This window comes from Roseateles depolymerans, assembly GCF_003387155.1.
In the GTDB taxonomy this organism is placed as follows: Bacteria; Pseudomonadota; Gammaproteobacteria; order Burkholderiales; family Burkholderiaceae_C; genus Roseateles; species Roseateles depolymerans.
On sequence record NZ_QUMT01000005.1, the window covers coordinates 115344 to 173014 of the forward strand.

At 66.2% G+C, this 57671-nt stretch carries 38 protein-coding genes and 1 tRNA gene (2 of these 39 cut by a window edge); 18 read left to right on the plus strand and 21 right to left on the minus strand.

Features of this window, described 5'->3' with window-relative positions; translation table 11 throughout:
- Window positions 1–1080: the 3' portion of a M3 family metallopeptidase gene (locus DES44_RS21145; protein ID WP_232309950.1), read on the plus strand. The gene continues 987 nt to the left of window position 1, outside the view; the window shows 1080 of its 2067 coding nt (coding positions 988–2067); its start codon lies beyond the left edge, outside the window; the stop codon is at window positions 1078–1080.
- 430 nt (window positions 1081–1510) lie between these two features.
- Here DES44_RS21145 and DES44_RS21150 read toward each other — a convergent pair whose 3' ends face one another.
- Window positions 1511–4345, minus strand: coding sequence for a M16 family metallopeptidase (locus DES44_RS21150; protein WP_170156719.1), 2835 nt, complete (start codon window positions 4343–4345; stop codon window positions 1511–1513).
- Window positions 4346–4717: 372 nt separating this feature from the next.
- Between DES44_RS21150 and DES44_RS21155 the strand changes: the two genes are divergently transcribed.
- Window positions 4718–5230 carry a hypothetical protein gene (locus tag DES44_RS21155; protein ID WP_058934211.1) on the plus strand — a complete coding sequence of 171 codons (513 nt, stop codon included), beginning with the start codon at window positions 4718–4720 and terminating at the stop codon, window positions 5228–5230.
- A gap of 31 nt (window positions 5231–5261) precedes the next feature.
- Here the strand turns inward: DES44_RS21155 and DES44_RS21160 are convergent, their stop codons facing one another.
- The gene (locus DES44_RS21160) at window positions 5262–5702 is read right to left on the minus strand and encodes an HIT family protein (protein WP_058934210.1); all 441 of its coding nucleotides are present in this window, start codon (window positions 5700–5702) and stop codon (window positions 5262–5264) included.
- Window positions 5703–5772: 70 nt separating this feature from the next.
- Here DES44_RS21160 and DES44_RS21165 point away from each other — a divergent pair, with 70 nt between their 5' ends.
- Together DES44_RS21165 and DES44_RS21170 are read left to right on the plus strand one after the other, a co-directional pair.
- Window positions 5773–6768, plus strand: a complete 996-nt coding sequence (locus DES44_RS21165; protein WP_058934209.1) for a Bug family tripartite tricarboxylate transporter substrate binding protein — start codon at window positions 5773–5775, stop codon at window positions 6766–6768.
- Between the two features lie 289 nt (window positions 6769–7057).
- A complete protein-coding gene (locus tag DES44_RS21170) occupies window positions 7058–8989 on the plus strand; it encodes a methyl-accepting chemotaxis protein (RefSeq protein WP_058934208.1) in 1932 nt (643 codons plus the stop codon).
- Window positions 8990–9110: 121 nt separating this feature from the next.
- Here DES44_RS21170 and DES44_RS21175 read toward each other — a convergent pair whose 3' ends face one another.
- From DES44_RS21175 to uraH, 3 genes are all read right to left on the minus strand, one after another.
- Window positions 9111–10427, minus strand: coding sequence for a urate hydroxylase PuuD (locus DES44_RS21175; RefSeq protein WP_058934207.1), 1317 nt, complete (start codon window positions 10425–10427; stop codon window positions 9111–9113).
- A gap of 107 nt (window positions 10428–10534) precedes the next feature.
- A complete protein-coding gene (xdhC, locus tag DES44_RS21180) occupies window positions 10535–11344 on the minus strand; it encodes a xanthine dehydrogenase accessory protein XdhC (RefSeq protein ID WP_058934206.1) in 810 nt (269 codons plus the stop codon).
- A gap of 1 nt (window position 11345) precedes the next feature.
- On the minus strand, window positions 11346–11702 hold the full coding sequence (gene uraH / locus DES44_RS21185) for a hydroxyisourate hydrolase (protein ID WP_058934205.1): 357 nt from the start codon (window positions 11700–11702) through the stop codon (window positions 11346–11348).
- A gap of 64 nt (window positions 11703–11766) precedes the next feature.
- Here uraH and DES44_RS21190 point away from each other — a divergent pair, with 64 nt between their 5' ends.
- The 8 genes from DES44_RS21190 to DES44_RS21225 all read left to right on the plus strand — a co-directional run bounded on the left by DES44_RS21190 (window position 11767) and on the right by DES44_RS21225 (window position 29421).
- The gene (locus DES44_RS21190) at window positions 11767–12483 is read left to right on the plus strand and encodes a GntR family transcriptional regulator (protein ID WP_058934204.1); all 717 of its coding nucleotides are present in this window, start codon (window positions 11767–11769) and stop codon (window positions 12481–12483) included.
- Window positions 12484–12509: 26 nt separating this feature from the next.
- Window positions 12510–13493: an allantoinase PuuE gene (gene puuE, locus DES44_RS21195; RefSeq protein ID WP_170156720.1), complete on the plus strand. Its 984-nt coding sequence runs from the start codon at window positions 12510–12512 to the stop codon at window positions 13491–13493.
- A 15-nt stretch (window positions 13494–13508) separates the two neighbouring features.
- On the plus strand, window positions 13509–15341 hold the full coding sequence (gene uraD / locus DES44_RS21200; RefSeq protein WP_083525398.1) for a 2-oxo-4-hydroxy-4-carboxy-5-ureidoimidazoline decarboxylase: 1833 nt from the start codon (window positions 13509–13511) through the stop codon (window positions 15339–15341).
- A 49-nt stretch (window positions 15342–15390) separates the two neighbouring features.
- On the plus strand, window positions 15391–16623 hold the full coding sequence (locus DES44_RS21205) for a M20 family metallopeptidase (RefSeq protein ID WP_058937248.1): 1233 nt from the start codon (window positions 15391–15393) through the stop codon (window positions 16621–16623).
- Between the two features lie 167 nt (window positions 16624–16790).
- Window positions 16791–19031 (plus strand): prolyl oligopeptidase family serine peptidase, encoded by a 2241-nt coding sequence (locus DES44_RS21210; RefSeq protein WP_083525397.1) that lies wholly within the window; start codon window positions 16791–16793, stop codon window positions 19029–19031.
- 478 nt (window positions 19032–19509) lie between these two features.
- Entirely contained in the window at window positions 19510–22800 is a 3291-nt protein-coding gene (locus tag DES44_RS21215) for a hypothetical protein (protein WP_058934203.1), read from the plus strand.
- A 12-nt stretch (window positions 22801–22812) separates the two neighbouring features.
- A complete protein-coding gene (locus tag DES44_RS21220) occupies window positions 22813–26037 on the plus strand; it encodes a hypothetical protein (RefSeq protein WP_058934202.1) in 3225 nt (1074 codons plus the stop codon).
- 12 nt (window positions 26038–26049) lie between these two features.
- On the plus strand, window positions 26050–29421 hold the full coding sequence (locus DES44_RS21225) for a hypothetical protein (protein ID WP_058934201.1): 3372 nt from the start codon (window positions 26050–26052) through the stop codon (window positions 29419–29421).
- Between the two features lie 37 nt (window positions 29422–29458).
- Here DES44_RS21225 and DES44_RS21230 read toward each other — a convergent pair whose 3' ends face one another.
- Window positions 29459–31999 (minus strand): membrane-bound PQQ-dependent dehydrogenase, glucose/quinate/shikimate family, encoded by a 2541-nt coding sequence (locus DES44_RS21230; protein ID WP_058934200.1) that lies wholly within the window; start codon window positions 31997–31999, stop codon window positions 29459–29461.
- 531 nt (window positions 32000–32530) lie between these two features.
- On the opposite strand from DES44_RS21230, the gene DES44_RS21235 reads away from it, so the two are divergent.
- Complete coding sequence (locus tag DES44_RS21235) at window positions 32531–35404, plus strand: hypothetical protein (protein ID WP_058934199.1); 2874 nt, start codon at window positions 32531–32533, stop codon at window positions 35402–35404.
- Window positions 35405–35449: 45 nt separating this feature from the next.
- A complete protein-coding gene (locus tag DES44_RS21240; RefSeq protein WP_058934198.1) occupies window positions 35450–38779 on the plus strand; it encodes a hypothetical protein in 3330 nt (1109 codons plus the stop codon).
- A 144-nt stretch (window positions 38780–38923) separates the two neighbouring features.
- Here the strand turns inward: DES44_RS21240 and DES44_RS21245 are convergent, their stop codons facing one another.
- Window positions 38924–40183 carry a class I SAM-dependent methyltransferase gene (locus DES44_RS21245; protein ID WP_058934197.1) on the minus strand — a complete coding sequence of 420 codons (1260 nt, stop codon included), beginning with the start codon at window positions 40181–40183 and terminating at the stop codon, window positions 38924–38926.
- Window positions 40184–40293: 110 nt separating this feature from the next.
- On the minus strand, window positions 40294–41256 hold the full coding sequence (locus tag DES44_RS21250) for a response regulator (RefSeq protein ID WP_058934196.1): 963 nt from the start codon (window positions 41254–41256) through the stop codon (window positions 40294–40296).
- 165 nt (window positions 41257–41421) lie between these two features.
- On the opposite strand from DES44_RS21250, the gene DES44_RS21255 reads away from it, so the two are divergent.
- Window positions 41422–43077, plus strand: coding sequence for a hypothetical protein (locus DES44_RS21255; RefSeq protein ID WP_147307164.1), 1656 nt, complete (start codon window positions 41422–41424; stop codon window positions 43075–43077).
- A 51-nt stretch (window positions 43078–43128) separates the two neighbouring features.
- Here DES44_RS21255 and argJ read toward each other — a convergent pair whose 3' ends face one another.
- The 4 genes from argJ to secA form a co-directional block, all read right to left on the minus strand.
- Window positions 43129–44358, minus strand: coding sequence for a bifunctional glutamate N-acetyltransferase/amino-acid acetyltransferase ArgJ (gene argJ, locus DES44_RS21260; protein WP_058934194.1), 1230 nt, complete (start codon window positions 44356–44358; stop codon window positions 43129–43131).
- A gap of 216 nt (window positions 44359–44574) precedes the next feature.
- Window positions 44575–45129: an FxDxF family PEP-CTERM protein gene (locus DES44_RS21265; protein WP_058934193.1), complete on the minus strand. Its 555-nt coding sequence runs from the start codon at window positions 45127–45129 to the stop codon at window positions 44575–44577.
- Between the two features lie 62 nt (window positions 45130–45191).
- Complete coding sequence (locus tag DES44_RS21270) at window positions 45192–45740, minus strand: FxDxF family PEP-CTERM protein (RefSeq protein WP_170156721.1); 549 nt, start codon at window positions 45738–45740, stop codon at window positions 45192–45194.
- 266 nt (window positions 45741–46006) lie between these two features.
- The gene (secA, locus tag DES44_RS21275) at window positions 46007–48760 is read right to left on the minus strand and encodes a preprotein translocase subunit SecA (RefSeq protein ID WP_058934191.1); all 2754 of its coding nucleotides are present in this window, start codon (window positions 48758–48760) and stop codon (window positions 46007–46009) included.
- Between the two features lie 290 nt (window positions 48761–49050).
- On the opposite strand from secA, the gene DES44_RS21280 reads away from it, so the two are divergent.
- Entirely contained in the window at window positions 49051–49386 is a 336-nt protein-coding gene (locus tag DES44_RS21280) for a DciA family protein (protein WP_116001840.1), read from the plus strand.
- 232 nt (window positions 49387–49618) lie between these two features.
- On the opposite strand, the gene trhA is transcribed toward DES44_RS21280, so the two are convergent.
- On the minus strand, window positions 49619–50293 hold the full coding sequence (gene trhA / locus DES44_RS21285) for a PAQR family membrane homeostasis protein TrhA (RefSeq protein ID WP_058934189.1): 675 nt from the start codon (window positions 50291–50293) through the stop codon (window positions 49619–49621).
- A gap of 276 nt (window positions 50294–50569) precedes the next feature.
- Between trhA and DES44_RS21290 the strand changes: the two genes are divergently transcribed.
- Window positions 50570–51568 (plus strand): Bug family tripartite tricarboxylate transporter substrate binding protein, encoded by a 999-nt coding sequence (locus tag DES44_RS21290; protein ID WP_058937246.1) that lies wholly within the window; start codon window positions 50570–50572, stop codon window positions 51566–51568.
- Between the two features lie 95 nt (window positions 51569–51663).
- Here the strand turns inward: DES44_RS21290 and DES44_RS21295 are convergent, their stop codons facing one another.
- The 8 genes from DES44_RS21295 to petA form a co-directional block, all read right to left on the minus strand.
- The gene (locus tag DES44_RS21295; RefSeq protein WP_058934188.1) at window positions 51664–52272 is read right to left on the minus strand and encodes a hypothetical protein; all 609 of its coding nucleotides are present in this window, start codon (window positions 52270–52272) and stop codon (window positions 51664–51666) included.
- Window positions 52269–52685: a hypothetical protein gene (locus tag DES44_RS21300; RefSeq protein ID WP_058934187.1), complete on the minus strand. Its 417-nt coding sequence runs from the start codon at window positions 52683–52685 to the stop codon at window positions 52269–52271. The genes DES44_RS21295 and DES44_RS21300 overlap by 4 nt, the downstream gene beginning before the upstream one ends.
- Before the next feature lie 31 nt (window positions 52686–52716).
- Window positions 52717–52792 (minus strand) — tRNA-Thr (locus DES44_RS21305).
- Window positions 52793–52887: 95 nt separating this feature from the next.
- On the minus strand, window positions 52888–53460 hold the full coding sequence (locus tag DES44_RS21310; RefSeq protein ID WP_058934186.1) for a ClpXP protease specificity-enhancing factor: 573 nt from the start codon (window positions 53458–53460) through the stop codon (window positions 52888–52890).
- Window positions 53461–53473: 13 nt separating this feature from the next.
- On the minus strand, window positions 53474–54091 hold the full coding sequence (locus tag DES44_RS21315) for a glutathione S-transferase N-terminal domain-containing protein (protein ID WP_058934185.1): 618 nt from the start codon (window positions 54089–54091) through the stop codon (window positions 53474–53476).
- Window positions 54092–54214: 123 nt separating this feature from the next.
- Window positions 54215–54997 (minus strand): cytochrome c1, encoded by a 783-nt coding sequence (locus tag DES44_RS21320; RefSeq protein WP_058934184.1) that lies wholly within the window; start codon window positions 54995–54997, stop codon window positions 54215–54217.
- Between the two features lie 20 nt (window positions 54998–55017).
- Complete coding sequence (locus tag DES44_RS21325; protein WP_058934183.1) at window positions 55018–56418, minus strand: cytochrome b; 1401 nt, start codon at window positions 56416–56418, stop codon at window positions 55018–55020.
- A gap of 21 nt (window positions 56419–56439) precedes the next feature.
- The gene (petA, locus tag DES44_RS21330) at window positions 56440–57036 is read right to left on the minus strand and encodes a ubiquinol-cytochrome c reductase iron-sulfur subunit (RefSeq protein WP_058934182.1); all 597 of its coding nucleotides are present in this window, start codon (window positions 57034–57036) and stop codon (window positions 56440–56442) included.
- 192 nt (window positions 57037–57228) lie between these two features.
- Here petA and mscL point away from each other — a divergent pair, with 192 nt between their 5' ends.
- A protein-coding gene (gene mscL / locus DES44_RS21335) for a large conductance mechanosensitive channel protein MscL (protein ID WP_058934181.1) crosses the window boundary here: on the plus strand, window positions 57229–57671 show its 5' portion. 7 nt of this gene lie beyond the right edge of the window; only the first 443 of its 450 coding nucleotides appear in the window; its start codon is at window positions 57229–57231; its stop codon lies off the right edge, out of view.

Sequence of the window (57671 nt, forward strand, 5' to 3'; positions counted from 1 at the left end):
AAGGCGGCGCTGCAGATGCCAACGCTGCAGGCGTGGGACCTGGCGTATGTGTCGGAGAAACTGAAGGAAGCGCGGTATGCGTTTTCGGATCAGGAGGTGCGGCAGTACCTGACGCTGCCGCGGGTGCTGGAAGGTCTGTTCCGGATTTTGGACCGGCTGTTTGGGGTGCAATTGGTGCCGGCCAAGGCGTCTGTGTGGCATGAGAGTGTGCAGTTCTGCGAGCTGCGTCGAGACGGGCAACTGATCGGGCAGGTTTATCTCGATCTGTTCGCGCGCAATGGCAAGCGGCCCGGCGCCTGGATGGACGAGGTCCGCAGTCGCTGGAACCGGCCGGATCTGCAAAGCGCCGGCGCGGAGCAGATCCCTGTGGCCCACTTGGTCTGCAATTTCCCGCAAGGCGCGGATGGCAAACCGGCTTTGCTGACGCACGACGATGTGATCACGCTGTTCCATGAATGCGGCCATGGGTTGCACCATCTGCTGACGCAGGTGAAAGAACTGGGCGTGTCCGGCATCTCGGGCGTGGAATGGGACGCCGTGGAGCTGCCCAGTCAGTTCATGGAAAACTTCTGCTGGGAATGGGAAGTGGTCCAGCAACTGTCCGGGCATGTGGACACCGGCGCATCATTGCCGCGTGAGCTGTTCGACAAGATGCTGGCGGCCAAGAATTTCCAGGCGGGGTTGCAGACGCTGCGGCAGATCGAGTTTGCACTCTTCGACATGCGGCTTCACGCGGAGCCAGGGTCGGAAAACCGCATCCAGTCGCTGCTGGAAGAGGTCCGGGCCGAGGTGTCGGTGAACCCGCCCCCTGAATTCAATCGGTTCCAGCACAGCTTCTCCCACATCTTCGCGGGGGGCTACGCCGCGGGGTATTACAGCTACAAGTGGGCGGAAGTGCTCTCCGCCGATTGCTGGAGCGCCTTCGAGGAAGAAGGCGTGTTCAATCCGGAAACCGGGCGGCGGTATCTCGACGAAATCCTCTCCATGGGGTCGGTGCGGGATGCCATGGATAACTTCAAGGCGTTTCGCGGGCGGGAGCCCAAGATCGATGCGCTGTTGAGGCATCAAGGGATGGCCTAAGCTGGGGTCGGGGTCGGGGTCGGGCTGCGGCGTGGACGTGAGGTCGGAGCGGCCGTGAGCTTGGCGCGGGGCTGTGGGTGGGGTGAGTCCGGAGGTCTTGAGGGCTCAGCCCTCAAGACTCCCCTGCGGTGCTCGGAAGTCGGGGCGGGCCCAACTCGCTTCGCTCACCTTCGGCTCGCTACGCTCAAACAGCCGGTCCCTCTAGCTAGTCATTGACGCGCGCTTCGCGCGCCCCCGACTTCCTCCGCTCCTCGGCTCCTCCCACACCCCACCCACAGCCCCGCGCCAACCTCACTCCCATCACCACCCAGCACTTCGCGAGAACTCACGAGCGCGTGCCGGTACAGGTCGGCTATCCCAGCATCGCTGGGTGGGGCGCGGATGGCGCACGGCGCATGGCGCATCGCGCGTGGCGCCTCGCTCGAGACCGTCAGTCCTTCTTCGTTGCGGGTGGCGTCTTCGCTTCTTCTTTAAAGTCACCCGCGGTCGAGACCACGAATCCATCGGTTGCAATGCGCTTGCGCCACGCCGCGTTGACTTGCTCCACGGTCACGGCCTGCAGCGCCGCATCGCGCTCCGCCACCGTCTTCCAGGTGTCGCCACGCTCCGCCATGCCCAGCATGGCAGCCGCCAGGTTGCCGTCGTCGGCACGGCCCTGGCGCAGGCTCGCCAGAATGTCGGACTTGGCACGCGCCAGTTCCGCCTCCGTGATGCCGTCCCGGCCCATGCGGACCAGTTCTTCCTTCACCAGAGCCAGCACCTGGTCTCGGTTCTGCGGCGCGAAAGTGCCGCCAATGACCAGTTCGGCATCGTCCCCAAAATGCGGCGCGGAGAGGGACGCCCCAACGCCGTAGCTGAGGCCCGCCTTCTGGCGGATGCTGACCGACAGTCGGTTCTCCAGCGAGCCACCGCCCAGGATATGGGTGGCCATCATCAGCGGCAGGTAGTCAGGGTCCCGGTCGTTGAGCGCAAAGTCCAGCCGCCAGCGCATGGCCGCATTGGCCTTGTCCTTGGCCATCGCATCAAAGCGCGCCGGCGGAATGTGGTCGGCCTTGGCCTCGTAACGGACATACGCCGGCGCCTGCGGCTTCTTCCAGGCCCCAAAGAGCTGGTCCACCGCCTTGTCCAGGCCCTCCGGCACCGCGCCCACCACCGCCACACGCGCATCGTTAGCCGACCAGTACTGCGCATGGAAAGCCTTGACGTCCTCCAGCGTGGTGGCCTTGAGCTGCGCCAGTTGCTCGTCAATGCTCATCAGGTAGTCCGGGTCGCCCAGCTTGACGCCGCGCGCGCGGTTGTAATGCTCCCGCACCGCCGCCTGGCGCAAGGTCTCCAGGTCCTGCCGCTGCCCTTCCAGCCCAGCCAGCGAAGCCTTCTGGTCACGGTCGAAGGCATCCTGCGGCAGCAGCGGGTGCTGCATCAGGTCCGCCGCCATGCGCAGCACTTCCAGCAAAGTGTCCCTCTCGGCGGAGATGCGCAGGGTGGCGCCCTGGTCTTCGCTGCTGATGCTCAGGTTGGCCCGCAGTTGGACCAGGCGGTCCTGCAAGGCCTGCTTGGACAGCGTCGGCGTGCCTTCATCCATCAGCCGCGCCACCAGGTCCGTGCCGCGGTGGCGGAAGGTCTCGTTGCGCTCGCCCCAGCGCAGCTGCATCTCCAGCTGCACGGTGTTGGCACGGGTGCGCTTGTTCAGCGCCATGAATTCAATGCCCGAAGGCAGGCGGCGCATCACCGTGCGCTCGCCCAGGTGCGCCGGAGTGGGATCAAACCGTTCGCCCTCGTCCACCTTGGGCGGCCCCTGCAGGCCGGCCAGGCGTGCGTCCAGGGGCGGCGCCGCCGGAATCTCGACACGCTCGGCCTGCTCCGCCGGCAGGTAGCGGCCCAAGGTGCGGTTGGCCGGCCGCAGGTAAGCCTTGCGCACGCGCTCGACGTCCGCCAGCGTGACCTTGGGGATGTCTTCCATCAGCTGGAACAGCAGGCGCCAGTCGGTCGCGCCCAGGCTGGAGATCTGCTGGATGAGCGCCTCCGGATTCTTCATCTGCTCCCGGTAGGACATGAGCGCCAGGTCCCGCACCCGCACCAGCTCCGATTCCTCGAAAGGCTTGCCGCTGCGTCCCTCCACGATGTCCAGCAGACGCTGCTCGACCGCAGCCTTGTCTGCATCCGGCGGCAGCACCGCATAGGCCCGTATGCCGCCAGGGTCGGCACCGCCCAGGCCGGTCAGGCCCGCCGCCAGGGCCAGCTTGGGCTCGACCAGGTCCTTGTAGAGCTGACCGCTGGGCTGCAGGGACAGCATCAGGCCCAGCACCAGCAGCGGCGCACTGTCCGGATGCGCCATCGCCGGCACGTGGTAGTAGCTCAGCAGAATCGGCTGCCCCCCAATACGCCGGACCACCACGGTGCGTTCGCCGTCCTGCGGCGGCTCGACGGTGTAGGGCTGCGGCACCGGAGTCGCCGGGTTGCGTAGGCCGCCAAAGAGCTGGCTGATGCGCGTGAGCGTGCGGGCCGCGTCAAAGCGGCCCGCTACCATCAGCGTCGCGTTGTCAGGCCGGTAGAAGCGCTTGTAGAAGGCCTGCAGCTTTTCAATGGGCACATTCTCGATGTCGCTCTTGGGCCCGATGGTGTCGTGACCATAGTTGTGCCAGTCATAGGCCGCGCCAAGCACCCGTTTGTTCAGCACCTGGAAAGGCTCGTTCTCGCCGCGCTCGTATTCATTGCGCACCACCGTCATTTCCTTGTCCAGGTCGGACTTGGCAATGAAGCTGTTGAGCATGCGGTCGGCTTCCAGCGTCAAGGCGAAGTCCAGCGTCGCCGGGTCGGCATTGAAGTTGGAAAAGTAGTTGGTGCGGTCGCTGGTGGTCGTGCCGTTGAAACGCATGCCGCGCTTGGCAAAAACTTCCGCCAGGTCCCGGTGGCGGGGCGTGCCCTTGAACATCAGGTGTTCCAGCAAGTGCGCCATGCCGTATTCACCCGGCGATTCATGACGGCTGCCGACACGGTAGGTGATGTTCACCGTGGTGGTGCTCTGCGCATCATCCGGAAACAGCAGCACCTGCAAGCCGTTGGGCAGTCGGTATTCGGAGATACCCCCCAGCTCCCGCACGAACTGCGCCTGTCCGGCGCGCGCGGGCAATGCCTTGGCTGCGGACACCGGAGCGGACTGCGGCGCCGCCGGGCCTGCCCGCTGCGCCCATGTCGGGGCGGATGTACAGGCCAGCAATGCGGCCAGGGCCAAGGTGTGAGGCAGTTTCAAAGGCACAGCAGACATCCGCAAGAACTCCTTCATGACATCAGGAACTGAACGCCAGAGACCACCACGCGTCAGAGGGCGGCCCCAAGGCTTGCAGCGATTCTCTGCGCGATTTGATGCTGCACGGTGAAGAGGCCCGCTCTGCCGGCGGCGCAACGCCATGACTTCCGACCCATGTCAGTGGACATGGGCAGCGCATTGAGCCGAACAGCGGCTCGTCCGGCCTTCCTGCAGTTCGTCGCGTCACAGATGCAGTGCAGCCCCGCCCCGTGACGGTTGGTCGCTTCCCGTTTGGTCCCGCGGGCGCCCTTGCCTAACCTGAAGTGCGTCTTCATCGACTGCGCCGCGTGTCGCGTCACCGCAGTCCCTTGCCCATCAGGAGCTGTCACCATGCATTCATCCACCGTTCATTCCGCCTCCCGCCGCATCGCAGCGCTGCTGGGGCTTTGCGTCGCCGCGGCCTTCAGCGTCGCCCATGCGGCGCCCGCCGACGCCAGCCGCGCACCGGGTGCGCAAGCCGGCACCCCGGGCCTCGATACCCAGGTCAAGGCCGTCTGCCCTCAGATTGAAGCGCAGTTGGCGGAAACACTCGGCAAGTCCCAAGCGCGCTATCGCGACGTCGGCACCGCCGTCGTGAGCTTCCGCCTCAACGGCACGGTGATCGAGGACGTCCGCCAGTACGGCGGGCCGGTGGTCTACCGCAGCGACCTGCGTCGCGCCGTCCGCCACCTGAGCTGCGACAACGGCAGCAACAGCAAGACCTATGTGATGAAGGTGGCCTTCACCGACGGGTCGGCCAGTGCCAGCACCCTGGCGCAATCCGATGAGACCGCGACCGATCGCTTGAAGCTCAGCGAAGTGGCCGCGGCCATCGCCGAGCGCCGCGTCGGCCCGAACGATTGATCCAGCGGATTCACCGGACGCTGCCGCTGATTCACGCCAGGGCGCGGACCGCCTCACGCACGAGCGCATCGAGCTCGGGGAGCGGTACGGCCAGACGCGCCTCGGCCGTTTCAGTGCCAGTCAAAGTCCGGCGACGTTCGCCCCACACCGGATTGGGAAAGTGGCTGTCCCAATCAAAGCGGGCAATGACATGCCAGTGCAGATGCGGCACCACATTGCCAAGCGTCGCCAGGTTGATCTTGGTCGGCGACAGGGCCCGTCGCAGCGTCTGTTCCACCGCCACGACCACCGCCATGATCGCGTCCCGATCCGCAGGCGGCAGGTCACTGAATTCCGCCACGTGATCGGTCCAGATGACGCGGTAGAACGCCGGGAAATCCGGCTCGACTGCGCGGATGACACGCCAGCGCTCAGCGCTGGCCACGGACAGTCCGCCAATGTCGCGGCACAAGGGGCAATCAGGGTGTTCCATGGGCAAAGGCGGACCGGGCCGCTGGCTAAGATCGGCTCGACTCTAGCCGAGCCCAGCCCCAGGAGACTTCATGGCCCTTCGCCCGACCTCTGTCCGCCGCCGCACCCTGCTGCTCGGCAGCGCCGCCACCACGCTGCTGGCCGCCACCCCCACCCAGGTTCGCGCGGACACCTGGCCGGCCAAGCCGATCCGATGGGTGGTGGCCTATCCGGCCGGCGGCGGCTCGGACTTTCTGGCCCGGCAGCTCGCGCCGGTGCTGGGGCGCCAACTCGGCCAGACCCTGGTCATCGACAACCGGCCCGGCGCCGCCGGCGTGATCGGCACCGACAACGCCGCCAAGTCACCCCCCGACGGCTACACACTGCTGACGGGTGACAACGGCGCCATGGTCTTCAACGGCGCGCTCTACAAGAAGCTGCCGTATGCACCGTCGGACTTCACGCCCGTGGCCTTCATGGCCCGCTTCCCGCTGCTGCTGGTGGTGAATCCGCAAGCCGGCTTCAGCTCGGTGCAGGACTGGTTGAAGAAGATGCAGGCCAAGCCGGGTCAGTACAGCTACGCCTCACCGGGAGTGGGCAGTCCGCACCACCTGGCCATGGAACTGCTCAAGGACCGGACCCACAGCTACATCGTGCATGTGCCCTACCGGGGCACCGCCTTCTCCACGCAGGACATCATCGGCGGCGTGGTGCCCATGGGCATCCTGGACACCGCCGCTGCCCTGCCCCATCTGCGCAGCGGACGGCTGAAGGCCCTGGCGGTGCTGTCCGGCAAACGCGTCGCCGCGCTGCCGGAGGTGCCGACCTTCGAGGAGACCGGCGTGAAAGGCGTGGACGTGAGCGCCTGGCAGGGCCTCTTCGTGCCCAAGGGCACGCCGGAGCCCATCGTCCAGCGACTGGCCACCGAAACGCTCAAGGCCCTCGCGCAGCCTGACGTCAAGACCAAACTGGAAGAGTTCGGGCTGGAAGTCGTCCCCACCGACGGACCGACGCTGGCCCGCTTCATCCAGCAGGAAACCACGCAGTGGCATGGCTTGATTCGCAGCCGCGGCATCTCCGCCGAGTAGCCTGACCGAATCGTGACGAGTCGCACGGAGCCCTGCATTTGTCCGCAATGCGGACCAACGAGTCCGGTACCAGTGCTACCGGACAGTGTCACAAAGGCGTCAAAGCGCCGCGCATTACTTCACGTGGAAGCCCAATAGCATTAGGTTATTCCCGCGATAGTCGTCTGTGAGGCGCGCTAATCGCCTTACGGCAGCTTACAGTTTGATTTAAACCAAAAAATCAATCCGAAGGCACCGCCTCTTTTGCCGGTGCTTCTCGCCACCTTTTCTGTTGGTGTAGGCCTGCGCTATGAACCCACAATCGTCTGTCCGGACGACGGTCGCCCGTCGTGTGTCCCTGCTTGCCAGCCTGGGCATCGCCGCCCTGCTGGTGGTGATCTGCGGCGCCCTGTCCTGGGTGCTGACCGAGCAGGCCCGCAAACGCACCGACGATTACATGGCCAGCGAAGCCGCTTCGGTGGCCCGCGTGGCCGACGCCCTGGACCGCACCGCCCGCGACTCCGCCAACCGTCTGTATGACGTGCTGGCCTCGGACCTGCCCGACGGCAAGTTCACCCTGGACGCCGATGGCGAGCTGTCGCACGACGGCCGCAAGATCAACGGCAACCTGGACCTGCCGGACAGCTTCACGCGCCGCACCGGCGGTGTCGCCACCATCTTCGCCAAGAAGGGCACCGACTTCATCCGCATCACCACCTCGCTGAAGAAGCAGGACGGCAGCCGCGCCATGGGCACCCTGCTGGACACCGCCGGCACCGCCTATGCCAAGGCCAGCGCCGGCGAGACCTATGTCGGCCCGGCCACGCTGTTCGGCGTCCCCTACATGACCCGCTACACCCCGGTGAAGGACGCTGGCGGCAAGATCGTGGGCATTCTGTTCATCGGCTTTGACATGCGCGGCCTGCAGGAAGAACTCGTGCAACTGGCCGGCGCGGTGAAGCTGTTCGACACCGGCGGCCTGTATCTGCTGGACCCGGGCAAGACGCCCGCCGATGCCATGCTCAAGGGCCACCCGACCGCCAAGGGCAAGAAGCTCGCGGACGTGCTCAAGCCCGACGCGGCAGAAGCCCTGGTCAAGCGCCTGGCCGAAGACAAGGACGGCGTGCTGGAAGAGCTGCCCGGCGTCTTCAGCACCGACCACAAGGACGCCTTCGCCGTGGCGCAGCGCTCCAAGGCCACCGGCTGGTATGTGGTGGCCGAAGCCTCCCGTTCCACCGCCCTGGCGTCCCACTACCGCACGCTGTGGGCCCTGTGGGGCCTGATGGCACTGGCCGTGGTGCTGCTGGGCCTGGGCGTGACCTGGCTGCTGGGCCGCTGGGTCGGCCAGCCGATGGCACAGCTGAACCGGGCCGTGGCCGCAGTGGCCGGTGGCGACCTGACCCACCCGGTGCGGGTGAACCAGCAGGACGACATGGGCGCCCTGGCCGCCAGCGTGGAGCAGATGCGCCAGCAACTGGCCAGCACCATCACGGAAGTGCGCCACGCCAGCGACAGTATCGGCACCGCCAGTGCCGAAGTGGCCGCCGGCAGCCGCGACCTGTCTTCGCGTACCGAGCAGTCCGCCAGCCACCTGCAGGAGACTGCTTCGGCCCTGGAAGAGCTGGCCGGCTCGATGAGCCAGACCGCCGCATCGGCCCAGCAGGCGCATCAGCTGGTGGGTGAGTCGGACCAGGCCGCCCAGCGCGGTGGCGCCGTGGTGCAGCAGGTCGTGACCACGATGGACGAGATCAGCAGCGCCAGCCGCCAGATCAGCGACATCATCGGCACCATCGACTCGATCGCCTTCCAGACCAACATCCTGGCGCTCAATGCCGCCGTGGAAGCCGCCCGTGCCGGCGAACAGGGCCGCGGCTTTGCCGTGGTGGCCTCGGAAGTGCGGCAACTGGCGCAGCGCAGCGCCGAGGCGGCCAAGCAGATCAAGAGCCTGATCACCACCAGCGGCGAACGGGTGGAATCCGGCGCGCGACTGGTGAGTGACACCGGCGCCGCCATGCAGGCCATCGTCACCAGCGTGCGCCGCGTGACCGACATCATTGGCGAGATCTCCACCGCCGCTCATGAGCAGGCACAGGGCGTCTCCCGCATCAATGGCGCCGTGGCGCAGCTGGACCAGGGCACGCAGCAGAACGCCGCGCTGGTCGAGGAAAGCACCGCCGCTGCGGAAAGCCTGCGCGAGCAGGCCCACCGTTTGGTGGAACAGGTCGGCCGCTTCCGCGTCTGACGCAGCGCCGTCGGGCGGGAGCCCGGCCTAGACGCAACATGGGACCGCCGAGGCGGTCCCATTTGTTTTGGTGCAGGGTTCGGCGCATCGGCCCACACAGCGTCACAGCGTCACAGCGTGCTCAGCGAGATTTGAACCAGCGCCCCAGCACCGCCCGCTCTTCTTCGGTGATGCCCGTTGCGTTGTTCAGCGGCATGGCCTTTTGCACCACAGCTTGCTGGTAGATGTCCTGCGCATGCTGCTCGATCAGCTCCGGCGTGTGCAGCTGGATGCGCTTGGGCGCCAGCGCGGCGTTGTGGCAGGACTGACAGCGGTTGTGGATGATGGACTGCACCTGCTCAAAGCTGGGTGGCCCGTCGGGCGCCGCAGTGCCAGCGCTTGCCACAGCGCTTGCCCCAGCACTTGGGCCCGCACTTGAGCCAATGCTCGACCCTGCGCTTGAGCCAGTGTTGGCGCCCAAGGCCGACGCTGACGCTGACGCTGACGTCGATGACGATGCCGACACCGGCAAGGACGACGGCGCCAGCCCAACGATCAACCCCATCAGCAGCACCCCCACCCCCACCAGCAGCGGCCACGCATTCACCCCCTTGTGGCGCTTCACGAACCAGGTGCGCACCAGCGCCCCCACCAGCATCAGTGCGATCAGCACCAGCCAGTTCCACGCATGGCTGTAGAGCATGCCGTAGTGGTTGGACAGCATCGCGATCAGCACCGGCAGCGTGAAGTAGGTGTTGTGCACGCTGCGTTGCTTGCCACGCTGACCGAAGATCGGGTCCACCGGCCGTCCGGCACGCATGTCCTCGATGACCTGTTTCTGGCCGGGAATGATCCAGAAGAAGACGTTGGCCGTCATCATCGTGGCCATCATCGCGCCGACGATCAGGAAGGCCGCACGCCCCGCAAACAGCTGGCAGGCCCCCCACGCGGCCACCGCGATCACCACCGCCACCAGGCCCAGCACCCGCCCGTCGTGGCCGATGCTGCCATCGGCCTGGCGGCCAAAGCGCCGGCAGATCTGGTCGTACAGCAGCCAGCCTCCCGCCAGAAAGCACAAAGCGCCGGTCACCGCGGCCGGGGCGCTCCAGTCATGCACCCGTTTGTCGATCAGGTAGGTGTCGGCATTCAAGAGGTAGAGCAGCGCAAACAGCGCAAAGCCGCTCATCCAGGTCCAGTAGCTTTCCCAATAGAACCAGTGCAGGTGCTTGGGCAGGTGGGCCGGCGCCACCAGGTATTTCTGCGGGTTGTAGAAGCCCCCGCCGTGCACCGCCCATAGTTCACCACCCACGCCCCGGGCGCGCAGGTCGTCGCTGGTGGGCGGCACCAGATGGTTGTCCAGCCAGACGAAATAGAACGAGGCGCCAATCCAGGCAATGGCCACCACCACATGCAGCCAGCGCAGCAGCAGGTTGGCCCAGTCGAGCAGATAACTGTCCATCAGAGACATTCTTCAGACACCGGATCACCACAGCGGGCGCTGTGATCCGGCCGAGCGTCGCGCTTGTGTGTCCTGGGCGCCGCGGCGACGGGGTGAAAGTGTATACGTCAGTCCTGCATCAGTTGCGCCACCGCGGCCAGCGCCACCACCTCCGGCTGCTTGCCGTGGATGCCCGGAATGCCGATCGGGCTGACGACACGGGCCAGTTCCGCTTCGGTGAAGCCTCGCGCCTCCAGCCGGTGGCGGAAGGCCGCCCATTTGCTCTTGCTGCCGATGAGGCCGATGGAATGCAGGTCTGCCTGCTCACGCTGCCGCTTCAAACAGGCCGCGAGGATGTCCAGGTCTTCCGCATGGCTGAAGCTCATGATCAGCACCCGCGACCCGGGCTCGATCGACGGCACCGCCGCCTGCACCGGCTCGGACTGCTCCGCCCGCACGTTGTCCGGCAGCGGGTCCAGGAAGACGCCTTCCCGGCTGTCCAGCCATTGCACCCGTGCTGGCAGGCGGGAGAGCAGCGTCACGATCGCCCGCCCCACATGCCCGCCCCCGAACAGCGCCACCGGCCGCCAGCCCTGCTGGCTGCCCAGACGTTCGTCCAGACCGGCGATGGCCGCGCCATCGAGCCATTCAAAATCCAGCCACACCACGCCGCCGCAGCACTGCCCCAGATTCACGCCCAGCGCAAACCGCTGGCGGGGCTCCAGCACACGCCCCGCCGCCAACGCCGCACGGGCGCGGGCAATGGCCTCGAACTCCAGTTGGCCGCCGCCGATGGTGCTGATCACTTCGGATGGCGTCACCGCCATCCAGGCACCGACCTCCCGCGGCCCGCTGCCATCCACCCGGCCCACCCGCACCAGCACCGCCGGCGCATGGGCCAGCCGCAGGGCCAGGGTCTGCCAGGGGCGAAGCGCCATGTCAGCTGCCCCGGTAGGTGGAATAGGACCAGGGGCTGGCCAGCAGCGGCACGTGATAGTGGGCCGATGCGTCCGCAATGCCGAAGTCCAGCGGCACTTCATCCAGGAAGGGCGGCTGCGGCAGCGACACGCCACGCCCGCTGAAATACCCCGCCACCGCAAAGACGAGCCGGTAACGGCCGGTGCGCAGCGCCTCGCCTTCCAGCAACGGCGCGTCGGCGCGGCCATCCGCATTCAGATGCAGCGACTTGAGCAACTGCGGCTCGCCCGCCCCCTCCAGACGGAACAGGCGGACCGACATGCCCGCCGCAGGGGCGCCATGCATCGTGTCCAGGACGTGGGTGGTGAGCTTGCCCATCGAGCGTCGGCGCTCAGCGCCGCAAGGTTGTGAATGAGCCAAAGTGTATACACTCCGGAACACAATGAGCGTGTCGCCCCTGTCTTCTTCTGCCTCCGCTGGCCTGCCCGCAGGCGGCTCGGTCACCGAGCGGATCACCGCCGCCGTCACCCAGGCCATCGTCGAGCGGCGCCTGATGCCCGGCACCAAGCTGGTGGAACAGCAGTTGGCCGACATCTTCCAGTGCTCCCGCACCCTTGTACGCCAGGCCCTGAACCAGCTCAGCCGGGACCGTCTTGTCAAGCTGGAGCCGGCCCGCGGGGCCTTCGTGGCCGAACCCGGTGTGGAGGAAGCGCGCCAGGTCTTCGAGGTGCGCAAGATGCTGGAGTCCGCCATGCTGGCCGACCTCTGCGAGCGCATCACGCCGGCCCAACTGCGTCAGTTGCGCAGCCATCTCAAGCAGGAGCGGGAGGCCGTCCGCCGCACGGATGTCCCCGGCCGCACCCGGCTGCTGGCCGACTTCCATGTGGTGCTGGCCCGCATGCAGGGCAATGCCGTGCTGGCGCAGATCCTGGCCGACCTGCTCTCCCGCAGTTCCCTCATCGCCTTGATGTACCAGAGCTCCCATTCCGCCGCCGAATCCCAGGCCGAGCACGAAGCCATCGTGGACGCGCTGGAGGCCCGTGACCAGGCGGCCGTACTGCGCCTGCTGGACAGCCATCTGGGCAATGTCGAGGCCAACCTGCGGCTGCATCCCCGGGTGCAGGACCTCAAGGCGGTGCTTGCACCCAACCGCCCCTGACCGCGACGATTCCCGGAGACCCCCTCATGCCCATGGCCCCCGCACCGTCCCCCGCCTCCCTGCAGCGATCGCCCGGCTATCCGCGGGACCTGATCGGCTACGGAGAGCATCCCCCGCAGGCCCAGTGGCCCGGTCAGGCCCGCATCGCCGTGCAATTCGTCTTGAACTATGAGGAAGGCGGCGAGAACTCCGTGCTGCACGGTGATGCCGGCAGCGAGCAGTTCCTCTCCGAGATGTTCAATCCGGCCGCCTACCCCGCCCGCCACCTGAGCATGGAGGGCATCTACGAATACGGCTCCCGCGTGGGGGTGTGGCGGCTGCTGCGTGAATTCGAGAAACGCGCCCTGCCGTTGACGGTGTTCGGCGTGTCGATGGCGCTGGAGCGGCATCCGGAGCTGACGCAGGCGCTGGTGCAGCTGCATCACGAGATCGCCTGCCACGGCTGGCGCTGGATCCACTACCAGGGCATGGACGAAGCCACCGAGCGCCAGCACATGGAAACCGGCATGGACATCCTGCAGCGCCTGACCGGCGAGCGGCCGGCCGGCTGGTACACCGGCCGCGACAGTCCCAACACCCGTCGCCTGGTGGCGGACTTCGGCGGCTTTGAATACGACAGCGACTACTACGGGGACGACCTGCCCTTCTGGCTGCAGGTGCGCAAGACCGATGGCTCGCTGGCGCCGCATCTGGTGGTGCCCTACACCCTGGACTGCAACGACATGCGCTTTGCCCTGCCGCAAGGCTTCAGCCACGGCGATGAATTCTTCGAGTACCTGCGCGACAGCTTCGACGTGCTCTATGCCGAAGGTGCGGAGCATCCGAAGATGATGAGCATCGGCATGCACTGCCGCCTGCTGGGCCGGCCCGGCCGCATGCGGGCGCTGCAGCGCTTCCTGGACCACATCGAGAAACATGACCGGGTCTGGATCACCCGCCGCGTGGACATCGCCCGCCACTGGCGCCAGACCCATCCCTTCGATCCCGCCACCGCCTTTGTCTGGGGCTGAGCCCCGAGCCCTACGATGAGCAGCATTCCCGCAAGCGCCTCCGGCGCCCCAAGCCCCACCCCTGCGTCCGCCTCGCCGCTGACCCTGGCCCAGCTGGCCACGGCCGACGAAGCCGGCTTCGTGGCCGCCCTGGACGGCATCTACGAGCACTCGCCCTGGATCGCCCAGCGCGCCCATGCCCGTCAGCCCGCCGGCGGATTCACCAGCCTGGCGGGCCTCAAGCAAGCACTGGCCGAAGTGGTGCGCACCGCCACCACGGACGAGCAACTCGGCCTGATCCGCGCCCATCCGGAACTGGCCGGCAAGGCGATGGTGGACAACAGCCTGACCGCCGAATCCAGCCAGGAGCAGAGCAAGGCCGGCCTGACCCACTGCACGCCGGAAGAATTCAAGCAGCTCCAGCAGCTCAATGCCGATTACAACGCGCGCTTCGGCTGGCCCTTCATCCTGGCGGTGCGAGGGCCGCGAGGCCTGGGGCTGAGTCGGCAGCAGATCATCGACACCTTCGCGCGCCGACTGCTGGGCCACCCGGACGTGGAACGGGCCGAATGCCTGCGCAACATCCACCGCATCGCCGAGATCCGCCTGAATGACCGCTTCGGGGTGCGTCCTGCCCTCGGGGAACAGGTGTGGGACTGGGCCGAATCGCTGGCGCGGTTTTCCGACCCGGGGTTTGCCGAGCAGGGCCAGCTCACCGTCACCTACCTGACCGAGGCGCATCGAGCCACGGCGACGCAGTTGATGGCCTGGATGCGGCAATGCGGTTTCGACGAGGTCTCGCTCGATGCAGTGGGCAACGTGGTGGGCCTCTATCACGGCCACTCGCCGGATGCACCGCGCCTGCTCACCGGCAGCCACTACGACACGGTGCGCAACGGCGGCAAGTACGACGGGCGGCTGGGCATCCTGGTGCCGATGGCCTGCGTGCGCGAGCTGCATCTGCAAGGGCGCCGGCTGGACTGCGGCATCGAGGTCGTCGGCTTTGCCGAAGAGGAAGGCCAGCGGTATGGCGCCACCTTCCTCGGCTCCAGTGCCCTCACCGGCCACTTCGACCCGGCCTGGCTGGACCAGCGCGACACCGACGGCGTCACCATGCGCGAGGCCATGCTGCACGCCGGCTTGCCCGGCACCATGGCGGCCATCGAGACCCTGCGGCGGGATCCGTCGCGGTACCTGGGCTTCGTCGAGGTCCACATCGAACAAGGCCCGGTGCTGGCCGAGCTGGACCTGCCACTGGGCGTGGTCACCTCCATCAACGGCAGCGTCCGCTACGTGGGCGAGGTGCGCGGCCTGGCCTCCCACGCCGGCACCACGCCGATGGATCGCCGCCGGGACGCGGCCGCCGCCGTGGCCGAGCTGATCCTCTTCGTGGAACAGCGGGCGGCCGCCATCCCCGATGCCGTCGGCACTGTCGGCCAACTGCAGGTGCCGGCCGGCTCCATCAATGTCGTGCCGGGACGCTGCCTGTTCAGCCTGGACCTGCGCGCCACCACCAATGAGGCCCGCGACCTGCTGGACCAGGACGTGCGTGCGGCGCTCGACGCCATCGCCCAGCGCCGCGGCGTGCATGTGCAGCTGCAGCGCACCATGGCCGTCCCCGCGGCCCCCAGCGCCCCCGCCTGGCAGCAGCGCTGGGAAGCCGCCGTGCAGGCCCTGGGACTGCCCGTCTACCGCATGCCGTCCGGCGCCGGCCACGACGCGATGAAGCTGCATGAAGTGATGCCGCAGGCCATGCTGTTCCAGCGCGGCCTGAACCTGGGCATCAGCCACAACCCGCTGGAGTCGGTCACCACCGACGACACCGAACTCTGCGTCCAGGCGTTCCTGGCGCTGCTGGAAGGTCTGTGATCCCATGAACCCCAAGAACGCCATGCCCCCGATGTCACCGATGTCCGAGATGACTGCCTACGAAGCCCTGGACGCCTGGATCGACGTCCACTTCAATGACGAGGTGGCCTACCTGCAGGCCCTGGTCCGCGTGCCCACCGACACCCCGCCCGGCAACAATGCGCCGCATGCCGAGCGCACCGCCGAGCTGCTCGACGCCATGGGGCTGACAGCGGAGCGGCATGCCGTCCCCGAGGCCGAGGTGCGCGACTACGGCCTGGCTTCGATCACCAACCTGATCGTGCGTCGCCGTTACGCCGAGGGTGGCCCGGTCGTGGCCCTGAACGCGCATGGCGACGTGGTGCCGCCGGGAGAAGGCTGGACCCATGATCCCTACGGCGCGCAGATCGAGGACGGCCAGCTCTACGGCCGCGCCGCTGCCGTCAGCAAGAGCGACTTCGCCACCTACACCTTCGCCCTGCGTGCGCTGGAGGCCCTGGGCCAACCGCTGCGCGGCGGCGTGGAACTGCACTTCACCTATGACGAGGAATTCGGCGGCGAGCTCGGCCCCGGCTGGCTGCTGAAACAAGGCCTGACCCGCCCCGACCTGCTGCTGGCCGCCGGCTTCAGCTACCAGGTGGTGACCGCCCACAATGGCTGCCTGCAGATGGAGGTGACGCTGCACGGCAAGATGGCCCACGCCGCCATTCCGGACACCGGCGTCGACGCCCTGCAGGCCGCGGTCGTGCTGCTGCAGGCGCTGTATGCGCGCAATGCGGTCTACCGCGGCATCCGCTCGCAGGTGGCCGGCATCACCCATCCCTATCTGAATGTCGGCCGCATCGAAGGCGGCACCAACACCAATGTCGTGCCCGGCAAGGTGGTGCTCAAGCTCGACCGCCGCATGATTCCGGAAGAAGATCCGGTGGCGGTGGAACAGGAGATCCGCGACGTCATCCAGACCGCAACCGCCAGCCTGCCGGGCATCACCGTGGACATCCGCCGCCTGCTGCTGGCCCGCGCGCTGCAACCGCTGCCCGGCAACCAGCCGCTGGTGGAGGCGCTACAGCGTCACGGCCAGGCCGTCTTCGGCGAGCCAGTGCCGACCTCCGGCACGCCGCTCTACACCGACGTGCGGCTGTACGGCGAGCACGGCATTCCCGCGGCCATCTACGGCGCCGGTCCGCGCACGGTGCTGGAGTCCCATGCCAAGCGGGCGGACGAGCGCCTGTCGCTGGAGGACCTTCGCCGCGCCACGAAGGTGGTGGCGCGCACGCTCTACGACCTGCTCAAAGCCGGATGATCCGCGCGTGACCCGTCCCAGGGGCAGGCTTTGCCTGGGTAGTTCCCCTGAGTGACCGAAGTCATGCCCGCCCAGACTGTGCACAATGCCCGCACCGCACCCCGCCCGCCGGGGCCACGAGCCCCACGGCGCGGCGATGTCTCATCGACTCCCTGGAGTTCCGCTCAATGACTTTCCGACTCTCCCTCGGTGCCGCCCTGGCCCTGAGCGTCTGCGCCCAGCTGTCCGCCGTGGCGCAATCCCAGACGCCCTCCCAGCAACCTTCCCCGCAGGAGTCGGCCAGCGCTCCCGCCGCAGCCGCCAGCGTCAGCACCGCCGCGCCTGCAGCGCCGCTGACCTACCCAGTCACCCGCAAGGTCGAGCAGTCCGACAACTACCACGGCACCATCGTCCAGGACCCCTACCGCTGGCTGGAAGACGACAACAGCCCGGAAACCAAGGCCTGGGTGATGGCGCAAAACGCCGTCACCGACCGCTTCCTGCAGGCCATGCCGCAGCGCCTGCCTGCCCGCAAGCTCTACACCGAGCTCTACAACTTCGAGAAGTTCGGCGTGCCCGTCAAGGAAGGCAACCGCTACTTCTGGACCCGCAATGACGGCCTGCAGCAGCAAGCGGTGCTCTACACCGCCCGTTCGCTGAAGGACACGCCGCAGATCGCGCTGGACCCCAACACGCTGTCCAAGGACGGCACGGTGGCCCTGTCCGGCACCGCCTTCTCCCGCGATGGTCGGCTGCTGGCCTACGGCATCGCCGGCGCCGGCTCCGACTGGCAAACCTGGAAGGTCCGGGACCTGGACACCGGCAAGGACCTGCCCGACACCATCGAATGGGTGAAGTTCTCCTCCGCCTCCTGGACGCCGGACGGCAAGGGCTTCTTCTACGCCCGCTACGACGCGCCCAAGGCCGGCGAGGCCCTGACCGGCGCCAACTACTACCAGAAGCTCTACTACCACCGCCTGGGCACCCCGCAGTCCGACGACGTGCTGGTGGCCGAGAACAAGGACGAGAAGCAATGGGGCTTCGGCGCCGATGTGACCGATGACGGCCGCCTGGCCATCATCAACATCTGGACCGGATCTGGCCGCAAGAACGGCCTGATGCTGCTGCCGCTGGATGCGCAGGGCGGCTATGCCGGCGCCAAGCCGGTGCCGCTGACGCTGGCCTTCGATGCGGAATACGTGCCGGTGGTGCTGGACGGCCAGCGCCTGATCCTGAAGACCGACAAGGACGCCCCGCGCGGCCGCCTGCTGGCCGTGGACCTGGGCAAGGACTGGACCGTGCCGGATGCAAGCGCCTGGACCACCCTGGTGCCCGAGGCCAAGGAAGCCATGGTGGGCGCCAGCGGCGTGGGGGGCCGGCTGCTGCTGAGCTACCTGGCCGATGCCTCGACCCTGGTGCGTGAATTCGGCGCCAACGGCAAACACATCCGCGACATCCGCCTGCCCGGCATCGGCACCGCCGCCGGCTTCAGCGGCAAGTGGCAGGACAGCGAGACCTTCTTCAGCTTCACCAGCCTGACCTCGCCCGGCGAGATCCACCGCCTGGATGCCAAGACCGGCAAGACGGAGCTGTTCAAGCGTCCCAAGACCGCCTTCCAGGCCGACCAGTTCGAGATGAAGCGCGCCTTCGTCACCAGCAAGGACGGCACCAAACTGCCGGTCTTCATCGCCCATCGCAAGGGCCTGAAGCTGGACGGCAACAACCCGACGCTGCTGTATGGCTACGGCGGCTTCAATGTGCCGATGACCCCCGGCTACAACGTGACGGCGGCCACCTGGATGAAGATGGGCGGCGTCTATGTGCTGGCGGTGCTGCGCGGCGGCGGTGAATACGGCGCCTCCTGGCATGAAGCCGGCACCAAGGAACGCAAGCAGAACGTCTTTGACGACTTCATCGCGGCCGGCGAGTGGCTGGTGCAGAACAAGTACACCCGTCCGCAGCGCCTGGCCATCAACGGCGGCTCCAACGGCGGCCTGCTGGTGGGCGCGGTGGTCAACCAGCGCCCCGACCTGTTCGGCGCGGCCGTGCCGCAGGTGGGCGTGATGGACATGCTGCGCTTCCAGAAGTTCACCATCGGCTGGGCCTGGGTGTCGGACTACGGCACCTCGGACAAGCCGGAGGACTTCCAGTGGCTCATCAAGTACTCGCCGCTGCACACCATCCAGAACAACAAGCGCTATCCGGCGGTGCTGGTGACCACCGGCGACCATGACGACCGCGTCGTGCCGGCCCACAGCTTCAAGTACACCGCGACGCTGCAGGCGGCCAACACCGGTCCGGCGCCCAAGCTGATCCGCATCGAGACGCAGGCCGGCCATGGCGCCGGCAAGCCCACCTCCAAGATCATCGAGGAGCGGGCCGACATCCTGGCCTTCATCGCCAACACCTTTGGCATGGACGTCCGCTGAGGGTGACCGGCGGCTGAATCTGCCCGGAACTGACGGGGATAAACCGGCTACTTGTTTGGCTGGATTTGCCCCCGGTTCTCCACCGGACAGCCGTCGTCCGTGCGGCGAAGATGCTGCTCATGACGACACGGCCTGACCCCACCCCCGTTGCTTCCACGCCCCGGCGTCCCGCAGACACGGTCTCGTGGGGAACCCGGCCGCCGCGCCACACCACTGTGGCTTGATCGTCGCCCCTCAGACGCGCCCAGGATGCAGCCTGACCCAGGCTGCCCGGTCCGGCGCCCCTGCGCTTTCGCCACGCCGCAGCTCCACACCGGCCTGAACCGGTGTCCAGGCGGTGTCCCGCGCTCTTGCCCGGCTTGCATGTGCAGGCCGGGCTTTTTTCTTGTCACCGTTCTTGTCACCATACGGATGCAATTGACCTAAGCTTGCGGCGCATGGGAGGCGCACTGCGGGCCGCCGCCGATGACTGAGCGGCATGTTCCCTCGTCCCACCACACCCTTCCTGGCGTTCGCGGGCGACCTCTACACGCCCACCGCGCTGGACCCGCCCCCGGCCAGCGTGCCAGCGCCGCCCCCGCGTGCGGACTGGACGTCCTACGAAGGGCCGGACAAGCTCCTCTCGCGGGAGTACCAGGCGTTTGAGCGATCCCCCGCGTTTCTGGCGGTCCATCGGCAATGGCTGGAGCGACTGGACGACTGCGAACGCTTCGCCACGCAGCGCTGCACGCCCGCAGAGGCCGCCGAGATCCTCGCGGGTCTGCAACGCATGCGCAGCGTCCTGCAAGACCAGTACGGCAGCCGCTTCGCAGGCGTCAAGATGCCGCTGCTCTACGGCCCAGCCAAACGGGCCATGGACCGCTTCTGCCAGCGACTGGCGCAGGAGGCGCTTCCGCTCGACTTCCGCCGCGCCCGCCTGCGCGAACTGACCAGCGCCCTGCACCTCTGCCAGGCGGCGGGCCCGGCCTTTCTGAAAGCGGCCGACGCCATGGAAGCGCCGGTGGAGGGCCTGCGCGGCGCCTTCTGGGACATCTTCGCCCACCGGTCAGACGACGCGCTGCGCCGCATCTTCGAAGGCGAACACACCGACGCGCGATGGCGGGCGTTGATGGAGGTGCATGGGGTCAACCGGCTGCGGCTGGAATACAGACTGCCGGGCGCAACGCACTCGGACATCCACAGCCTGGGCCCAAACCTGTTCCGCCCGGATCAAAAGCCGCGCCACCACCGCATCCTGCGCGAGGCCCTGGACCCTGTGCAGGTAGCCGAGGACCTCGCCGACCGCTACTGGCAAGCGCTGGGCAGCCAGCTTGCAGCCGAGGTGCCAGGGCGGACCTCGCGGGAGGATCTCAATCCCGCGATGCCGAAGATCCATGAGGCGGTCACCGCCTTGGGAGTCGCCCTTCATCCCGTGTCGATGAACAGCCTGCTGACGCTGGGCGAGGACATGAACACAGTCCATTGGCAGAACCGGTCGTCGCTGCTGACGCTGGACATGCTTGAGGCGCTGGAGCGGGAAGCCATCGTGGTGGAACAGCCGCGCGACACGTTGGCCACGCTGCAGGACGCCGAGTCGCGGCGGGTGCTGATGCGGGTCGGGACCGGGTTGTTCCTGATCAGTGAGTCCGTTCCTGGGTCCCCCACAGCCAGCCTGCGTCCGGTCCGCGTCACGGATTTATTGGCGCTGGCGCCCACGCTTCTCAAGCCCAAACCGGCCTATTGGGACGCGCTGCTCGCGACCACCCTGCGGGACGACACCACGTCGCCTCTGGCGCAGATTCCGCCACGCTGGCTCTGCACCCCCGCCTTGTGCCGGTCCTGGCTGGCCCGCATCGACGACACGCATTGGACGCAATGGCTCGGTGATCACCCCAGACTCTCACCCGAACACTGGCTCCACATGGCCGCAGCCCTGAACCGCCTGGACCGCAACGGCCGGCTCCAAAGCCTGTTGCAGGGCCATGCGCTGTCGGATGCACACTGGCAAAAGGTGCAGGCCAAACCGCTGCTCGATGTCGCGGTCAACGCCATCACCTCGTCTGCGTGCGAGGCGTGGCGTCAGTACTGGCAGCACACCCTCCCCCGACTGAATGCCGGCACCCAGATGGCGCTGCTCGCCCCTGCCGGCCGAGCCAATCTGCTGACCCAGATGCTTCAGCGCGAGATGCGGTTTGGGGTGTCGCTGATCGCGGATCTGGTCACATTGGCGCTGGCCTGCGGGGAGGTGCCGAGATCCAAAGCGATGGCCCTGTTGGACTGCCCGCTGCAGTCCGTCATGACCAAGGGAAGACGCGTCCTGCTCGAACCTCTGCGCAACATGATGCTCACCGCCATCCGGGAGCACTGGATCAGCCGCAATGACCTGATGAAATGGTTGAGCGAATCGGGGGCCGGCTGCGGCTGTGACGGGGCCATGGCGTGCCCGACAGATGAGCCGCTGAAGTGGTATTTGTCGCTCATCGATCAACTGCAGTCCGAGCGACTGCTCGACGCTGCGCAGGTGCGCCGCCTGGTGGCCGATCTGAAGGAAGACGGCTCCGCCGTCAGCCACGAGGCGGTCTTCCACGGCCATGCCCAGGTCCTGACCACTTACTTCGGCTGGCTGATGGACGCCATTGAGGCCCAACGGGTGCCCAAAGACCGCCTGCTGCCGCAGCTGACCTGCAATTGGAGAGAGGCCTTGGGGCTGGACACCCTGCTGGACCACATGGACGAGGCCTGCCTGAAAGCCTGGCAGGCCGTGCTGCTGAGTGCGGTCCAGCGAGGGCTGATCACGACCGAGTCGGTGGCGACCCTGCTCACAGCCAGGGATGAAGACGGCCAACCGGCCTTGCACCGTGTGATCGAGGACGTCGGTGCGCGGCCTCACCCTCCGAGTGACTCCCATCCTCCCCACTCCGCCTGGTTCAGGACGGTGGCGGAACTGCGGCGGGACCATGCGCTGGACGGCCGGCAGTTCATCCGGTTGCTGCGCGGCGGCGCCGACCAGCTCTTCGGCCTTGGACCGCCACTGTTGTACCGCTTGATCGTGGCGCGCCAGGATCAGGCGCGCTCGTCCAGCTACCTGTCCAACCTGATCGGACTCCATGCAGCCCAACTGCTCACCGCCGAGGAACTGGCTTACCTCATCGGTGCCCCCCACACGCGAAAAATGCGGCCGGCCTTGGTGGTTTTGATCGAGAAAGGAGACCGACAGGGGCTTGAATACCTTGTGAAGCAGTTGATCCTGATGGGAGGGAAAGGCTGCCTTCATTCGCCAGCGCTGGTCCAGTTGCTCAATGGCCAGGTCTCCGCTGAGCCCGGTGCGCCCGGTGCGCCCGGTGCGCCCGTGGCCCGCGGTGTGCTGACGCCCGGCAGCCGGACCGCCCTCGTCACCGCCATCCGCCACAGGGATGCGCAGGCGCTGAGACTGCTGCTGGACGCGTCCCTGGCGATGGCCTCCCAGCGCTCGGTCACCACGTCGGACTGGCTCACGCTGCTGTTCCCCGATCACAAGGACGCAGACCCCGTCAGGGCGCTGCTACGCGTCCATCACCCACCGTCGCTGGACGTGTTCCGCGGCTGTCTCGCAGCGGCACGACGCCAGGGCCTTCTCACCGAACCTCAGTGGCAGCAATTGCACAGCCGCTTGCCGCCCGCCAGTCACGGCAGTCACGCCAGTCACGCCGTGCATGACACCTTGCAAGGCACCTCCCACGACAGCTCCCTCGACACCTCCAACGACGCCCCCCCTGACGCAATCACCCACGCCCGCCCCCTCCCTCACTGAGCCCCTATCGCCATGTTTGATCCCCGCCTTGTGTCGCCGTTCCTCAACGACGTCCCGCATTTCTACACGACGACCAGCTTCTCGCCGCCGCCCAGGCTGGAGCCGCCCACCCGCCCAGCGGACTGGGTGTCGTTCAATGCGCTGGAAAGCACTGGCTCCGATGGATTCGAGGCATTCAGGGCCTCACCCGACTTCACGCTCGCCCAGCAGCAGCTCCTCGAACGGATCGAGCAATGCGAGCAGTTTGCCAAGCAGCACTTCACGCCTGAAGAGGCGCGAAGCATGGGCGAAGGCTTCAGCGCGTTCCGTCGGAATCTGCTGGACAACAACGGCGCCTTCTTTGGTGACGCGCTGAAGCAGCTCTACGGGTCCGGCAAGCGCAACTTCGACACTTTCTGCCTGCGGCTGGAGCAGGACATCGACTTGCATCAACGCAAGACGGCCCTTCGGGAACTCGCCGGACAGCTGCACAACTGCCGCTCCTCCGGGCCCGCCTTCCACGACGCCGCACTCTCCCTGGACCGCGCCCCTGGCGGGCTCCACGGCGAGTTTCATGACTTGCTGATGCAGCGCATCGATGCGCTGCTGCAGGAGGTGGTGAACCGTCCATTGCTCGGCGTGGCCCAGACCCGGCAGCATCTCTCGGAGCGGCAGGATCGGCTCCGAGACATGGAAGTCCACATGGTCAACCGACTGAAGATGGAACTCGATCTTCCCAATCCAGGCGCTTTGGACTGGTTTGTCGGCGGGACCGATCTCATCGAGCCTTATCAGATTGGGCTGGCCAGGAACCTGCTCAAGGCACAGCTGCGGCCCGTCTTGCTGGCACGCGAATTGGCCGAGCGCTACATGGAGCAGTTTCGCAGCAAGCTTCCCCCCGAGGCGCTGGCGCCCGACGCCGATCTGAACTCCCACATGAAGTCGATCAACGACGCTCACCGTGCCGTAAGCGCCACCTATGGTCCGGTGAGTTTGCACCACCTGCTGATGTGCGACGAAGAGACCGACGCGTGGCGCTTGCAGCCGGACCTCTCCGTGCTCACCCACGACCTGCTGGAACACCTGGCGGCCCAGAACCTGATCGTGCCTGCGCGCACCTCCAGCATCTGGCAGGAAGGTTCCAAGGACGGCATCTGGGATCTCATGCAGGTCGATTGGCGTCTGTTTCTGGTGGAGGCGCGTGAGCCGCCCCAGGCCCCACCCGCCAAGAAGCCTGTACAGATGCATCACGCCATGGCCTTCCTGAACCAGATGCGAATGGCCCCGCCCGCCGCGCTGGTCAGCGCCGTGCTGTCGGACACCCCAGGCGTGCAACGGCAGGTCCCCATGTCCTGGCTGAACGATGAAGCCAATCTCACGACCTTTTGCCGCGCCCAGGGAGACCGGAACTTCCAGACCTGGATCGAGCGTAAAGAGAATCTGGCGGAGGCCTCCTTGTCCGTGCTGCTGCCCACCCTGGCCAACTTGGGCATGTGGCGGTCGTTCGCTGCCGTGCTCGACCAGGCCCCCTGGCCCGCTGCAGAGGTCGTACGGCGCGCAGGAGGTGCTGACATGTTGCTGCGGGCGCTCACCGCTTCCAGCGATCCGGTTCGCAGACGGTGGATGGCTCAATGCGAAAGCGCCCTCCCCGCCCTGAGCACCGAAGAAGTGAAAGCCCTGGTCGAGCTGCCGGCTGAACCCCTCCGCCGCGCTCTCGTCGGTGCAACAGGAGCCACCATCAATGGATTTGTGGACCTGATCGAAGCCGCCCACACGAAATGCGCCTTTCCGCTTGAGAAGCTGGAAGATCTGCTGTGCCTGGACCTTGAGTCCATGATGGCTCGAGGCAACGCCGAGGCCCTGACCGTCCTTTTCAATCGACTGGCAGCGCTTCAACGGCGAAACGTCCTGCCCGACAACTCCCTGGTCGACCTGCTGGGGGGCGAAGACGGCCAGGGCTGCTCGGCCGCCCTGGAACACGGACAGACGGACGTGGTGGACGCCTTCGATGAGTTCGTGGTCAGGTTGTTCAAGCAAAACGTCCTGGGCTACAACCACGTGGCCCGATTGCTGGGCCTACCGAAGCGCAACCACGACTCGGGAAGCGCCAAAGCGATTCGCAACGGCCATGCGGCCGCCTTCTCGCAGCATCTCGCTCACCTGCAAAAAGCCTTCCAGCTGCAAGTGTTTCTGCGCGAGGAGATTTCCGATCAGCTCGCCTGCCGGGACGCGGCGAATCGGCCAGGGCTGATGGTCATGCTGCAGTCGGGTCGCCACCCCTGCCTGCCGGCCTGGCGGCAGGCCGTTGCAGCGGCCGCCAAGGGCGGATTCCTTCGTGAGCCGGAAGTGATGCGTCTGCTGGCCCCGCGTTCGGAAGACGGCGCGCCCTGGATACTGTCGCTGCTCGAGAACCCCGCAGGCGCGCACTACGGTTCGGACTGGCTGGAGCAGGCGCACAAGCTCCAGGCAGCGGGGGCCCTGGGGGAGCATGCCCTGGTCGCGCTGCTGGACGGGTATCCCCGCCATCCGCAGGACTGGGACAGCAGCCTGCTGCTGGACGCCATGCAGCCGGATCGGTTTCCCAACACGGTCAAGCAGCTGATCAACCTCTTTGGGTTTGCCTACAAGCGCCATGCTTTCGCTCCGCGTGACCTTGCACAGTTGCTCATCCCCATCCAGGACCTGGACTCGAATCGCAACGCGCAGGCCATCCTGCGTATCGCCGGCCTGGGTCGGCATGTGGAAGCGATGCTCGAGGGATTGCGAGATCTGGGCCAAGCCAATCACCTGAGCGGCAGTCCGCAGCTCATGTTGCTGCATGCCATCGCCCGTTTCCGCCTGGCTCGACTGAGCGGCCCGACGCAAGCCGGCATCAGCAGCCTGCTCCAAAGCCTGTTGGCGACCGCTGTGGCCACCTCGGAACCCCCGCGCGTTCACGCCGAATTCTGGGGCGAACTGCTGCTGAATGCCAAATTGCCGCAGGACGGTCCCGCCCCGGACCCGGCCGACCAGCGCAGCGAAGTGATCGGCCTTCTGAGCCTGGTGGACCAGGCCGTCACCCGCGCGGAGCAGCTGGGCATGATCGGGGCCACGGAAATGGCGAATTACCTGCGGGAAATCCGACGCCTCGGGCCGGCCGATGCCCCACTGAAAACGCCCCCACCCGTCGCCCCCAAACCCAAGCTTCCCCCTGAGCGCCTGATGCGGGGGGCCGCGAACCAGCCGCCCGCATCCGCGCAGAGCCCGCTCCCTCACTGACACCGTGTTGCCATGTTCACCCCGACCCACCCATCGCCGTTCCTGAGGGACGTGCCGCATTTCTACACCAGCACCAGCTTTGAGCCGCCGCCGCGCCTGGACGCGCCCGTCCTGCCCCAGGACTGGGTGTCGTTCAACACGCTGGCCGCCTCCAGCGACGGCGAATTCGACACCTTCCGGAAGACCCCCCTTTTCGAGCTCGCGAAGCAGCAGTTCCTCGACCGCATCGCGCAATGCGAGCAGTTTGCCCACGCGCATTTCACCCGCGAAGAGCAGCTGAGCATTCTCGATGGTTTGGCCAAGTTCCGGGGTCGTCTGCTGGTCGGCGACGGTGACACCTACTTTGGCCATACCCTGTCGCAGCTGTATGGGTCGGGCAAACGTCATTTCGACACCTTCTGCCTGCGGCTGCAGCAGGACATCGACCTGCATCAACGCAAGGCGGCCTTGCGAGAGCTCGCCAGCGAGCTGCACAACTGCCGGTCGACCGGCCCGGCCTTCCACGACGCCGCGTTGGCCCTGGACCGCGCGCCTGGGGGCCTGCATGGTGAGTTCCATGAGCTGCTGATGCAGCGCATCGATGCGCTGCTGCGAGAGGTGGTGAACCGTCCGATGCGAGGCGTCCCGCAAACGCCGGAGAACGTGACCAAACGGCTGAGGAGGCTCGAACGCATGGAAGTCCACATGATCAATCGCCTGAAGGTGGAGCTGGATCTTCCCAATGTGGGCGCGCTGGACCGCTTTATGGGTGCGGCGAACTTGGTCGAAACCTATCAGATCGATGAAGCCAAGGACCTGCTCAAAGCCGAGTTGCGACCGGTGCTGCTGGCACGCGACCTGGCGGACCGCTACATGATGCAGCTGCGCAGCAAATTGCCCAAAGAGGCGGTCGCGCCGGGCGCCAAGCTCGGCGATCACATGGCTGCGATTGAACAAGCCCAGCGCGCCTTGAATGCGACCTTTGGCCCGGTGAGCCTGCACAGCATCCTGACGATGGACGACGACGCCGGCGAGTGCCAGTGGCAGGAAGACCGGTCGCTGCTGGCGCTCGATCTGCTGGAGTCGCTGGCCCGGCAGAACCTGATCGTCCCGCAACCCTGCTCCAGTGTGCTGCGCGACGGCTCCAAAGATGGCGTCTGGGACCTGATGCAGGTCGATTGGCGACTCTTCCTGGTGGAGCAACGCACAACGCCCACGGCCCCGGCGGAGAGGACGCCGGCGCGGATGCATCACGCATTGAAACTGATGGACCAGTTGCCCATGCAGCCCCCCCCTGCTGCACTCACCACCGCGGTGTTGACAGACAAGCCGGAGAACTGGCGCGAAATGCCCATCAGTTGGTTGACGACCGAAGCCCATGTCAGCCGATTCTGCCGTTCCCAGGGAGACGCCCATATCCAGACCGTGCTGCAACGGGAAGGGCCTCTGGACTGCTCGTACTTGTCGCTATTGCTGCCCACGCTGACCGATCTGAGCATGTGGCGCTCGTTGTCCACAGTGTTCAATCCGAAAAACAATCACTCAGAGGTCTGCGTGCGGGCGGCGGGCGGCCAGAAGATGTTGCTGAGGGCCTTGACTCACTCCTGCGATCAAACGCGCAGGCAGTGGCTCAAAACTTTCAGGGATGCCGTCCCTAAGACCAGCACCGAGGAGGTGAAAGCGTGGTTCGAGCTTCCCACCCAACGCACCCGACGGGCATTGACCAGCGCCGGCTTCGGCTCAATCCTCGACTACCTCCACCTGGTGACCGCGGCACACGACAAAGCGGGCTTCGAGGCCCGGAAGTTGCACGACCTTCTGGACATCGACATCCAGGCGATGATGAAGAACGGCAACTTCGTCACCCTGAATTCCTATGTCGAGCAAGTGGTTGCACTGCACTTGCGCGGGACCGTCAGCGTTGACTCGCTGTTTACCCTGCTGGACGGCGAGGACCGCCAGGGCTGCTCCGGCGCCTTGGAAGTCGGAAGCAAGGAGGTGGTGGAGTGGTATGACCGGCAGGTGCTGCATCTGCACGGCCGTAACGTGTTCATGGCCAAGCGTGTGGCCAGCTTGCTGTCTTGCAGACCGCCCTGCCAGGACTCAGGGGCGGTGAAAGCCATCCGCAATGGCCATGATGACGCCTTGTCCGCCCATTTCACGCAGTTGCACCGCGCTTTCGAGATGAGTGTTTTTTCTCCGGAAGAGTTTGCCGAAGTCCTGGCCTGCCGGGATGCAAGGGGCCGCTCCGGCTTGTTCACCATGCTCGGACAATCGGACCTTCACCCCTGCCTTGCACCCTGGCGGCGGGCCATCGTCGAAGCGGCCAGGACCAAGCGCCTGCCCGAGTCTGCGGTGATGGGGCTGCTGGCCCCGCGCACGGAAGACGGCAGACACCTCCTCCTGACTCTGTTCGACGGCGCGGGCGGCGTGCAGCGCGGCAAAGCCTGGCTGGCTGAAGCCGCGAGGATCAAAGACGCCGGCATCCTGAATCAGCAAGCCTTCACCGCCTTGCTGGGCGGCTATCCGCGCATGGCAGACTACCCGGAGAACGGCTTGTTGCTGGAGGCGATGCAAGCCAGTGAATCCCCTGACAACGTCACTCAATTGCTTGAGTTGATGGGTTTTGCTTACGAGCGCTACAAGCTGTCCGAGGGGGAGCTGGCGCAATTGCTGATCCCCCTTCAAGACCCAGAGTTCTCCCCCCGGCCAACGGCCCTGAAAAAGCTGCTTCCGCTGAGCGCGCATTGGCGAGCGATGGTGGAGGGCTTGCTGGCGCTGGGCGAGGCCGGTCAGCTCAACGGCGCCCCCCTGCTCACGCTGCTGCACGCCATCGCCCGGTTGCGCCTTTCGTCGGTGAGTGTGCTGGCCGAATCCGACTTGCAGCGCTTCATCAAAAAGCTGCTGGGGACCGAAGTCGCCACCGCGGACCAGCAGCGCGTCCAGGGTCGCTTTTGGGGCGAATTGCTGCTGAACTGCGACGAGCCGAGGGCCGCAACGTCAGGCAGCCGCGAGGACGCCGTCGCGATCTTGAAGCTCCTCGAGAACGCAGTGATTCAGGCGGAGCAACGTCGCATGATTCCGAGCGCCGACGGGGTTCAGTACCTCGCTGAAATCCGACAACTGCACGAGACGCATGGACAAGCGCATCCCCCGCAGAAACCGCGCAAACCGCAGCCCCTGCCACGGTTTCAAACGTCAACGGCAACGGCTGGTCAGGGGTCTGCCCAGCCGCCTTCATCAACGCTGATGCCGCCGCCTGTTGCGCCGCGGCCGGCTCGTCCGGGCCCCTCCGCCGCTGGCGCCAGCGGTAACGCCAGTGGCGGGGCCAGCGGCGGGGCCAGCGGCGGGGCCAGCCGTGGCGCCGCTGGCGTTTCGACTGCTGCCTTTCACACTCGGTTCTGAGTGCACCCGCCTCGAAGACCCGGCGCCTTAGCCATGTTCAAGGCTTGTTCAGCACATACGCACGCACATAGTCCCCGGGCTTGGTGCCGGTGGAGCCATGGCCACCGGCCACCACCAGCAACATCTGCCGGCCCTGCGCATCCTGGTAGCTCATCGGCGTGGCCTGTCCGCCGGCGGGCAGTCGGTCTTCCCACAGCTGCCGTCCATTGCGCACGTCATAGGCACGCACGTAGTTGTCCATGCTGCCCGACAGGAAGGCCACGCCGCCGGCCGTCATCAAGGGGCCGCCCAGGCTGGGCACGCCCATGCGGATGGGCACCGGCACGGGCGAGAGGTCGCGCACCGTGCCATTGCGATGGCGCCAGACCACCTTGCCACTGTTCAGGTCCACGCCCGCCACCGTGCCCCAGGGAGGCGCCTGGCAGGGCACGCCCAGCGGCGAGGTGAAGGGCTTCATGCGGGATGCGAAGGGCGCACCGAAGTTCTCGTTCAGCGCCGGCAGGGCGCCGGTGGGTTTGCCGTCGTCCTGCACCAGCAGGCTGGAGTCGTCCTGGCGCGGCACCAGCTGTGAAGTGAAGGCCAGCACGGCCGGCGTGGTGAAGGCAATGCCCCGCACCGGGTCCACCGCAATGCTGCCCCAGTTGAACACACCGAAGTTGCCGGGGTTGATGATGGAGCCCTGGGTGCTGGGCGGCGTGAAGCGGCCTTCATACCGCAGCGAATGGAAGGCGATGCGGCACCAGAGCTGGTCCAGCATCGTGGCGCCCCACATGTCCTTTTCGCTGAGCTTGGGCGGCTCGAAGGAAATCGCGGACACCGGTTGCGTGGGCGCGGTGTGGTCGCCGGTGGCCGCCCCTTGCGGCACCGCCACCTCCTGCACCGGATGAATCGGCTGGCCGGTGCGGCGGTCCAGCACAAACAGCTCGCCCTGCTTGGTGGGCTGCACCAGCGCCGGCACCCGTTGGCCGTTGACGGTCAGGTCCACCAGCACGGGCTGCGCCGGCACGTCGTAGTCCCACAGGTCGTGATGCACCGTCTGGAACACCCAGCGCACCTGGCCGGTGGCAATGTCCAGCGCGACCACCGACGAGGAATAGCGCTCCACCGCCGCAGACCGGCGGCCGCCCCACTGGTCGGGCGGCTGGTTGCCCATGGGCAGGTAGACCAGTCCGAGTTGCTCATCCGCACTAGCCACCGACCAGCTGTTGGGGGAATTCGGTGTGTAGGTCTGACCGGCAGGCAGCGGCGTGGTGACGTCCGGATTGCCCGAATCCCAGTTCCACACCAGCGCGCCGGTTTCGATGTCGTAGGCGCGGATCACGCCGGACTGCTCCTTGGTGGAGGCGTTGTCCAGCACCGTGCCGCCGACGATCAGCAGACGGCGGGTGACCACCACGGGGGAGGTGGAATAGTAGGCCCCGGGCTGCGCATTGGGCATGCCGGTCCACAGGTTGATGGCGCCGCCCTTGCCGAAGCTCTGGCAGACCTTGCCGGTGTCCGGATTCAGTGCGATGAGACGAGCGTCCGCAGTCGGCATGAAGAGCTTGGCCGGGCATTCGGCCGACGCGCGCGTAGCGCCAAGGGCTGCGCCTGGTGTGGCGCCTGGTGCGGCCCCTTGTGCGGCCCCGGGTGCCGAAGCGGAGGCGGTCGTCGCAGTGGCCTGCGCCGCGCCTGCTTCTGCCGTCGGCGGCGCCTGGTAGGACAGGCCGCGGCAGGTCAGATGCTGCAAGGCGAGTTGGCCCTGCACCTTGGAGTCGTATCGCCACAGCTCCTTGCCGGTGGTCGCATCCAGCGCCAGCACCGACTGATGAGGCGTGCACAGGAACAGCCGCTGGCCGATCTTCAGCGGCGTGACTTCGAAGGTGGTTTCCTTCGGGTCGCCGGGCTGCCCGCGCATGTCGCCGGTGCGGAACTCCCAGGCCATGCTGAGCTGGGCCACGTTTTGCGGGGTGATCTGGTTCAGCGGTGAATAGCGCTGGCCAAGGTTGGTGCGTCCATAGGCATGCCATTCACCGTCCGGCAGCGCGTCGGAGGCTGACGCGGCCGCCGCCGTCGCCGCTGTCGCCGCTGCGGGCTCAGCCGGCGTCTCCGCGATCTCGCCCTCCAGCGCATGCCGATCGCGGGTCCACGACACCACGGCCACCACCACAAAAGCCGCCAGCGACAGCATCAGGAACTGGCTGGGTCGGCTGCTCCAGCGCAGCCGCCTGGGATCGGTGTCCGGCACCGAAGGATGCAGCCAGGGCAGCAGCGCCAGCATCAGCGCGCCGATGACCCAGGGCACATCCAGCCGTGCCGCCAGCGGCCACCAGTCGATGCCCACTTCCCAGAGGCTCCAGGCGAGGCTCGCCAGGAAAAACACGGCATACAGCAGATAGGCTTCCCGGAGCCGTCCCCACATCAGCCCCCCGATGAACGCCAGGCTCAAGCCGGCCAGGGCGTAATACCAGCTGCCTCCGACGGAGGCCAGCCACCCGCCCGCCGCCAGAAGCACAAAGCCCAGCAGCAGCAGCACACCGCCAAACAGGCGGGCCAGGAGAGGAACCGGTGCAGCAATTCGGGAAAGGACGGCGGCCATGACGTGGCTTCCAGACAATGCGATGCCCCCGGATGGCAATATCCATGCCCTGACCCGCCCGCGCGCGGCCTTGATCTCATTGCCTGTGCGAGGCTCGGCGGGGTGCACGACCTTACTCCCGCCAACTGTGGACAAGTCGTGGGAGAAGCTGAGGTCGGACGCCGCAAGTCATTGATTGACAAGGGAATCAGGTCCTTTGCTCAAGAATGAGGCAGGCGACCGGTGAAACGAGTGGGCGCCGACCGCGAATTGACCCACTGAAGCTGCGCACCGAGCTGCCTGCCACCGGCACTCAGCGGCATGTTCACGCCATCGGTCACTTCATTCCTCGATCATGCGCGGGATCTTTACACCCCAAGCGCGTTCGACCCTCCCGTCACGCCGGTCGCCGCGCCTGCGCCCAATCCTGACTGGGTGTCCTACACAGGTCCTCAAAACATCCACTCCCCGGAGTACAAACAGTTCCGGAACTCCCCGCTGTTCCTGGAGACTCATCGGCAATGGCTGGCGCGTGTCGACGACTGTGAGCGCATGGCCCGCAAGCTCTGCCTCCCCCAGGAAGCGGAGCGGATCAGCGATGCCTTGAATGTCTTTCGTGATCGCCTGAATGATCGATGGGGTGAGTCCTATGTCACCGACAACATGCCGCTGCTCTTTGGCGAGGGTAAACGGGCCATGGACCGGATCTGCCAGCGGCTGGAGCAGGAAGAGCTGCCGGAGGACTTTCGCAAAGCCCAGTTGCAGGAGATGGCCGCGCTCCTGGATAAATGCCTGTCCACCGGCCCGGCCTTCATCCAGACGGCGCAGGCGCTGGATACCGCTCCCGATGGATTGCGCAGCGCCATGCTGCGGGTCATCCAGAACCGGGGAGACACCGTCTGCCGGGAGGTCTATCAGCTCGAGCAGCGCTACTACGAGACCGAAGCCTGGCGGCTCGACATGGAAGTGCATGGGGTCAACCGGCTGAGGCTGGAGTACCGCCTGCCGGGCGCTGACAGGTCCGACATCCACAGCCTGGGCCCGAAACTGTTCTTCCCCCAGCATGAACCGCATCATGTGGCCGAGCTGCGCCGGGGCTTGCAGCCCACCGAAGTGGCCGAGGATCTGGCGGACGTGTATTGGGGCAGGCTGCAGGCCCTCCTGCCGCCGCATGTCCCCGGTCTGGGGTCCGGGGCCGATCTCAACGACGTCATGCCGGACATTCAAGCCGCGGTCGCGCGTGTGAACAAGGCGATCACACCGGTGTCCATGACCAGCCTGATGGTGGCGGACGAATCCAGCGGCAGCTACCGCTGGCAAACCGACGCCTCCTGTCTGGCCCTGGAACTGCTGAAGGCGCTGGAGACCGAGCGGCTGGTGATGCCCCAAGCCCGCGAGACCCTGCTAACTGCCACCAGCCGCGACGGCACCTGGCAACTCAAGAGCGTGCAAGGGCGGCTGTTCCATGTCGTGGAGCGGCCCAGCGGCCCCTCGCAGACCTTCCTCGTGCCTGTTCGGCTGGACCACGTACTCGCGCTCGATCAACAGTTGAAACGAGAGCCCCAGGCCTTGCCGGCCGCACTGGTCTGGACCGTGATTCGCGGCGAATCGCGTGAGCGCCTGCGCCACATTCCCGAGCATTGGTTGACCGACCGGCGCCAGGTGCTCGAATGGCTGCGCCGCATCGACCGCGATGACTGGCTGCAATGGCTGCAGGCCACGCCTCACCTTCGACCGGACACCGCGCTGACCCTGGCAGACGCCTTGACCTCGCGAGGCAGCAGCGACTGGCTCGAACCCTTGCTGGCAAAGCCCTCGCTCGGCGGACCTCGCTGGCTGCAAGAGGCAGACGCCAAGCTGCTGACGATGGCCATGAGCGCCACCGATCCCCGCACGCAAAGGATCTGGCTGAGTTACCTGCGCAGCGCGTTTGAGCACCTGCCGCCGGACCAGGTGCACGCCCTGCTGTCTCCGCGCCGTGGGCTCAATCTGGTCTTCGCCGCCATGATGGAGGGACGCGGTCACCCGGTCTCGGTGGCGGTGTCGCTCCTGAAGGCCGGCCTGACCCGCGGAATCGTGTCGGTGAAGGAAGTCCCCGCGCAGGTCGACTGCCCGTTCCAGGCGGCGATGGAGCATGGGCATCTCGAGGCGATCCAGGCACTGGCGCCCTTCCTCATCGACGCGCTGCAGCACTCGTGGATCAGCCGTCGGGACCTGGTGGCGCTGCTGGGCGGAAACCGCCCGGGTGAGGCTTGCGAAGGCGCGATGGTCCAAGGCCAGGGCGAATGCCTGCGCTGGTATCTGGATTTCGTCCACACCCTGCACCGCAGAGACCTTCTCAGCGTCGAGGACGGCTTGCTGGACTTGATCACCCAACCGCGTTCGAACGGATCGGCGGTCACCTACGACACGGTGCTGCAAGGCCAAGCCGTGACCCTGGGCGTGTATCTGGACTGGCTGCTCCGCGCCGCGAGAGACAAGCTCATCAGCCAGGGCCATCTGCTGCTGCAACTGGGGTGCGAAGGACCGCATGAATCCGGCCTCGTCCATCTGCTGGAGGACAAGAACACGGCCTGCTTGAACGCATGGTGTGACGCAGTGTCGAGTGCGACGCTTGAAGACCTGATCGAGCGGCGCGATGTCGAGAGGATGTTGACCGACAGGAACCTGGCGGGTGTTCCCCTCCTGCATGCACTGGTGCGCAAACCCTTGGCGGGGCCGTTGCGCAACTGGATGCACACGTTGACCGAACTCCACCATGCCCAGGCGCTGGACCTGTCGCAGCTGACCCGCCTGCTGCGAAGCGGACCGCCCGCCCGCGACCCCGACTCGTGCTTGCCGATCATGCACGACCTGCTGCTCAAAGAGGTGCACCCCACGCCGTTCAGGGCCTACATCCGCCATCTGACCCACCTCCATCAGCGGCGCGTGTTGCCCTCGGACGTACTTGAGGCGTTGCTCTGCTCCTGCGGCGCTAAAACCCCGTTCCCCGCCATCGTGTCGGCCACCTATCGCGGAAAACCGGCGCCGGTCGATGCATTCCTGGACGTCCTCATCAAGCTGGGACGCGAGAGACGGCTGTCGTCGGCGGCCCTGATCCGGGTGCTGGACGGGCGAGTGGCCGACGCAGGCCCCCCACGGCCGGGATCATCCGCCCTCCTCGTGGCCATCCAACAGAAGAAGGGGGCCATGCTGACCCGGCTGATCAATACCTCCCTGACGCTGTACCAACTCGGTGCCATCACGGCCCAGGACTGGTTGACGCTGCTGCAACCTCAGAACCCAACGAATTCACCCCTGACGGCCCTGCTCCGCGTGAGAGACCCCGCAGCGCTGGCCTTCATCCACAACACCATCATCACCGCGAACGGTTTGCAGATCCTCTCCTGGGAGCAAGCAAAAAGCCTCCTTGCACGCCTGGCCTAGTGCCTTGGGCCGCCGCCATTCCTTCCACCGCGCTCCTGACTCCATATGTTCCCGTCCCCCTCCGTCAGCTTCCTCGCGGCTGTCCCGAAACTCTTCACGCCCGACAGCTTCAAGGATCCGAAGCGACTGATGCCGCAGCGCCCCCGCGAGGACTGGGTGTCCTTCCAACCGCTGGACTCGGCCGGCAGAGGCAACTTTGCAAGCTTCCGAAACTCCCCACAGTTTCTGGCCGTCCAACAACAGTTTCTGGAACGGATCGAGCAATGCAAGGCCTTCGCCGAGAAGCACTTCACCCTCCAGGAGGCGGATGTCGTCCTGACTGGGCTCGACACCTTTGCAGAACGGCTCACCCGGGCCGATGGGGTGCAGCACTTTGGGGACTCGCTCGAGCCGCTGTACGGGCTCGGCAAACGGCACTTCGACAGCTTCTGCACACGACTGGCCCAAGACAGTGCGGACCTGGAAGACCGCAAGACCGCGCTGCGTGAACTCGCCAGCGAGTTGCGTGCCTGCGGCAACGTCTGCCCGGCGCTTCATGAAGCGGCCCTTCGCCTGAACAGCGACCCAGCCGGCCTGCGCGGTGAATTCCATGAGGTGCTGGTGGCGCGCATCGACGCTCTGCTGCAGGAAACGATCAGCCATCCGCCCACCGACGCTCCCGTCCCCCTGCGGTCGCGTGCCGCTTGGGCGGAATGGCTCCGGGCCCATGAAAAGCACGTGATCCAGCGCTTGAAGCTGGAACTGGGTCTTCCCGTCGGCCCCGTCGATGGCGCCCTCAGCACCCGGACCGACCTGATCACGGGGGAACTGCTCACGAGCGCTCATAGCGTCCTGCGTCACCGTCTGCATCCCGTGGCGCTGGCCGGAGACCTGGCGGAACGCTACATGACCCGCCTGCGCGAGGCGACCCACCCCGGACAATCGCTGACGCGACGGGACCTGTCGCTGATGATGCCCTTCATCAGGCAGGAGCATGCCAGGGTGAACGCGACGTATGGGCCCATCCCCCTCGAGCATCTGGTGAGGGAGGACGCGCAGACCCGGCATATCTTCTGGCAGGAGGATCTGTCGCTGTTGACCCGGGACCTGCTGACGGTGTTGGCCCAGAAGGGCTTGATCGTCGAACAGCCCAACAAGCCCTTGCAAATGGGCTATGACGATGATGCATCCTGGGAGATTTCGCACATCAACTGGCAGCTGTTCATCGTCAAGGAACAGAGACAGGGCCACTCGACCCGTCAGGCGGTCCCTCCCAAGGTCGCGCATGTGCTGTCCATGCAAAAACATGGGCGGGGGGACGCCCCGCCTTCTGCACTGACCGAATCGGTGATACGCGCCAACCTGCCGAGGGACTTGATGTCCTTGCCGCCCCACTGGCTGACCGACACCGGGCTCTGCACCACCTTCTGCCGGTCCATGGACGATGACAGCATGCGGGACTGGATCGCGCGGCATCGGCCGATCGGTCAGGAGCGGGTGCGGCTGTTGCTGCCGGTGCTCACCCGTGCCGGGATGCACAAAGCGCTGACACAGCTGATGCAGAGCCCCGAGGGAGCGCGTGCGCACGACTGGTTCCACTGGGGAGGTGGCCCCGCCCTGCTGGCCCGGGTGGTGGGGGTGGAACGAACCATGGGCCGCTTGATGCGCACCGACGCATCGCCCGACGTGGAGCGCGTGTGGGTCGGCAAGATCGAGGATGCGCTGCCGGCCCTGTCGGAAGTAGAGACGAAGCAACTCTTCACCTTGGGTGAGCGAGGTCTTGTCGAGGAAGTTGCGAAAGTCGGACGGGTTTCCAGCCTGACCCATGTCCTGTGGCTGCTGCGCGTGGCCGCGACCTTCGGCCGTGTGTCCGGCAAGACGCTGCAGACCCTGGTGACCATCCCCATGCAGCCCCTCATGGGAGAGTGCAAGGTGGACATGCTGGAGGCGCATGCAGACGCTGTGATGGAGATGGTCCAACGGGGCCTGCTGCCCGCGAACAGCTTGCCGGTGCTGATGGAAGGCGCCCTGGCGCCAGGCTACGGCTGCCGGGGTGCCTTGGAAAGCGGTCAGTTCGAAACGGTGAACTGGTTTCACAGGCGGGTGCGCCTTCACCACAGCCATGGGCATCTCACCGATGAACAGGCCGCTGCACTCGTGAGGAGCGTGCCGCAGGATTGCGACTCCGGCGCCGTGATGGCCCTGCGCAATGGCCATGCTCAGGCGCTCTACGAGCAAATGGGCCAGCTTCAGTATGCAGTCTCCACCGGCATGCTCGCCAAAGAGGAAATGCCGGATTTGCTGGCCTTCCGAGACATGGAAGGGATGCCCGGTTTCGAGATCATGCTCACGGAGCCCAAAGCCGGCGCCTGCCTGGATCGCTGGACACTGTCTCTGAAGGAAGCCACGTTCCGCACCCATCTGACGCCAGAGGAGCTCCTCACCCTCCTGGCGGCCTACGATGCGGCCGGACAACCGCTGCTGGCGCGTCTGATTGCAGGCAAGGACGGGCTGGCGCGAGCCAAGGCCTGGCTGCAGACGATCGGGGCACTGTCCGGCTCACTCCCCCCGGGCGGCGTGGTCCGGCTGCTGGAAGCCACCGCTAACCCCGCGCAGGCGCCGCGCAGCTTGCTCTTTAGCACGATGAAGGAGCAGGGCGACACCTCCGCCATCACGTCCCTGATCCATTTGTATGGCGTGGCCCATCAGCAGAAGCTGCTGTCCGATGACGAGCTGGCAAGGCTGCTGGTGTTGCGCGAGGTGGGGGGAGAAGCCGTGGCCAAACGTCTTCTGGCGTCGCGCAAGGGTCCGAATGGGAAGCCTGGGCCGGCCACCCCGCTGCATGCGTATCTGCTCGGTGTGCTTGAACTGGGCCAGCAAGGCCGTTTGCAGGGGCTGCCCGTGTTGAAGCTGCTGCATGCGTTGGCGCGATATCGCCTCACGCCCATGGCCGCCCACCGCGCTGAAGCCTTTCGCACCGTCCTTGAAGGCCTGCTGGACACCTCACTCTCCAGCACCTCGGATGGGCGCATCCATGCGAACTGGTGGGGCTACCAATTGATGGAGGCCGATGTGGGCGTCGGCATGGGCGTACGTGCAGCGCTGGGCCGGCACCCCACTGAGGCGCTCCTGTTGATCCTGGAGCCGCTGATGAAGCAAGCCAAGACCGAGAAGCTGCACCACGGACCGGTCGATGCCCAATTGCAGCAGGCGTGGATCCACGTCAGCGGATCAGCCCCAACATGGGCAACGCCGCCAACGCCGCGTCCCAGGGGGACCCCTCCATCGGCGTATCCCCGTCCACACGCGGTGGCGCGGCCAACGCCAGCGTCCGGGGAGTTGCCTCCGCCAGTACCGCACCGGCTCCCTCCTCGCACCGCCCCCAGGCGCCCCTGAGCCCGCGTGCTTGCCTGCCCCGGATCATCAACCTTACCCCCGCAGACTGTGGACAAGTCGTGGGAGAAGCTGAGGCCGGCTGCCGCAAGTCCTTGATCTTGCAGAGAAAAGCTTCCTCTGCTCAAGAATGAGGCAGCGGCGGTCTCAGGCCGTGGCCAGATGGCCGTCCTGGATCAGCAAGGTCTCCAGCGTCTGCTGGCGCAGCCCATAGAACTGCTTGATGTCCTGCAGCTGCTGCACGAGCTCCGCCCGGCGGGCCGTGGAGACGCCTTGCGGCCGCTTCACCGCAAGCACCATCTTGTTCTTGCTGGTGTGTTCCAGCGCAATGAACTCGATCACCTGGGTGTCATACCCCATCAGCTCCAGCAGCAGCGCACGGACCGAATCGGTCACCATCTCCGCTTCCTGACCCAGATGAATGCCATGCTGGAGCAGCGGTCGCAGGGCAGCGGGCGTGCGCATCTGCGGACGGACTTCCTTGTGGCAGCACGGGGCACACATGATGATGCGAGCGCCGCTGCGCAGGCCCACATGCATGGCGTAGTCAGTGGCGATGTCGCAGGCATGCAGGGCCACCATGACTTCCAACCGCATGTCTTCACGGGCCCGGACATCCCCCTGCTCGAACCGCAGCCCCTGCAGGCCGTGACGGGCGACCGCCTCATTGCCCACGCGGACCATGTCGGGCCGCAGCTCCACGCCCTGCACGTCAGGCGAGAGCCCCAGCCCTTGCAGGTAGTCGTGCATGGCAAAGGTCAGGTAGCCCTTGCCCGATCCGAAATCAGCCAGCCGCACCCGCGTGCCGGGGTCGGCCAGGCCGGCATGGCGAACCGCCGCGGCGAAGATCTCGATGAACTTGTTGATCTGCTTCCACTTGCGCGCCATCGCCGGCACCAGGTCCACCCGACCCTTGACCTCATGGGTCACGCCCAGCTCGCGCCAGAACGGGCTGTCGAGCGACAGGGCCCGGGGTTTCTGGCGGTCGTGGCCGGCCTCTTCGCCCCCCGCGCGACCGGCGTCGGCCACCTTGCGCGCCACATGCAGCAGCGGCTTGCCTTTGCGGCTAAAGCGCAACTGGACCTGCTGAGTGGCGGTGTCCAGATTGGCCTGCGCAAAGGAAGCGCCCAGCAGGCGCTGGATCTCGTTCACGCCGTCCTCCACCGCATGGTTGCGGGTGATGTCCTTGGTGGCGTGACGCCAGAGAAAGGTCAGCGTCGGCTCCCCGCGCAGCTCGATCAGACGAATGGTCAGACGCTCGATGTCGTCGTCCCCTTCGTACTTGCTCAGCAGCAACCGCTCCAGCCGGCGTTCAGCCACCGCCGTTCGCAGCAGGCGTACAAAGCGCTCGCGTTCATCGGGAGCGGCGGGCGATCCGGGGGGCGGCGGGACAAGAGAGCTGAACATGGGAACCAGGGCGGGGGACAGCCGTGAATTGTCGCGGAATCTTCGGCGGTCGCTGGCTCCGGGGTGGGAGGCCCTTTCAGCGTCACCCCTGCGGCATCACCCCTTCGGCATCACCCCTGCGGCATCAGCGCATGACGCGCCCGGGCGACTGCCTGCGCGGCGTCCTGAACGCCCAGCCGCTCGCACAGGGTGCGCATGCGGCCGTCGTAGGCCTGCTCGCTCAACCCCAGTTCATGCACCTGCTGGCGCGGCAACGGTTGCCCCAGGGTCCAGTACAGCAGTTCCGCGTCCGACAGCGGCAGGTCCAGCGACTTGGCCAGCCGCGACACCAGCGCCGCTTCATCCCCTTCATGCAACACCAGCAACCAGTGCCCGGCGCCGATCACCTCCGGGTCCGCCGGCATCAGGTTGAAGCTGAGCCGCTGGCGCAACTGCCCCGCCCTCGGCGCCACCGTCAGGCCCGACGGCGCGGCGCCCGCGCGTCGCCGCAGCGCCTCCCGGTGCAGCCAGGCCAGCACTTCCGGTGGCAAGCGGGCATGGTCGGCCCAGGGCGCCGGGAAATACTGCGACATCAACAGGCGCGCCTGCGGGGTCTGCCAACTGCAGTGACCGTCCCGCTCCCGCACCGTCATGCTGGCCACCGGCCGTTGCGGTTCGGCCACCGGTGCACGGTTGACCGGATGGATGCGACGCTCGATCAGCGCCAGCAGTTCACTCAGCCGCACGGGTTTGAGCAGGCAGTCGGTCGCGCCGGCATCCCGCAATGCGGCGCCGCGTTGCGCATCCTGCCGACGGCTGAGGGTGATGACCGGCACTCCGCTGGCGGCCAGCTCGCGAAGCAGGCTCACGCAGGCGGGCCAGGCCAGGTCGGGCAGCTCCATGTCCATCAGGATCAGGCGCGGCAGCGCGGTGAGGTCCGCCAGCGCGGCCTGAGCGGACGGGACATCACCGGCGCGGGTCAGCTCATAGCCGCTCTCCTCCAGCACCTCGGCCAGCGGCTGGACCGAGAGCGCCTGGACGATCAGCAGCCGCTGCGCAGCGGGAGACTTCTCTTCGGACATCAGGTCGGGCATATGTCTCCACCATACAAATCCCATGCCCGGTGCACAAGCGCCAATGGAGAGAGTCTGAACATCGGTCAACAAAGCCCGCAAGGCGGCCGCTTTGACGCCTTCCTGCGCGGCTGTGCGGCCCGGGACGGGGTTTGCGCGGTTCGTTGCACGACATAATCGTCCGGTATGGACGAACAGCCCGGTTCCAACGACAACGCCCTCCCGCCGGCTGCCGCGCCGGCAGCTGCACCGTCCGCCGCGCCGGTAGCTGCCCCCTCCCCGGCCTCCGCCGCAGCGGCTGACGCATCATCGGGGACCGCGTCGCCCGCAGCAGCGCCGGCCGCGCCGTGGGAAGGCCCTGCCCCGGATGCGGTGGCCTGGCTGCTGGTCAACTGGCACAACAAACATCCGCTGGCTCGCCGCATCGGTGTGCAGGACGTGCACACGGTCGGTGCCGTCGCCCTGCCCTTCCTGGCCCAGCCGCTGCCCAAGGAACCCAGCCTGGATGCCGCCTCCACCGTGGCTTCGCCGGAGGACGCGCCCCCGGCCAAGCCCAAGCGACGCTGGCCCTGGCAACGCCGAAAGGCCGCTGCGGGCGGACCGCGCCGGGCCTGGAGCGACGTGTTCATCCCCGGGCTCAAGCCGGATGCCGTGGCCGCCATGGCGCTGGATTACGGCTTCACCAGCGCCCCGGACGAGTTGCCGCTGCGCCGGGTGGAGATCAGCAACAGTGAACTGGAATCGGGCGGCGCGACCCAAAGCGGTGCCTGGCCGATGGAGCTGGTGCTTTTGAGCGCCGCCATCGACGCCGGTCCCGCGCGCACCCGCGTGCTGGTCGGGCGCAGGGACCAGGTGCTGGGCAAGCGTGCGCTGGACCCCAAGCGGCTGGGTGCCGTCGCCGCAGTGGCCGTGGTGCTGCTGGCGCTGCTGCTTTGGGGGCTGTGGCCGCACGCGGCCAAGGAATCCGATGCCGCGCAGTCTGCGGCTGCGGCGGCCTCGGCGGCTTCATCCGCATCGGCCGCCGCTGGTGCGTCCAGCGCCGCCAGCGATGCGGCAGCCAAGGCGGCCATGGCCGCTTCGGCCGCTGCATCGTCAGCCGCCAGCGAAGTGGATGCCGGCGAATCCGCCGCCGTGCCGGGAGACAGCGCCTCCGCCGCGGCTTCCGCAGCGATGGGGACCCCAGCGGCCCAGGCAGCGGCCTCAGCAGCCTCTGGCGCCGCCAGCGAGCCCTCGGCAGCGGCTTCTTCGGCGACCGCTGCCAGTGGTGCCCAGTTGCCCTTGCCCAAACCGCGCAGCAACGGCGGTCGTCCCAGCCTGCAGTCCGGCGTGGAGCGGCTGAAGGAAGAACAGGCACAGAAGCAGGCGCAGGCCACGCAGGGCCAGACCCCGCAGGCGCCAGCGCCCTCACCCGCTCCTGCCAAGGACGACAAGCCGTCACCGGCGTCGACTTCGCAGGCGCCCGCTTCGCCATCGCCCAGCCCACAGGCAGCAGGTGCCAAGGCGGGGACGGCCAAGGCCCCCGACGAGGCCGAGCAGCGGCTCGCCGTGGACGATGCAGGCCTGGGCAAGCTGATCAACCGCAGCGCGCCGGGCGCCAAGCTGGTGGCCCTGGTGGGCCTGCCGCAGAAGACCAAACCGGAAGCCGAAGCCCAGCTCGCCCGCATGCAGGAGATGGTGGGACAAACGCTGCGCGGCGGCGGCCAGGTCCTCTCCGGCGCGGTGTTCCAGACGAAGGAAGGGTGGCGGGCGGCCGTCTGGCCGTTTGGCAGCCGGGAGGAGGCTCAGCTCATCAACGCCACGCTGCTGGCGCGAGGCGTGCGGGCCCGGGCCGTCGATTTCTGACGGGCCCCGGCCGCGGCAGGCTTAGGAACCGGTCCCCGCAGGGGCGAGCCCTCAGGACCGGTAATCGGCGTTGATCGTCACGTACTCGTGGCTGAAATCGCAGGTCCAGACGGTGGTGCTGGCCGCTCCCCGGTTCAGGCCCACGCGCACGGTGATCTCGCTCTGCTTCATCACCCGCTGGCCGTCCTCTTCCCGGTACTCCGGGCGGCGGCCGCCGCGGGTGACCACATGGACGTCGTCCAGGTGCAGCTCGATCAGGCTCTGGTCCAGGTCGTCGATGCCGGCATATCCCACCGCCGCCAGGATGCGGCCCAGGTTGGGGTCGCTGGCGAAGAAGGCGGTCTTGACCAGCGGCGAGTGCGCAATCGCATATGCGGCTTTGCGGCATTCGTCTTCGGTCTTGCCGCCCTCCACCACCACCGAGATGAACTTGGTGGCGCCTTCGCCGTCCCGCACGATGGCCTGGGCCAGTTGCTGGGACACGGCCACCACCGCATCGCGCAGCAGGCGGCCTTCCTCGCTGCTGAGCGAGGTGATGGGCGCATGGCCTGCCTGGTGGGTGGCGATCAGCACGAAGGAGTCGTTGGTCGAGGTGTCGCCGTCAATCGTGATGCGGTTGAAGGACAGGTCCGCGGCTTCCCGCACCAGCGGCTGCAGCAGCTCGGGCGCGATGACCGCATCGGTGGCCACAAAGCCCAGCATGGTGGCCATGTTGGGGCGGATCATGCCGGCGCCCTTGGAGATGCCCGACAGCGTCACCGTCTTGCCGCCGATCACCACGGTGCGGGAGCAGGCCTTGGGCAGCGTGTCGGTGGTCATGATGCCGGCGGCGGCTTCGCCCCACTGGTCCACGCCCAGGGCAGCGATGGCGGCGGGCAGGCCCGCGACGATGCGGTCCACCGGCAGGGTTTCCATGATCACGCCGGTGGAGAACGGCAGCACCTGCTGCGGCTCCAGCTGCATCAGGCCGGCCAGCGCTTCGCAGGTCTGGCGCGCACGAGCCAGACCGTCGGCGCCGGTGCCCGCGTTGGCATTGCCGGTGTTGATGACCAGTGCGCGGATGTCGCTGCGCTGGGCCAGATGCTCCTGGCAGACCTGCACCGGCGCGGCGCAGAAGCGGTTGCGGGTGAAGACACCGGCCACGCTGGCGCCAGGGTCCAGGGCCACCACCGTCAGGTCACGCCGGTTGGCCTTGCGGACCCCTGCCATCGTGACGCCCAGCCGCACGCCGGGCACGGGCAGCAGGGAGTGGGGATCGGGAGCGGTGAGGTTGACAGGCATGGCGGTGCTGCTCAGGAAGTGAGAGGGGGACGGCCCCGGGCCGGGACCGGATGATCGTGGCGCGCATTGTAGGAGCGGCCCTGGGCTTGCAGGTCGGCAATGCTTGTAGGTCGGCAATGTGCAGGCCTGCATGGGGCGCCCTGGAAAGCAAAAGGCCTCGCAATGCGAGGCCTTGGAGGCAGTCCGGGGCGATTGAGCGGGGTTGCCTGGCGTGGGTCAGCCCTTGCGACGGCGACGGGCCACCATCCCCATCACGCCCAGGCCTGCCAGCATGAGGCCCGCGCTGGCCGGTTCCGGCACCGGCGAGGCCAGCACGTTGAACGTGCCGGTGTAGCTGGCGCTGATGCTGGAGCCCAGCGGCAGCTCGCCGCCGGCGTAGCCCTCGACCGTCAGCAGCACATCGCCGCTCAGGCCCGTCTGCGTCAGATACCCCAGGCTGGTGCGGGTGCCGTCCGGCTGGACGGTCGTCTGGATGGACAGCGGCACGCCATTGAGCAGCACCTTGCTGAAGGTGATGAACTGGTCGTCGCTGGCGCCGATGGTGATCAGGCCCACTTCCACCAGCGAGTTGCCGGTCAGGTGCAGCTTGAAGGTGTCGGTGAAGCTGCCGACCTCGAAATAGGACACCGGATTCGCACCCGTGGCGCTGCTGCCATCGGTGCCGGAGATCAGGTCCACATCCACCGAGCGGGCGGCTGCGGGCGCTGCCACGGTCAGGGCCAGCAGGCCAGCACCCAGCAGGGCGATCAGAGGTTGGGTCAGACGTTTCATGAGGGGCGATCTGAAGGAGGTTCGGACGATGCGGGCAGGCAGCAAGGGGCGAGCACCGCCTCTCAGGCCTTGCGGCGGCGCGACACGGCGATGCCGGTCAGACCGGCCAAGGCCAGGGCCAGGCTGGCCGGCTCCGGCACCTGCGAGACCTGCGTCACGTTGAAGGTGCCCGAGTAGCTGGCGTTGATCGGCGTTCCCGCGGCCAGGCCAGCGCCGGCGTAGCCGTGCACCGTCAGCACCAGCGGCGCGCTCAGCAGCGTGTTGACGAAGCTGCCGGTTTCCACGCCATCGGGATTGCTGCCCAGCAGGCTCTTGGTGAGCGAGTAGGCGACGCCGTTGATGCTGGCCGACACGAAGTCGATGTCCAGCACCTGGGTGGAGCCCAGCGTGGTGAGGCTCGCATTGATCTTGGCCCAGCCGTCCAGGCCCGTCAGGGTGAAGGTGTCGATGAACTCACCGGCGACGGTGTGCACCGACTTCAGCGTGGCCGTCTGGGTGGCGCCGGTCTTGCTCGCCTGCAGGGCGACGGACTGTTCCGCCAGCACCGGTGCGGCCTGTGCGGCGGCGGCGCTGGTGGCCAGGAGGGCGACGAGAGTCAGACGGTGAAACATGGGCATGGTCGTTGTCAGTCAGCACCCGAAGGGACGGGTCTTGCGTGGACTGTATCGAGAGGTGCGTGAGGCCGGTCTCCCCGCCTCGCGGGGGAGCGCCCACCATGCGGGCGATCTGCGTGACAAATCACACGGCTCGCAAGCCAGGCGCCGTCACGGCCCCCTGGCGCGTCCAGCAAAAACAACAGCGGCACCCGAAGGTGCCGCTGGGGGGCTGGTGACTGGGGACTGCGCCGGGTCTCAGCGACCCGCGCTCGTCGTGAAGATCAAGCCAGCTTGCCGTGGCACTGCTTGAACTTCTTGCCGCTGCCGCACGGGCAGGGATCGTTGCGACCCACATGGCCCCACTCCGGCGGAATGGCGGCCGGGCCGGTCGCTTCGGCGTCCTGCGAGATGGAGCCGTCCTCGTTGGGATGGGTGTAGGTCACATTGCTGACGCTCTCGGCCCGCTGCTCGATGGCTTCGGCCGCAGCGCTGGCTTCTTCCTCGCTCTGGATGCGGACCTTCAGCAGCACGCGCGTGACATCGGTCTTAACCGTGTCCAGCAGTTGGGAGAACAGCTCGAAGGCTTCGCGCTTGTACTCCTGCTTCGGATTCTTCTGCGCATAGCCACGCAGATGGATGCCCTGGCGCAGGTAGTCCAGCGAGGCCAGATGCTCACGCCAGTGCTGGTCGATGCTCTGCAGCAGCACCATGCGCATGAAGGGCGTGAACTGCTCCAGGCCAACGCGGTCCAGCTTGTCCTGGAAGGCGGCGTCGCCGGCGGCGAGCACCTTTTGCAGGATGTCCTCGTCGGTCAGCGTCTCGCTCTTTTCCAGCAGCGCGGTCAGCGGCACGTCCAGCAGCCAGTCCTCGCGCAGCACGCGCTCCAGGGCCGGCAGGTCCCACTGCTCTTCCAGGCTTTCTTCCGGCACGAAACCGCGGACGATGTCCGTCAACGTGCCATGGCGCAGATGGGTGATCTGCTCCAGCAGGTCCGACGCTTCCAGGATCTCGTTGCGCTGCTGGTAGATGACCTTGCGCTGGTCGTTGGAGACGTCGTCGTATTCCAGCAGCTGCTTGCGGATGTCGAAGTTGCGGGCTTCGACCTTGCGCTGGGCGCTTTCGATGGAACGGGTGACGATGCCGGCCTCGATGGCCTCGCCCTCGGGCATCTTCAGGCGGTCCATGATGGCCCGCACGCGGTCGCCCGCGAAGATGCGCATCAGCTGGTCGTCCAGCGACAGGTAGAAGCGCGAGGAGCCCGGGTCGCCCTGGCGGCCCGAACGGCCGCGCAGCTGGTTGTCGATCCGGCGGCTTTCATGACGCTCGGTGGAGACGACCCGCAGGCCGCCAGCAGCCTTGACCTGCTCGTGCAGTTGCTTCCACTCGTCCCGCAGCGTGGCGATGCGGGCCTGCTTGTCGGCCTCGGACAGGGACTCGTCGGCCTCGATGGCCTCGACGTCCTTCTCGATGCTGCCGCCCAGCACGATGTCCGTGCCGCGGCCGGCCATGTTGGTGGCGATGGTGATCACACCCGGGCGACCGGCCTGGGCAATGATGTCCGCCTCGCGGGCATGCTGCTTGGCATTGAGCACCTGGTGGGGCAGCCCCACCTTGACCAGCATCTCGGCGATCTTCTCGGAGTTGGCCACCGAGGTCGTGCCCACCAGCACCGGCTGGCCGCGCTGATGACAGTCGCGGATGTCCTCGATGACGGCGTTGTACTTCTCGTCATCGGTCTTGTAGACCAGGTCCAGTTCGTCGCGACGCACCGTCGGACGGTTGGGCGGGATCACCACGGTTTCCAGGCCGTAGATTTCCTGGAATTCGTAGGCTTCCGTGTCGGCGGTGCCGGTCATGCCGCCCAGCTTGCCGTACATGCGGAAGTAGTTCTGGAAGGTCACCGAGGCCAGGGTCTGGTTCTCGGCCTGGATCTGCACGCCTTCCTTGGCTTCCACGGCCTGGTGCAGGCCGTCGCTCCAGCGGCGTCCGGTCATCAGGCGGCCGGTGAATTCGTCCACGATGATGACTTCGCCGTTCTGCACCACATAGTGCTGGTCACGGTGATAGACGTGGTGGGCCCGCAGCGATGCATACAGGTGATGCATCAGCGTGATGTTGGCCGCGTCGTAGAGGCTGGCGCCTTCGGCCAGCAGGCCGGTCTGGCTCAGCAGGCGCTCGGCATTCTCGTGGCCGTCTTCGGTCAGGTAGATCTGGTGAGACTTCTCGTCCACCGTGAAGTCGCCCGGTTCGATGACGCCTTCGCCGGTGCGCGGGTCCATCTCGCCGATCTGGCGCTTGAGCTTGGGCGCGACCTGGTTGATGGCGTGGTACATCGCCGTGTGGTCTTCGGCCTGGCCGGAGATGATCAGCGGCGTGCGGGCCTCGTCGATCAGGATGGAGTCCACCTCGTCGATGATGGCGTAATGCAGGCCGCGCTGCACGCGGTCCTGCACTTCGTAGACCATGTTGTCGCGCAGATGGTCGAAGCCGTATTCGTTGTTGGTGCCGTAGGTGATGTCGGCGGCGTAGGCGGCCTGCTTCTGGTCGCGCGGCGCATGCGGCAGGTTGATGCCGACGCTCAGGCCCAGGAAGTTGTAGAGGCGCCCCATCCATTCGGCGTCACGACGGGCGAGGTAGTCGTTCACCGTCACCACATGCACGCCCTTGCCGGCCAGTGCGTTCAGGTAGACCGGCAGCGTTGCCATCAGCGTCTTGCCTTCACCGGTGCGCATTTCGGCGATCTTGCCGGCATTGAGCACCATGCCGCCGATCAGCTGCACGTCGAAGTGGCGCATCTTCAGGACGCGCTTGCTGCCTTCGCGGCAGACGGCAAAGGCTTCGGGCAGCAGGTCGTCCACCGATTCGCCGCCGGCGATCCGCTTCTTGAACTCTTCGGTCTTCCCACGCAATTGCTCGTCGCTCAGACCTTCGTACTGGGGCTCCAGCGCGTTGATCTGCTGGACGACCTTGCGATAGGTCTTGAGCAGCCGCTCATTGCGGCTGCCAAAAATCTGGGTCAAAAGCTTGGGCAACATGAAGCTGGATGGAGTTCTTGTCGTGGATACACGGGATGCCGTCAGGTGAGGGTCCTGCGGGGCATTGCAAGCCCCTCAGCGGCGGCTCTGCAAGCGCCTGGGGCAAACCCTCATCAAACGCCTCGCCTGGACAGCTGCGGCAGGGCACGCGCCCGGCAGCATCCACGCGTAGAAAAACCGGCGGAGTTTAGCACCCGGACTTTCGGCATCCGGCTCGCCTGGTACGGTCCGGCCGGATCGGTGCTCGCGGGATCGCGCTTCTCCGGACCGGGTCTCGTACACTGCGGGGCATGACGACGCGTTACCTGCCGCCCCGCCCCCGACCGGAGGCGCCGGATCCCATGGATTTCGGCCAGGCCTTGTCGCGTCACGGGACGCTGGCCCAATTGGGGCAGCGGCTGCAGGCGTCGCAGCACCATCTGGCGGTCATCAGCGTGGCGCTGCCCAAGCCGATGCGGCAATTCATTCAAGCCGGCACGCTGGATGAAAACGGCTGGACGGTCGTGGCACACAACGCTGCGATTGCTACAAAGCTGAGACATATGCAGCCGGTGCTGCTGCGCTTGCTGCAGGAACAAGGGCTGCTGCAGCAGGGCGAACTGCGGATCAAGGTGAGACAGTCTTGATCCCCTTGCCCTGAGGCGCCGGCTTGGGGGATCTGCTCGTCCGGCACTGCCGAAGGATCGGCACCGCGTTGAAACATCGCTAAGTGCTTGTCAGGTATGGGACATTCGCAATTCGCGAATTGCGAATACGCAGACCGATGAACGCGCTGAGCCCTCCAACCGCGAGGACGCTTTCAGGCAGGATCCCGTTGACGTTGGGGCCTGACCGGCGCGCAGGCTCTGCGCGTCACCCTTACCGATAGGCGTAGAACAGCGCCGCGAAGAAGTGGCATACGCTGCCGCCCAGCACGAAGAGGTGCCAGACGAAATGGGCGTAGCGCAGTTTGTTGTCAAACAGGAAGACGATCGCGCCCAGCGTGTAGCTCAGGCCCCCGGCCACCAGCAGCACGAGACCCGGACCGGGCGTGCGCTCGATCAGCGGGCCGATGGCGAACACCACCACCCAGCCCATCGCGAGGTACAGCGCCGTGGAGACCAGCGGGTGGCGCAGCCGGTTCAGCAGCTTGATGGTCACGCCAAATGCCGCCGCCGCCCAGACGGCAATCAAGAGCTTGACCCCCGGCCCCTGATGCAGCACCCCTAGGGTGAACGGCGTATAGCTGCCGGCAATGAAGACATAGATGGCAGCATGGTCCAGCCGCATCAGCCAGGACTTCAGACGCCCCTGCGCCAACGACGCGGGCAGCGCGTGATAGAGCGTGGAGATGCCATAGAGCAGGATGCCGGTGCTGGCGAAGATGGCAGCGGCCACCACGTCAGCCGTGCCGCCGTGGTTCAAGGCGCGGATGACCAGAATCGGTAGGGCTGCAATGGCCAGCAGGGCCCCCAGCCCGTGACTGATGGCGTTGGCGATTTCTTCACCCAGCGTCTGGGGGCGGTCGGCGGGGAGCGTGGCGGAGGAAGACATGCAGCGGTTGGGTCCGTTCGAGCCAAAAAGACTGTGGACAAGGATGCCACCGATTCTGAAGGACTGCAGGGAGCCGGGCCTTGACCCGCGCCAAAGGCTGGCCGCCTTGGGCGACATGGCCTGCTGAGTCACTGAGCCACTGAGCCGCTGATCGCCCCCGTCGAAGAAGGAGTGGGGGTTAGCACCGAGCCGGTGCAGCCCCTGTCCCAACCTACGATCGCGCCCATCAGTCTCCCCATCCCCGAAGCGCCCAGGCGCTTGATGCAAGGCCTCATCATGACCTTTGATTCCATGGACCGACGCACCCTGCTGGCGCGCCTGTCAGCCGCTGGCGCCGCCCTCAGCTTGCCTTCCCTGGCGTCCGCGCAGGCGGGGGCCTGGCCGACCAAGTCCGTGCGATTCATCGTTCCGTTTGCGCCCGGGGGAAGCTCGGAGATCGTGGCGCGCACCACGGCGGCAGAGCTGTCGAAACTGCTGGGACAAAGCGTCTACGTGGACAACAAGCCCGGTGGCGCCGGCAACGTGGCCATGCAGGAAGCGGCGCGCGCGGAAGACCAGCACACCGTCATCCTGGGGCATATCGGCACGCTGGCGGTGAACCCGTTCATCTTCCCCAAGCTGCCTTACGACCCGATCAAGGACTTCCGGCCGATTTCGCTGCTGGCCAAGGTGCCTTCGCTGTATCTCGTGCACCCGGATGTGCCAGCTCGCAATCTGGCGGAATTCGTGGCGCTGGCCAAAAAGAAGCCGGGGCAGATGAACTACGGGTCCGCGGGCAATGGCAGCGCCGGGCATCTGGCCTTTGAATACCTGAAGATGGCCGCCGGCATCTTTGTGACGCATGTGCCCTACCGCGGCACCGGCCCGCAGTTGACCGACCTGCTGGCGGGACGGCTGGAGGCCGCTTCCGTCGGGGCGCCTGCGGTGATGCAATTCATCAAGACCGGCAAGCTGCGTTGCATCGCCACGGGCACCACCGAGCGCCTGGCCCAATTGCCGGATGTGCCCACCGTGGCGGAACAGGGCTTCCCGGGCTTTGAAATGACGCAGTGGTATGGGCTGCTGGCGCCATCGACATTGCCCGCGCATTCCGGAGACATCCTCGCGGCCGCTGCGGCCAAAGCGATCAAGACACCGTCCGCCGTTGAGCATCTGAGCAAGGAAGCCGCGCTGGCGGTGGGCAGCACGCCCGCGCAGTTTGCTCAGTTCATCGGGGTGGAGCAAAAGCGCTGGAAACCGGTCTTGGAGCGGGCGAAGGTGAAGCCGGACAACTGATCACGCTGGCGGCCTGGGAACCTCGGTCGGGCCTTCACGGTCGCACCGGCGTCGATGAGCGTCATGCGCCACGGGCCGGGCGCGAGCCTCGGGGCCTAGGGCTTCAGGGCGCCGCGTCCTTGCGATTCGACCAACTTCAGCAGTTCTGCTTTGGTGATCGTCAATTCGTTGGAATACATGAAGGCGCCGATCATTCGAACGCCCACCAACTGGCATTGGATTCGGTCGTAGTCGTGCGTCAGCAGGTCGAAATCCGCGGGGCCATTGACCTGCCTCGGCTTCTTAAGGGCTGGATAAAGAACCGCCTTGTAGCGGTAGCGCTCATCGTGTCCCGCCATGTTGTTGGGATTCGAGCGCGCAGCATTGGGCGGGAGCGCTGCAGGGCCTTCAAAAAAGACCCACCCCGACTCCGTTTCCGTCTGTGCACGCCCCGCGGCATTGACCACGTCGCAGCGGAATTGGGCCTGACGTCCCTCATGTTGAATGGCCGCAAACGGCGCACCGCCTTCGAAGGTCAAGGCCAGGGCTGGCGTGGACCGTGCCCAATTCGGCGCGTAGTCAGAGAAGTCCACCAGGGCAACGCCGCGTTTGACGAGCAACAGGCGGTCTGGATGGCTGGGGTAACCGAACATCCATAACGCGGCCGCACCCAGGATCACCGCAATGGACAGTCCGAGGGTGAGAACGATGCGTCGCTTCGTCATGGGGCCTTGCTCGCGGCTTTTGCGGCCCATGCCGTCCAGTACCGCTGGCTCGCAGCCCTGAGGTCCTCGCCGGTCAGCGCACGGCCCGAGGGCAGTCGCACACGCATCGACTGGTAGTCGAGTTCCAAGGTCCCCGTGGAACTGTTCAGCACCAGAGGATCTTCCGAGGCAACGGAAAGAACTTCGATCTCTCGGCGTTGAATGTCCTGAAGATCTTCAGTGGGTGCAGCGTCCCACTCGCAGTATCGAAACTTCGTGCAGGCATCGAGCTCCACGATGAAGAAGTCGCCGTCTTCATCGAACTGCCGTCGCAGGTAGTCGATCTGGAGATGAATCGTCAGGTTCCCGGGCACGGAGCCCTCGATCACGGCGAGGATGCCATCGTGGAACACTCCCCAAACGTCGCGCTGCATCGGTGGGAACGTGGGGACGAGGGGGATTGGATGGTGCCGGCTATCGGATTCGAACTGATGACCTACCGCTTACAAGGCGGTTGCTCTACCAACTGAGCTAAGCCGGCACACGAAAAACAAAACGGGCGTCACCCGCGCGAGGCGCCGATGACGTGGGCTGCATTCTAGACGCAGTCCAGACCCCCGCCGGACAAGTTCCGGCTTATTTCACCCGTTTGAGGGCTGGCCGGCCCCCTGACGGACCACCGCTGGGATCGTCCTCACCGTCACCAGACGGCACGGCCGTCGGCGCGGACGGCGATTCGGGCTTGCCACCCGCCGTCTCCCCGTCCGCTTCCGTGGCCAGCCGCAGGCCGCGAGGCGCGCTGGCTGCCGCAGGCGCCGACGCCGGTGCACCAGGCACCGCCGACGGACGCTGGGCCGCCGCGTCTTCCGCGGAAGGCGGCGGGAAGGCCATGCCCTGCCCGTTTTCACGAGCATAGATGGCCACCACATGATCCACCGGCACCATGATCTCGCGCGCCATGCCGCCGAAGCGCGCCTTGAACTGGATCAGCTCGTTGCCGAGGTCCAGGTTGCTGGTCGCTTCAAAACCGACGTTGAGCACGATCTCATTGTTGCTCACGTATTCCAGGGGCACCTGCACCGTCCGGTCTACGTGAACCGCGATGTAGGGCGTGAAACCGTTGTCAGTACACCATTCGTGCAGGGCGCGGATCAAATAAGGCCGCGTCGAGCTGGCAGCGGTGCCGCTGCCATCCTTGCTGTCGTCCATGCGTGGCAGTGTATTACTTGCGCATCACCTTCTCGGACGGCGTCAGCGCCTCGATGTAGGCCGGACGCGAGAAGATGCGTTCAGCGTACTTCAGCAGCGGCAGCGCGTTCTTCGACATGTCGATGCCGTAGTAGTCCAGGCGCCACAGCAGCGGGGCGATCGCCACGTCCAGCATGCTGAAGTCGTCCCCCAGCATGTACTTGTTCTTCAGGAAGATCGGCGCCAGCTGGGTCAGGCGGTCGCGGATCTGTGCGCGGGCCTTTTCCAGCTGCTTTTCGGTCGGCTTGACCGGCTGGCCGCGGTTTTCCAGGATGTTGACGTTGGCGAACAGTTCCTTTTCGAAGTTGAACAGGAACAGACGCACGCGGGCGCGGGCCACCGGGTCCCCGGGCATCAGCTGCGGGTGCGGGAAACGCTCGTCGATGTACTCGTTGATGATGTGCGATTCGTACAGGATGAGGTCGCGTTCCACCAGGATGGGCACCTCGTTGTACGGATTCATCAGCGCGATGTCTTCGGGCTTGGCGAAGAGATCAACGTCCCGGATCTCGAAGTCCATGCCCTTCTCGAACAACACGAAACGGCAACGGTGCGAATAAGGGCAAGTCGTTCCGGAATAAAGCACCATCATGGCAGTGGACTCCTGATCGAAGCCTCTCGGCTTCCTCGTTTTCTAACCAAACAAAAGGCAAACGCAGTGGAGCCTTTCGGCACCCACTGCGCGGGAGGATCCAGCCAGGGCTGGATCATCGACTTACTTGACGTCCTTCCAGAAGGAGGCGTTCAAGCGCCACGCGAATACGGTAAACACCAGCAGGAACAGCACCACGATCACGCCGAGACGGAATCGTGTTCCCTGGGCCGGTTCGCCCATCCATTGCAGATAGGCCACCAGATCGGCGACCGAATCGTCAAATTGCTGCGGCGACATCGTCCCGGGGGTCACCTGCTCGAAACCGGCGAAGACATGCGTGACCTTGCTGGGGTCATGCGGATCTTTCCGTTCCTCGAACTTGGCGGTGCGGACACCCTGGAGCTCCCACAGCACATGCGGCATCGCAACGCTGGGGAACACGAGATTATTCCATCCCGTGGCCTTGGTTTCGTCCCGGTAGTATTTTCGCAGATACGTGTAGAGGTAGTCGGCCCCCGAACCCTTGCTGCCGTCTGCCCTCGAACGGGCGATGACGGACAGGTCGGGCGGCGCCGCTCCGAACCAGGCTTTGGCCTGCTTCGGATCGAGGGACACCTTCATCGTCTCCCCCACCTTGTCCCCGGCGAACAACAGATTGTTCTTGATCTGCTCGTCGGTCAGCTGCAGGTCCTTGAGCCGGTTGTACCGCATGTAAGCGGCCGAGTGGCAATTCAGGCAGTAGTTCACGAACATCTTCGCCCCGCGCTGCAGGGCGGCGACGTCGTTCATCTTGGCAACAGGGAACTGGTCCCAGGCCGGTCCGGCTTCATTGGCCTGGGCGGACGGGAGCAGGCCCGTGCCCAGCGCCAGCGACGCCACCAGCAAAGCGATGAGTTTTTTCATTCGTCTCGACTCCGTGGCGATCAGTGCGGATGGAAGGTGACGCGGTCCGGCACCGGCTTGAAGGTACCCATGCGTGACCACCACGGCATCAGCAGGAAGAACCCGAAGTAGAACAGGGTGCCGGCCTGCGACATGAGCGTGAAGGCGTCGTTGGGCAGTTGGATGCCCAGGTAGCCCAGCATCAGGAACACCAGCACGAAGAGGATGTACATCCAGAGATGCCAGCGCGGACGGTAGCGGATCGACTTGACCGGGCTGTGGTCCAGCCAGGGCAGGAAGAACAGGATGACCACGGCACCGCCCATCACCAGCACGCCCCAAAACTTGGCGTCCAGTTTCAGCAGCAGCCAGATGGCCACCACGCCGGCCCCGACGATGACGCCCTTGGCCAGCAGCGACATGCGGCCCTTGATCAAGGTCATGAACACGCTCAGGGCCACCACCACGCACAGCACCTTCACCATCACATCGGTGGTGGCGCGCAGCATGGAATAGAACGGCGTGAAGTACCAAACCGGCGCAATGTGCGGCGGTGTCTTCAGCGGGTCGGCCGGGATGAAGTTGTTGTACTCCAGGAAGTAGCCGCCCAGCTCCGGCGCGAAGAACACGATGGACGAGAACACGATCAGGAACAGGCCTGCCGCGAAGATGTCGTGCACCGTGTAGTACGGGTGGAAGGGCACGCCGTCCAGCGGGATGCCGCGGGCGTCCTTCTTGGCCTTGATCTCCACACCGTCCGGGTTGTTGGACCCGACTTCATGCAGCGCAATGATGTGGGCCACCACCAGGCCGATCAGCACCAGCGGCACCGCAATGACGTGGAAGCTGAAGAAGCGGTTCAAGGTGGCGTCACCGACCACATAGTCACCGCGGATCATCAGGGCCAGGTCCGGACCGATGACGGGCACGGCGGCGAACAGGTTCACGATGACCTGCGCGCCCCAGTACGACATCTGGCCCCAGGGCAGCAGATAGCCCATGAAGGCCTCGGCCATCAGGCACAGGAAGATGGCGCAGCCGAAGATCCAGACCAGCTCACGCGGCTTGCGGTAGGAGCCGTAGATCAGCCCGCGGAACATGTGCAGGTAGACCACCACGAAGAAGGCGGAGGCGCCGGTGGAATGCATGTAGCGGACCAGCCATCCCCAGGGGACGTCCCGCATGATGTATTCGACCGATGCAAAGGCCAGTGATGCATCCGGTTTGTAGTGCATCACCAGGAAGATGCCGGTGGTGATCTGGATGACCAGCACCAGCAGGGCCAATGACCCGAAGATGTACCACCAGTTGAAGTTTTTCGGAGCGTAGTACTCCGACATGTGCTCCTTGAAGAGCTGGGTCGCGGGGAACCGGTTGTCCACCCACGTCATGAACCGGACGCCTGCAGGGGCGCCGGCGGGAGCTTCCTTGAATTCAGCCATGTCGTCTGCCTCGGGTCCGGGTTAAGCCTTCTTGTCTTCACCGATCAACAGCTTGGTGTCCGACAGATACATGTGGGGCGGCACCTCGAGGTTGTCGGGGGCCGGCTTGTTCTTGAAGACGCGTCCCGCCATGTCGAAGGTCGAGCCGTGACACGGGCAGAGGAAACCCCCATGCCAGTTGTCCGGAAGCGACGGCTGAGGGCCGGACTGGAACTTGTCGCTGGGCGAGCAGCCCAGGTGGGAACAGATGCCCACGACGACCAGGTATTCAGGCTTGATCGAGCGCCATTCGTTCTTGGCGTACTCGGGCATGGGGAAGGCTTTGCGGTCCGACTTGGGATCGGCCAGCTCGGGGTCGTTGCCGGGCAGGGCCTTGAGCTGCTCTGGCGTGCGGCGCACGATCCACACGGGTTTACCCCGCCATTCCACAGTGAGCTTCTCACCGGGGGCCAGCCCCCCCACATCGACTTCTACGGCAGCACCTGCTGCTTTGGCGCGTTCGGACGGGGCGAAGGTGCTGACGAATGGGACCGCTGTCGCGACACCGCCCACTGCCCCCGCACAACCGGTGGCGATGATCCAGGTACGTTTGCCTTTGTCCACTTGTTGGTCACTCATGAGGGTCCTTAAAGGGAACTTCTGATAGGGGGCAACCAAAGATTCTAGGCATGAAAAATCACCTTGACTCTAAGGCGCTCTACCGATGTGCATGAGCGCACCAAGTTGACATTTATCGTGACGCGAACCCCGTTAGGATGCTTGGCTCGCGGCAAGAGACCGCAGTCCACAACAGGTCAATGGAGCAAGGACATGGGATTTCTCTCTGAATTTCGCGAATTCGCCGTCAAGGGCAACGTCATGGATCTGGCGGTGGGCGTGATCATCGGCGGCGCCTTCGGCAAGATCGTCGATTCAGTGGTCAAGGACCTGATCATGCCCATCGTGGGCAAGGTGGTCGGCGGGCTGGACTTCAGCAACTACTTCATCATGCTGGGCAACCCGCCGGCGAACTACACCGGCCCCATGACCTACGAGGCACTCACCAAGGCCGGTGTTCCCCTCTTTGCCTATGGCAGCTTCTTGACCGTGCTGCTGAACTTCATCATTCTGGCGTTCATCATCTTTCTCATGATCAAGCAGGTGAACCGCCTCAAACGTGCCCCTGAAAAGGCCGCTGCCCCCGCCGCACCAGCGCCGGAACCGGACGATGTGAAGCTGCTTCGCGAAATTCGTGACGCCCTCATTCGTGACAA

Bases quoted from the DNA above. Each gene is read 5' to 3' on its own strand.
- DES44_RS21150 (WP_170156719.1), bottom strand. From the start codon at position 4,345: ATGTCTGCTGTGCCTTTGAAACTGCCTCACACCTTGGCCCTGGCCGCA.
- DES44_RS21155 (WP_058934211.1), top strand. From the start codon at position 4,718: ATGCATTCATCCACCGTTCATTCCGCCTCCCGCCGCATCGCAGCGCTG.
- DES44_RS21160 (WP_058934210.1), bottom strand. From the start codon at position 5,702: ATGGAACACCCTGATTGCCCCTTGTGCCGCGACATTGGCGGACTGTCC.
- DES44_RS21165 (WP_058934209.1), top strand. From the start codon at position 5,773: ATGGCCCTTCGCCCGACCTCTGTCCGCCGCCGCACCCTGCTGCTCGGC.
- DES44_RS21170 (WP_058934208.1), top strand. From the start codon at position 7,058: ATGAACCCACAATCGTCTGTCCGGACGACGGTCGCCCGTCGTGTGTCC.
- DES44_RS21175 (WP_058934207.1), bottom strand. From the start codon at position 10,427: ATGGACAGTTATCTGCTCGACTGGGCCAACCTGCTGCTGCGCTGGCTG.
- xdhC (WP_058934206.1), bottom strand. From the start codon at position 11,344: ATGGCGCTTCGCCCCTGGCAGACCCTGGCCCTGCGGCTGGCCCATGCG.
- uraH (WP_058934205.1), bottom strand. From the start codon at position 11,702: ATGGGCAAGCTCACCACCCACGTCCTGGACACGATGCATGGCGCCCCT.
- DES44_RS21190 (WP_058934204.1), top strand. From the start codon at position 11,767: ATGAGCGTGTCGCCCCTGTCTTCTTCTGCCTCCGCTGGCCTGCCCGCA.
- puuE (WP_170156720.1), top strand. From the start codon at position 12,510: ATGCCCATGGCCCCCGCACCGTCCCCCGCCTCCCTGCAGCGATCGCCC.
- uraD (WP_083525398.1), top strand. From the start codon at position 13,509: ATGAGCAGCATTCCCGCAAGCGCCTCCGGCGCCCCAAGCCCCACCCCT.
- DES44_RS21205 (WP_058937248.1), top strand. From the start codon at position 15,391: ATGACTGCCTACGAAGCCCTGGACGCCTGGATCGACGTCCACTTCAAT.
- DES44_RS21210 (WP_083525397.1), top strand. From the start codon at position 16,791: ATGACTTTCCGACTCTCCCTCGGTGCCGCCCTGGCCCTGAGCGTCTGC.
- DES44_RS21215 (WP_058934203.1), top strand. From the start codon at position 19,510: ATGTTCCCTCGTCCCACCACACCCTTCCTGGCGTTCGCGGGCGACCTC.
- DES44_RS21220 (WP_058934202.1), top strand. From the start codon at position 22,813: ATGTTTGATCCCCGCCTTGTGTCGCCGTTCCTCAACGACGTCCCGCAT.
- DES44_RS21225 (WP_058934201.1), top strand. From the start codon at position 26,050: ATGTTCACCCCGACCCACCCATCGCCGTTCCTGAGGGACGTGCCGCAT.
- DES44_RS21230 (WP_058934200.1), bottom strand. From the start codon at position 31,999: ATGGCCGCCGTCCTTTCCCGAATTGCTGCACCGGTTCCTCTCCTGGCC.
- DES44_RS21235 (WP_058934199.1), top strand. From the start codon at position 32,531: ATGGCCCGCAAGCTCTGCCTCCCCCAGGAAGCGGAGCGGATCAGCGAT.
- DES44_RS21240 (WP_058934198.1), top strand. From the start codon at position 35,450: ATGTTCCCGTCCCCCTCCGTCAGCTTCCTCGCGGCTGTCCCGAAACTC.
- DES44_RS21245 (WP_058934197.1), bottom strand. From the start codon at position 40,183: ATGTTCAGCTCTCTTGTCCCGCCGCCCCCCGGATCGCCCGCCGCTCCC.
- DES44_RS21250 (WP_058934196.1), bottom strand. From the start codon at position 41,256: ATGCCCGACCTGATGTCCGAAGAGAAGTCTCCCGCTGCGCAGCGGCTG.
- DES44_RS21255 (WP_147307164.1), top strand. From the start codon at position 41,422: ATGGACGAACAGCCCGGTTCCAACGACAACGCCCTCCCGCCGGCTGCC.
- argJ (WP_058934194.1), bottom strand. From the start codon at position 44,358: ATGCCTGTCAACCTCACCGCTCCCGATCCCCACTCCCTGCTGCCCGTG.
- DES44_RS21265 (WP_058934193.1), bottom strand. From the start codon at position 45,129: ATGAAACGTCTGACCCAACCTCTGATCGCCCTGCTGGGTGCTGGCCTG.
- DES44_RS21270 (WP_170156721.1), bottom strand. From the start codon at position 45,740: ATGTTTCACCGTCTGACTCTCGTCGCCCTCCTGGCCACCAGCGCCGCC.
- secA (WP_058934191.1), bottom strand. From the start codon at position 48,760: ATGTTGCCCAAGCTTTTGACCCAGATTTTTGGCAGCCGCAATGAGCGG.
- DES44_RS21280 (WP_116001840.1), top strand. From the start codon at position 49,051: ATGACGACGCGTTACCTGCCGCCCCGCCCCCGACCGGAGGCGCCGGAT.
- trhA (WP_058934189.1), bottom strand. From the start codon at position 50,293: ATGTCTTCCTCCGCCACGCTCCCCGCCGACCGCCCCCAGACGCTGGGT.
- DES44_RS21290 (WP_058937246.1), top strand. From the start codon at position 50,570: ATGACCTTTGATTCCATGGACCGACGCACCCTGCTGGCGCGCCTGTCA.
- DES44_RS21295 (WP_058934188.1), bottom strand. From the start codon at position 52,272: ATGACGAAGCGACGCATCGTTCTCACCCTCGGACTGTCCATTGCGGTG.
- DES44_RS21300 (WP_058934187.1), bottom strand. From the start codon at position 52,685: ATGCAGCGCGACGTTTGGGGAGTGTTCCACGATGGCATCCTCGCCGTG.
- DES44_RS21310 (WP_058934186.1), bottom strand. From the start codon at position 53,460: ATGGACGACAGCAAGGATGGCAGCGGCACCGCTGCCAGCTCGACGCGG.
- DES44_RS21315 (WP_058934185.1), bottom strand. From the start codon at position 54,091: ATGATGGTGCTTTATTCCGGAACGACTTGCCCTTATTCGCACCGTTGC.
- DES44_RS21320 (WP_058934184.1), bottom strand. From the start codon at position 54,997: ATGAAAAAACTCATCGCTTTGCTGGTGGCGTCGCTGGCGCTGGGCACG.
- DES44_RS21325 (WP_058934183.1), bottom strand. From the start codon at position 56,418: ATGGCTGAATTCAAGGAAGCTCCCGCCGGCGCCCCTGCAGGCGTCCGG.
- petA (WP_058934182.1), bottom strand. From the start codon at position 57,036: ATGAGTGACCAACAAGTGGACAAAGGCAAACGTACCTGGATCATCGCC.